Origin of the sequence: Actinoplanes oryzae, from assembly GCF_030757795.1 — a bacterium.
Taxonomy (GTDB): Bacteria; Actinomycetota; Actinomycetes; order Mycobacteriales; family Micromonosporaceae; genus Actinoplanes.
Genome location: NZ_JAUQWH010000046.1, coordinates 1 through 55,349 on the forward strand (window position 1 = coordinate 1; position 55,349 = coordinate 55,349).

Annotated in this window: 46 protein-coding genes and 1 pseudogene; 19 read left to right on the top strand and 28 right to left on the bottom strand. The window is 71.7% G+C overall.

From position 1 onward, the window contains the following. Window positions 1-184, bottom strand: a pseudogene (locus RBH18_RS17180) (pyridoxamine 5'-phosphate oxidase family protein); the annotation flags it as partial. Window positions 185-348: 164 nt separating this feature from the next. Between RBH18_RS17180 and dcd the strand changes: the two are divergent. Further along, on the top strand, window positions 349-927 hold the full coding sequence (gene dcd / locus RBH18_RS17185; protein WP_306208864.1) for a dCTP deaminase: 579 nt from the start codon (window positions 349-351) through the stop codon (window positions 925-927). A gap of 160 nt (window positions 928-1,087) precedes the next feature. Then, window positions 1,088-1,366 carry a YciI family protein gene (locus RBH18_RS17190; protein WP_306208972.1) on the top strand — a complete coding sequence of 93 codons (279 nt, stop codon included), beginning with the start codon at window positions 1,088-1,090 and terminating at the stop codon, window positions 1,364-1,366. Between the two features lie 7 nt (window positions 1,367-1,373). Here the strand turns inward: RBH18_RS17190 and RBH18_RS17195 are convergent, their stop codons facing one another. Next, window positions 1,374-1,922, bottom strand: a complete 549-nt coding sequence (locus RBH18_RS17195; protein WP_306208865.1) for a phosphoribosyltransferase family protein — start codon at window positions 1,920-1,922, stop codon at window positions 1,374-1,376. A gap of 100 nt (window positions 1,923-2,022) precedes the next feature. Between RBH18_RS17195 and RBH18_RS17200 the strand changes: the two genes are divergently transcribed. Both RBH18_RS17200 and RBH18_RS17205 read left to right on the top strand, forming a co-directional pair. Further along, window positions 2,023-3,150 (top strand): PP2C family protein-serine/threonine phosphatase, encoded by a 1,128-nt coding sequence (locus tag RBH18_RS17200; RefSeq protein ID WP_306208867.1) that lies wholly within the window; start codon window positions 2,023-2,025, stop codon window positions 3,148-3,150. Between the two features lie 468 nt (window positions 3,151-3,618). Beyond that, window positions 3,619-5,475, top strand: coding sequence for an acyl-CoA dehydrogenase (locus RBH18_RS17205; RefSeq protein WP_306208869.1), 1,857 nt, complete (start codon window positions 3,619-3,621; stop codon window positions 5,473-5,475). A 67-nt stretch (window positions 5,476-5,542) separates the two neighbouring features. On the opposite strand, the gene RBH18_RS17210 is transcribed toward RBH18_RS17205, so the two are convergent. Continuing rightward, the gene (locus RBH18_RS17210; protein ID WP_306208871.1) at window positions 5,543-6,052 is read right to left on the bottom strand and encodes a SixA phosphatase family protein; all 510 of its coding nucleotides are present in this window, start codon (window positions 6,050-6,052) and stop codon (window positions 5,543-5,545) included. Window positions 6,053-6,154: 102 nt separating this feature from the next. On the opposite strand from RBH18_RS17210, the gene RBH18_RS17215 reads away from it, so the two are divergent. Beyond that, a complete protein-coding gene (locus tag RBH18_RS17215) occupies window positions 6,155-6,466 on the top strand; it encodes a DUF6458 family protein (protein WP_306208873.1) in 312 nt (103 codons plus the stop codon). A gap of 15 nt (window positions 6,467-6,481) precedes the next feature. Here RBH18_RS17215 and RBH18_RS17220 read toward each other — a convergent pair whose 3' ends face one another. Continuing rightward, on the bottom strand, window positions 6,482-7,324 hold the full coding sequence (locus RBH18_RS17220; protein WP_306208875.1) for an SDR family oxidoreductase: 843 nt from the start codon (window positions 7,322-7,324) through the stop codon (window positions 6,482-6,484). An 89-nt stretch (window positions 7,325-7,413) separates the two neighbouring features. On the opposite strand from RBH18_RS17220, the gene RBH18_RS17225 reads away from it, so the two are divergent. Continuing rightward, the gene (locus RBH18_RS17225; RefSeq protein ID WP_306208877.1) at window positions 7,414-7,785 is read left to right on the top strand and encodes a winged helix-turn-helix transcriptional regulator; all 372 of its coding nucleotides are present in this window, start codon (window positions 7,414-7,416) and stop codon (window positions 7,783-7,785) included. 227 nt (window positions 7,786-8,012) lie between these two features. Here the strand turns inward: RBH18_RS17225 and trhA are convergent, their stop codons facing one another. From trhA to pdhA, 7 genes are all read right to left on the bottom strand, one after another. Then, window positions 8,013-8,690 (bottom strand): PAQR family membrane homeostasis protein TrhA, encoded by a 678-nt coding sequence (gene trhA, locus RBH18_RS17230; RefSeq protein ID WP_306208878.1) that lies wholly within the window; start codon window positions 8,688-8,690, stop codon window positions 8,013-8,015. 41 nt (window positions 8,691-8,731) lie between these two features. Further along, window positions 8,732-10,507, bottom strand: coding sequence for an NHL domain-containing thioredoxin family protein (locus tag RBH18_RS17235; RefSeq protein WP_306208880.1), 1,776 nt, complete (start codon window positions 10,505-10,507; stop codon window positions 8,732-8,734). Between the two features lie 244 nt (window positions 10,508-10,751). Continuing rightward, on the bottom strand, window positions 10,752-14,078 hold the full coding sequence (locus tag RBH18_RS17240) for an LppU/SCO3897 family protein (RefSeq protein WP_306208882.1): 3,327 nt from the start codon (window positions 14,076-14,078) through the stop codon (window positions 10,752-10,754). Window positions 14,079-14,543: 465 nt separating this feature from the next. Then, complete coding sequence (locus RBH18_RS17245) at window positions 14,544-14,684, bottom strand: hypothetical protein (protein WP_305788564.1); 141 nt, start codon at window positions 14,682-14,684, stop codon at window positions 14,544-14,546. Window positions 14,685-14,851: 167 nt separating this feature from the next. Next, a complete protein-coding gene (locus RBH18_RS17250; RefSeq protein WP_306208887.1) occupies window positions 14,852-16,213 on the bottom strand; it encodes a dihydrolipoamide acetyltransferase family protein in 1,362 nt (453 codons plus the stop codon). Window positions 16,214-16,218: 5 nt separating this feature from the next. Then, on the bottom strand, window positions 16,219-17,205 hold the full coding sequence (locus tag RBH18_RS17255; RefSeq protein WP_306208889.1) for an alpha-ketoacid dehydrogenase subunit beta: 987 nt from the start codon (window positions 17,203-17,205) through the stop codon (window positions 16,219-16,221). After that, window positions 17,202-18,341, bottom strand: a complete 1,140-nt coding sequence (gene pdhA, locus RBH18_RS17260) for a pyruvate dehydrogenase (acetyl-transferring) E1 component subunit alpha (RefSeq protein WP_306208891.1) — start codon at window positions 18,339-18,341, stop codon at window positions 17,202-17,204. The genes RBH18_RS17255 and pdhA overlap by 4 nt, the downstream gene beginning before the upstream one ends. Window positions 18,342-18,790: 449 nt before the next feature. Here pdhA and RBH18_RS17265 point away from each other — a divergent pair, with 449 nt between their 5' ends. Next, the gene (locus RBH18_RS17265) at window positions 18,791-20,233 is read left to right on the top strand and encodes a hypothetical protein (protein ID WP_306208893.1); all 1,443 of its coding nucleotides are present in this window, start codon (window positions 18,791-18,793) and stop codon (window positions 20,231-20,233) included. Window positions 20,234-20,370: 137 nt separating this feature from the next. Here RBH18_RS17265 and RBH18_RS17270 read toward each other — a convergent pair whose 3' ends face one another. Genes RBH18_RS17270 through RBH18_RS17280 form a run of 3 tightly spaced genes read right to left on the bottom strand, consistent with a single transcriptional unit; the run spans window position 20,371 to window position 25,182 of the window. After that, on the bottom strand, window positions 20,371-21,594 hold the full coding sequence (locus RBH18_RS17270; RefSeq protein ID WP_306208895.1) for a hypothetical protein: 1,224 nt from the start codon (window positions 21,592-21,594) through the stop codon (window positions 20,371-20,373). Window positions 21,595-21,628: 34 nt separating this feature from the next. After that, the gene (locus tag RBH18_RS17275) at window positions 21,629-23,302 is read right to left on the bottom strand and encodes a GTPase (RefSeq protein WP_306208897.1); all 1,674 of its coding nucleotides are present in this window, start codon (window positions 23,300-23,302) and stop codon (window positions 21,629-21,631) included. Then, a complete protein-coding gene (locus RBH18_RS17280) occupies window positions 23,299-25,182 on the bottom strand; it encodes a GTPase family protein (RefSeq protein ID WP_372338930.1) in 1,884 nt (627 codons plus the stop codon). The genes RBH18_RS17275 and RBH18_RS17280 overlap by 4 nt, the downstream gene beginning before the upstream one ends. Before the next feature lie 859 nt (window positions 25,183-26,041). Between RBH18_RS17280 and dnaK the strand changes: the two genes are divergently transcribed. The 4 genes from dnaK to RBH18_RS17300 all read left to right on the top strand — a co-directional run bounded on the left by dnaK (window position 26,042) and on the right by RBH18_RS17300 (window position 30,471). After that, a complete protein-coding gene (dnaK, locus tag RBH18_RS17285) occupies window positions 26,042-27,937 on the top strand; it encodes a molecular chaperone DnaK (protein ID WP_306208901.1) in 1,896 nt (631 codons plus the stop codon). Then, the gene (gene grpE / locus RBH18_RS17290; RefSeq protein WP_306208903.1) at window positions 27,934-28,578 is read left to right on the top strand and encodes a nucleotide exchange factor GrpE; all 645 of its coding nucleotides are present in this window, start codon (window positions 27,934-27,936) and stop codon (window positions 28,576-28,578) included. The genes dnaK and grpE overlap by 4 nt, the downstream gene beginning before the upstream one ends. Before the next feature lie 227 nt (window positions 28,579-28,805). Beyond that, a complete protein-coding gene (dnaJ, locus tag RBH18_RS17295; RefSeq protein ID WP_306208905.1) occupies window positions 28,806-30,005 on the top strand; it encodes a molecular chaperone DnaJ in 1,200 nt (399 codons plus the stop codon). A gap of 25 nt (window positions 30,006-30,030) precedes the next feature. Further along, window positions 30,031-30,471: a heat shock protein transcriptional repressor HspR gene (locus RBH18_RS17300; RefSeq protein ID WP_306208907.1), complete on the top strand. Its 441-nt coding sequence runs from the start codon at window positions 30,031-30,033 to the stop codon at window positions 30,469-30,471. A gap of 201 nt (window positions 30,472-30,672) precedes the next feature. Here RBH18_RS17300 and RBH18_RS17305 read toward each other — a convergent pair whose 3' ends face one another. From RBH18_RS17305 to RBH18_RS17325, 5 genes are all read right to left on the bottom strand, one after another. Then, window positions 30,673-31,941, bottom strand: a complete 1,269-nt coding sequence (locus tag RBH18_RS17305) for a hypothetical protein (RefSeq protein WP_306208909.1) — start codon at window positions 31,939-31,941, stop codon at window positions 30,673-30,675. A gap of 60 nt (window positions 31,942-32,001) precedes the next feature. After that, a complete protein-coding gene (locus RBH18_RS17310; protein WP_306208911.1) occupies window positions 32,002-32,442 on the bottom strand; it encodes a hypothetical protein in 441 nt (146 codons plus the stop codon). 253 nt (window positions 32,443-32,695) lie between these two features. Next, entirely contained in the window at window positions 32,696-33,901 is a 1,206-nt protein-coding gene (locus RBH18_RS17315; protein WP_306208913.1) for a cation:proton antiporter, read from the bottom strand. A 9-nt stretch (window positions 33,902-33,910) separates the two neighbouring features. Beyond that, entirely contained in the window at window positions 33,911-34,408 is a 498-nt protein-coding gene (locus tag RBH18_RS17320) for a cation:proton antiporter regulatory subunit (RefSeq protein WP_305788577.1), read from the bottom strand. Window positions 34,409-34,429: 21 nt separating this feature from the next. After that, window positions 34,430-35,638, bottom strand: coding sequence for a sugar efflux transporter (locus RBH18_RS17325; protein WP_306208916.1), 1,209 nt, complete (start codon window positions 35,636-35,638; stop codon window positions 34,430-34,432). Between the two features lie 152 nt (window positions 35,639-35,790). Between RBH18_RS17325 and clpB the strand changes: the two genes are divergently transcribed. Next, the gene (clpB, locus tag RBH18_RS17330; protein WP_306208919.1) at window positions 35,791-38,379 is read left to right on the top strand and encodes an ATP-dependent chaperone ClpB; all 2,589 of its coding nucleotides are present in this window, start codon (window positions 35,791-35,793) and stop codon (window positions 38,377-38,379) included. A 56-nt stretch (window positions 38,380-38,435) separates the two neighbouring features. Here the strand turns inward: clpB and RBH18_RS17335 are convergent, their stop codons facing one another. Then, entirely contained in the window at window positions 38,436-38,615 is a 180-nt protein-coding gene (locus tag RBH18_RS17335) for a hypothetical protein (protein WP_306208921.1), read from the bottom strand. A gap of 348 nt (window positions 38,616-38,963) precedes the next feature. Here RBH18_RS17335 and RBH18_RS17340 point away from each other — a divergent pair, with 348 nt between their 5' ends. From RBH18_RS17340 to RBH18_RS17350, 3 genes are all read left to right on the top strand, one after another. Continuing rightward, window positions 38,964-39,968, top strand: a complete 1,005-nt coding sequence (locus tag RBH18_RS17340) for a hypothetical protein (RefSeq protein WP_306208923.1) — start codon at window positions 38,964-38,966, stop codon at window positions 39,966-39,968. Between the two features lie 90 nt (window positions 39,969-40,058). Further along, the gene (locus tag RBH18_RS17345; protein WP_306208925.1) at window positions 40,059-41,312 is read left to right on the top strand and encodes a hypothetical protein; all 1,254 of its coding nucleotides are present in this window, start codon (window positions 40,059-40,061) and stop codon (window positions 41,310-41,312) included. A gap of 803 nt (window positions 41,313-42,115) precedes the next feature. Further along, window positions 42,116-42,493: an ArsR/SmtB family transcription factor gene (locus RBH18_RS17350; RefSeq protein WP_014440216.1), complete on the top strand. Its 378-nt coding sequence runs from the start codon at window positions 42,116-42,118 to the stop codon at window positions 42,491-42,493. Window positions 42,494-43,195: 702 nt separating this feature from the next. Here RBH18_RS17350 and RBH18_RS17355 read toward each other — a convergent pair. From RBH18_RS17355 to RBH18_RS17375, 5 genes are read right to left on the bottom strand one after another with little or no spacing between them, the layout of a single operon-like run. Beyond that, complete coding sequence (locus RBH18_RS17355; RefSeq protein WP_306208958.1) at window positions 43,196-44,464, bottom strand: DedA family protein; 1,269 nt, start codon at window positions 44,462-44,464, stop codon at window positions 43,196-43,198. 53 nt (window positions 44,465-44,517) lie between these two features. Beyond that, window positions 44,518-46,977, bottom strand: coding sequence for a polynucleotide kinase-phosphatase (locus RBH18_RS17360; RefSeq protein WP_306208959.1), 2,460 nt, complete (start codon window positions 46,975-46,977; stop codon window positions 44,518-44,520). Further along, window positions 46,974-48,359, bottom strand: a complete 1,386-nt coding sequence (locus RBH18_RS17365) for a 3' terminal RNA ribose 2'-O-methyltransferase Hen1 (RefSeq protein WP_306208960.1) — start codon at window positions 48,357-48,359, stop codon at window positions 46,974-46,976. Before RBH18_RS17365 ends, RBH18_RS17360 begins: the two co-directional genes overlap by 4 nt. Before the next feature lie 58 nt (window positions 48,360-48,417). Next, window positions 48,418-49,797 (bottom strand): COG1361 family protein, encoded by a 1,380-nt coding sequence (locus tag RBH18_RS17370; RefSeq protein ID WP_306208961.1) that lies wholly within the window; start codon window positions 49,795-49,797, stop codon window positions 48,418-48,420. A 40-nt stretch (window positions 49,798-49,837) separates the two neighbouring features. Continuing rightward, a complete protein-coding gene (locus RBH18_RS17375) occupies window positions 49,838-50,035 on the bottom strand; it encodes a hypothetical protein (protein WP_306208962.1) in 198 nt (65 codons plus the stop codon). Between the two features lie 171 nt (window positions 50,036-50,206). Here RBH18_RS17375 and fbaA point away from each other — a divergent pair, with 171 nt between their 5' ends. Further along, entirely contained in the window at window positions 50,207-51,232 is a 1,026-nt protein-coding gene (gene fbaA / locus RBH18_RS17380) for a class II fructose-bisphosphate aldolase (RefSeq protein WP_306208964.1), read from the top strand. A gap of 216 nt (window positions 51,233-51,448) precedes the next feature. After that, window positions 51,449-52,015 carry a hypothetical protein gene (locus RBH18_RS17385; protein WP_306208966.1) on the top strand — a complete coding sequence of 189 codons (567 nt, stop codon included), beginning with the start codon at window positions 51,449-51,451 and terminating at the stop codon, window positions 52,013-52,015. Here RBH18_RS17385 and RBH18_RS17390 read toward each other — a convergent pair whose 3' ends face one another. After that, the gene (locus RBH18_RS17390; RefSeq protein WP_306208968.1) at window positions 52,016-52,312 is read right to left on the bottom strand and encodes a hypothetical protein; all 297 of its coding nucleotides are present in this window, start codon (window positions 52,310-52,312) and stop codon (window positions 52,016-52,018) included. A gap of 31 nt (window positions 52,313-52,343) precedes the next feature. After that, window positions 52,344-53,531, bottom strand: a complete 1,188-nt coding sequence (locus RBH18_RS17395) for an LOG family protein (protein WP_306208970.1) — start codon at window positions 53,529-53,531, stop codon at window positions 52,344-52,346. An 18-nt stretch (window positions 53,532-53,549) separates the two neighbouring features. Here RBH18_RS17395 and RBH18_RS17400 point away from each other — a divergent pair, with 18 nt between their 5' ends. Together RBH18_RS17400 and RBH18_RS17405 are read left to right on the top strand one after the other, a co-directional pair. Continuing rightward, complete coding sequence (locus RBH18_RS17400) at window positions 53,550-54,539, top strand: ADP-ribosylglycohydrolase family protein (RefSeq protein ID WP_306208971.1); 990 nt, start codon at window positions 53,550-53,552, stop codon at window positions 54,537-54,539. 17 nt (window positions 54,540-54,556) lie between these two features. Then, window positions 54,557-54,979, top strand: a complete 423-nt coding sequence (locus RBH18_RS17405; protein WP_305788593.1) for a DUF3151 domain-containing protein — start codon at window positions 54,557-54,559, stop codon at window positions 54,977-54,979. Window positions 54,980-55,015: 36 nt separating this feature from the next. Here the strand turns inward: RBH18_RS17405 and RBH18_RS17410 are convergent. Beyond that, a partial coding sequence (locus tag RBH18_RS17410; protein ID WP_372338929.1) for a MinD/ParA family ATP-binding protein occupies window positions 55,016-55,349 on the bottom strand: 334 nt, incomplete at its 5' end.

Genomic DNA, 55,349 nt, shown 5'->3' on the forward strand with positions numbered 1-55,349 from the left:
AATCCACCACGAAGCAGTAGAGGCCCTCGTCGGTGACCACGGGGGAGACCGGGTGCACACGGGGGCCGCCGTCCGCGCGGACCGTGGCGAGGTAGCCCATGCCAGGGCCGTACTGCAGGAGCAGCGCGCGGATGGCCGAGGCGAGCTGGGGCTCGGCTGCGGTGAATTCGGACCAGGAAGCCATGGGGGGATTCTATCGAACATTTGTTCGATTGGACCACTTGTTGGTGGGGGGTTCTTTGTGGGTGCGGGGGGCTTGTGTCCGGGCGGGGTGGCAGACTTGGAACCCTCTGTCCGCTGCGGCGGGTGGTGGCCGGGGCGGCTGGTCGTGGCCGGTATGGTGGGCCGATGCTGCTCTCCGACCGGGACCTGGTCTCCGAGATCAAGGCTGGCAACCTCGCACTCGAGCCGTTCGAGCCGGAGCTGTTGCAGCCGTCCAGCATCGACGTGCGCCTCGATCGCTACTTCCGGGTGTTCAACAACCACCTCTACACGCACATCGACCCGGCCGAGCAGCAGGACGACCTGACGGCGTTGGTCGAGACCGCCGACGGCGAGCCGTTCGTGCTGCACCCGGGCGAGTTCGTGCTGGCCTCGACGCTGGAGGTCATCACGGTGGGCGATCAGTTCGCCGCGCGGCTGGAGGGCAAGAGCAGCCTCGGCCGGCTCGGCCTGCTCACGCACTCGACCGCCGGGTTCATCGACCCCGGCTTCTCGGGGCACGTGACGCTCGAGCTGTCCAACGTGGCCAATCTGCCGATCAAGCTGTGGCCGGGCATGAAGATCGGCCAGCTGTGCATCTTCCGGCTGTCCAGCCAGGCCGAGCACCCGTACGGGTCCGCGGTCTACGGCTCCCGCTACCAGGGCCAGCGCGGTCCGACGCCGAGCCGCAGCTCCCTGAACTTCCGAACGTGGCCGACGACCTGACAGAACCGTCACCGACGACCTGACAGAACTGTCGCCGACAGCCTGACAGCAGCGTCGTCGACGGACGGGGAGCATCATCACCGACGGCCTGACAGCACCATCGCTACGGCCCGAGAAGCACCTGGCCGACTGCCTGAGAGGACGACCGCCCGTGTACCTCATGATCTCCACGTACTTGGCCCCGCTCGCGGAGGTCGACGCGGCTCGTGACGCTCATCTCGCTTTTCTGGCCGAGCTCGAGAGCCGCGGGCTCGTCGTCAGCGCCGGACGCCAGGATCCGCCGGTCGGTGGCGTGGTGATCCTGGGCGTCGACTCCGAGGCCGAGGCCCGGGAGCTCATCGCCCAGGACCCGTACGTCCAGCGCGGCCTCGCGGAGTACCAGGCCGTCGGCTGGCAGCCCAGCCGCGGCGCGCTCGCCGACTGGAAGCGCCCGGCCTGAGCCGGGGTCAGTCCAGGTCGGAGCCGGTGAGCAGGCCTCGGATGCCCAGCTCGGCGGCTACGGGCGGCGGGCACTCGTTCACGATCACCGCGGTCCCGACGACCTCAGCGCCCAGATCACGGACGAGTGTGGACAGAGCCCGGCTCTGGGCTCCGCTGTACGCCCAGTCGTCGACCAGCAGCACGCGGTCGCCCGTACTGATCAATTGGGTCCGCACTCCCAGGGACTGCGGGTCGCCGCGGTGGTCTGCCGGGACGGTTGTCCAGGTCATGGGTTCGGCGATGGCTCGGCGGGCGCCGGCTCGGTAGGCCTCGACGAAGCCTGTGCCCAGGGCCTGGGCGACCAGTGGGCCCACGAGGAATCCGGTGACTTCCGGGGAGACGACCACGGTGGGCGCGGCCGCCGGGAAGAGGCCGGCGAGCCCCGCGCCGAGTCCGCCGAGAACTTGTGGTTCACGCCACCATCCGGATCGGTCGCTGACGAGGAGGCCGGTGCCCGGCTCGGGCTCGGTCCAGCGGAAGGTGGCCCTCAACAGGGCGCGCAGGTCGGTTGCCACGCGGCCATGCTGCCACCGGCGTGCCGGTCGACGACGCCGACCGGGCAGAACCCCATCGGCCGAGGGGCCAACCTGATGCCGCGGGGCTTCCGGATCAGGCATGCTGTTCGGCGTACCCATGCCTAAGTTGCCGTCGGGCCGCCGCCCGCTCAGTCCAGGATCCCGCGCCGGTCTCGGCGCGGCCCTCGTGCTGCTCGTCGTCGTGACCGGCGTGGAGCTGGCGGACGGTGTACAGGCCAACTTCGTCGGGCTGTTCGCCGCCGTGCCGTTCCTCGCGGCCGTGTTCGCCTACTGGCAGCCGGTGATGATCGTCGGCGGGCTCGCGACCGTGGTCGGGCTGGTGTTCGCGACGGCGGATGGGAGCTTCGGCTCCGTCGGCATGATCAACGTGCTGGGCATCATGCTGGCGACCGGCATCGCGGCCGCCGTGGCCAACATCCGGCAGCGACAGGCCGACCGCATCGCCGAGCTGCAGCGTCTCGCCGCGGTGGCGCAGCAGGCCGTGCTTCGCCCGCTGGGACCGCAGATCGGCTCGCTCGCGGTGGCGGGTCACTACATCTCCGCGACTGCCGCCGCCGACATCGGCGGCGACCTCTACGAGGCGCTCGACACGCCGTACGGGATCCGCATCATCATCGGCGACGTCCGCGGCAAGGGGCTGGACGCCGTCCGGCTGGCGAGCATCGTGCTGGGCTCCTACCGGCACGTGGCGTACGAGCGGGCGGACCTGCGGGCGATCGTCACCGACCTGGACCGGGCGGTGGCCCGCAGCGTCGGCGACGAGGACTTCGTGACCGCGGCCCTGGTCGAGGAGCGCGGTGGCACGCTGACGATTGTCAACTGTGGACACCCGGCGCCGTTGCTGCTGCGCCGGGGCCAGGTGATCGCCCTGGAGCCGCCGGCGCCCGCGCCGCCGCTCGGGTTCATGCCGGTGGCCCGCCCGCGGGTGGAGCGGCTGGAGCCGGGTGACCGGCTGCTGCTCTTCACCGACGGGCTGGGCGAGGCCCGGCGGGAGGGTGAGTTCTTCCCCACCGCCGACCGGGCCTGGCGGCTGCTCGGCCACGGCACTGTGGCCGACGGGCTCGCCTCGCTGGAGACCGCCCTGCGCGACTGGGTGCACGATCAGCTCGACGACGACATCGCCCTGGTGCTGCTCGAGTACGCCGGCCCCGGAGGGGGGCCGGCCGCGCCGATGCCGAGCTGGGAAGTCGGCGCAGCCGGCAGCTGAGGTCAGCCCGCCTTCGGCAGCGATTCCGCCTCGGGCGGAGCCGCCGGCGAGACCGGAGCCGCCGGCGAGGGCTGGGCCGGAAGGAGAGGCACCGTGGCTCGCGCGGTGACGGTCTCCGGTTGCCGGTGCCGCCCCACGTAGTGCCGCGGCTGGTCCGCCTGACGAGGCTCCGGAATAAGGCTCTTGATCGTGGCGAACATGCAAGACCTCCCCTGGTCTGCGTACGTCCTGTGCGTACACCGGGAGCAACGACGGTCCGCGCACGTCGATACGTGCAAGCGGCGCGGCGGCTTGCAAATGGCCGAAAGGTTGTCCCATTTGCCATCCGATCGGAGGCGTTTGGGCCCCGAGTCGTCGCACAACTCCGGGTCTGCTCAAGGTCGGGGCGGGCTTGTCCGTTCCTACCGACCGGTAATACAGTGGTGTTACTGACGGGTAACTCGCGTCCGGAGAGCGGGGCCAGAACACATGACTCACTACAAGAGCAACCTGCGCGACCTCGAGTTCAACCTTTTCGAGGTGTTCGGGGCGGATCGTGCGTTCGGCCAGGCGCCGTACGACGGCATCGACGCGGAAACCGCGCGCGATGTCCTCGCCGAGGTGAACAGGCTCGCCCGCGAGGACCTCGCGGCCAGCTACACCGACGCGGACCGCAACCCGCCGGTCTTCGACCCGGCCACGCACACCGCGCCGCTGCCCGAGTCCTTCAAGAAGTCGTACGCCGCCTTCATGGCGTCCGAGTTCTGGCGGCTCGACCTCCCGGAGAGCCTCGGCGGCACGCTCGCCCCCCGGGCTCTGTGGTGGGCGATCGCCGAGCAGGTGCTCGGTGCGAACGCCCCGGTCTGGATGTATTCGTCCGGTCCCTCCTTCGCGCACGTCGTCGAGGTCGAGGGCACCGAGGAGCAGAAGAAGTGGGCGCAGCTCTTCGTCGACAAGCAGTGGGGCTCGACGATGGTGCTGACCGAGCCGGACGCGGGCTCCGACGTCGGCGCCGGCCGCACCCGGGCGATTCCGCAGGCGGACGGCTCCTGGCACATCGAGGGCGTCAAGCGCTTCATCACCTCGGGTGAGCACGACCTCAGCGACAACATCATCCACTACGTGCTCGCGCGTCCCGTCGGTGTCGAGGGCGCCGGCGGCCCGGGCACCAAGGGCCTGTCGCTCTTCATCGTGCCCAAGTTCCACTTCGACCCCGAGACGGGCGAGCTGGGCGAGCGCAACGGCGTCTACGCCACGAACATCGAGCACAAGATGGGCCTCAAGGTCTCCAACACGTGCGAGATGACCTTCGGGGAGCACGGCACCCCGGCCAAGGGCTGGCTGCTCGGCGACGTGCACCAGGGCATCCGGCAGATGTTCATGATCATCGAGTACGCCCGGATGATGGTCGGCACGAAGGCGATCGCGACCCTGTCGACGGGCTACCAGAACGCCCTCGAGTACGCCAAGAACCGTGTCCAGGGCGCCGACCTGCTGCAGAACTCGGACAAGGCGGCGCCGCGCGTCACGATCACGCACCACCCGGACGTACGCCGGTCGCTGATGCTGCAGAAGGCGTACGCGGAAGGTCTGCGGTCCCTGGTGATCTACACGGCGACCTGGCAGGACAAGGTCGCCATCGCCGAGGCGGCCGGGGACAAGGCGGCGGCGAAGGCGGCGAGCAAGGTCAACGACTTCCTGCTCCCGCTGGTCAAGGGCGTGGGCTCGGAGCGGGCGTACGAGCTGCTCGGCCACGAGTCGCTGCAGACCTACGGCGGCTCGGGCTTCCTGCAGGACTACCCGCTCGAGCAGTACGTCCGGGACGCCAAGATCGACACCCTGTACGAGGGCACGACGGCGATCCAGAGCCTCGACCTGATCTTCCGCAAGATCGTCAAGGACGGCGGCGTGGCGCTCGCCACCATCGCCACCGAGATGCAGGGCTTCGTGGAGAGCGAGGCCGGCAACGGTCAGCTCAAGGTCGAGCGGCTGGCGCTGGGCAAGGCGCTCGGCGAGATGCAGGCCATCCTCGGCATCGAGATGGGCTGGCTGCAGGCCGTGCAGGGCGGCGACGCCCGTGAGCTCTACAAGGTCGGCCTGACCTCCCGTCGGGTGCTGCTCGCGCTCGGCGACGTGACGGTGGCCTGGCTGCTGCTCCGCGGCGCCGAGGTGGCCCTCGCCAAGCTCGGCACCGAGCTGAGCGCCGCCGACAAGGCGTTCTACGAGGGCAAGATCGCGGCCGCCCGGTTCTTCGCCCGCGAGGTGCTGCCGCGCATCGGCTCCGACCGCCGGATCATCGAGGCCACCACCCTCGACCTGATGGACCTGCCCGAAGAAGCTTTCTGATCCCCCCACGAAGAAGGGCCGCCGGACAATGACGTCCGCCGGCCCTTCTTTCCTTCCCTCGCGGCTCTCATCCCCTCGCGGTGTGACCGAGGACGTACGGCAGGGAGCCCGGCTCGGTCGACGACCACGGGCTGTCGGTGCGGTGCACAGCGAGCCCGGCCGTGGGCAACGACGTGACGACCGGCTCGTGCGGGCGCAGCAGGGCGGACACATCGGACATGGTCGGGTTGTGTCCGACGATCAACACCGTGTGCACGGTGTCGGGCACGGTTCGGAGGAGGTCGATGACTTCGGTGCGCCCTCCGTCGTACAGATCTCGCACATAGCGCACCTCGGCCGTCGGCGCGTCGGGGGCCGACTGGGCCAGCGAGATCGCGACGCCCTGCCAGGTCTGGCGGGTGCGCACGGCCGGCGAGCACAGCACCAGCCTGGGATGCAGGCGCTGGTCGGCGAGCCAGGCACCCGCCGCGTCCGCGTCCGACCGTCCCCTCGTGGTCAGCGACCGCTCGAAGTCGTCGAGCTCGCCGGGGTCCTCCGCCTTGGCATGGCGGAGCAGAACAAGGGTGCGCGCAGTCATGGGACGAGCTTGCCTGATTGAGCTTTCCGCCGCGTGGGTAGACACACGGATCGACGTATTGCCGCGGCTCGGTGCGGCAGCCACGAGCCAGGGAGGTCCAGGATGGGCATCGGCGGAAGCATCTTCCTTCTGGCACTGGGGGCGATCCTCGCGTTCGCCGTCAATGCCAACATCAGCGGTCTCGACATCAATGTGGTCGGCTATGTGCTGATGCTGGCCGGCCTGGTCGGCCTCGCTCTCACGCTCTACTTCTGGAACAGCCGCCGGCGTCCCGCCACCGTGGTGGAGCAGCGGTCCGTCGCCCGCGAGGTCCCGCCCGCGCAGGCGCCGGTCTACCGGGACGGCGAGTCCGTCCAGGAATACCGCGAGACCACCCGGCGTCAGGCCCCGCCGCCTCCCCCGTACGGGGCCTGACCAGCCGGCAGCTCGCTACAGGGCCGCTCGGATCGCCTCGCTCAGCGGGGTGGCCGGGCGGCCCAGCAGCTTTTCCAGGTCCGCGGTGCCGGTGTCCAGCGCGCCGTGGGCCGTGGACCGCTCCACGCCCGCGAAGAGCGCGGCGACGAACGGGGGCGCGCCGGCGTCGGTCAGGTACTCCTCGTACTTCTCCGGAGTGAGGTCGGTGTAGCTGACGTCACGGCCGGACTGCCGGGCGATCTCCGCGGCGAACTCGCTCTTCGTGACGGCTGCGCCGCCCAGCTCGTACGCCTGCTTGTCGAGGTCGTCGGCCAGGATCGCGGCCGCGGCGGCCTCGGCGTAGTCCGCCCGCGGGGCCAGGCTCAGCTTGCCCTCGCCCGACGCGCCGACGAGCCCCTTCTCGACCGTCTCGGCGTAGTCGTAGTTCTCGACGTACCAGCTGTTGCGCAGGAACACCGACGGCACGCCCGACGCGATCAGCGCCTCCTCCGTCGCCTTGTGGTCGCCGGCGATCGGCAGGTCGGTCGTGTCGGCGTACGGCGCGCTGGTGTAAACGATCTTGCGGATGCCGCTGTCCTTCGCGGCGTCGATCACGTTCCGGTGCTGCGGGATGCGTTGGCCCGGGTCGCTGGCCGAGACGAAGAGCAGCTTGTCGGCGCCCGCGAAGGCCGCCCGCAGCGACTCGGGCTCGTCGTAGGACGCCTGGCGCACCTCCACGCCCCGGTCCGCGAGGTCCTTGATCTTCTCGACGTTGCGCCCGACGGCCACGAGCTCGCCGGCCGGCACGCCGCGGCTCAGCAGCGACTCGACGGCGAGGCGGCCCAGGTGTCCGGTGGCACCGGTAATCACGATAGTCATGCCTCGCTCAACCGGGCCGGTCGTGATCTACTTCCCATCGGATAGTGGGCACCTTGAAGTGCAGTACATGCCCGGTGGATAGTGTCCTGGTGGAAGCGGATGTGTACAGCAAGACTTGTCCGAGCCGGCAGCTCCTCGACCGCATCGGCGACGCGTGGAGCGTGCTCATCGTGGGCGTGCTCAAGGACGGGTCGCTGCGCTACACCGAGCTTGCTCAGCGGGTGCCCGGGGTGAGCCCGAAAATGCTGACCCAGACGCTGCGCGGGCTGGAGCGGGACGGGCTGGTCACGCGCACGGTGCACGCGGTGGTGCCGCCGCGCGTCGACTACACGCTCACGACCCTGGGGCGGAGTCTGCTCGGGCTGTGCGAGGCGCTGAAGGAGTGGGCCGAGCAGCACATCGGCGACGTGGTCGAGGCGCGGGACGCTTACGACGCGCGGCACGCCGTGCAGTCGGCCTGATGTAGCTCGCCAGGGCTCCCTGGACGACAAAAGCGCGCTCGACGCGACGGGGCGTGCGCGGCTTCGCGCAGCCTGCGAGGCGTCTGACGAGGCCCGGCGCCGGGCTTAGCGCGTCCGCGGCGTGCTGGCTGCGGCTCTCTGAAAAGTCGCGGCGCCGGGCATGCGCGAGCCCGATCTCCGGCAGGCGCCCTCGTCGACGTGGATCAGCCCTTTGTCGGGAGTGCTGCTCAGGCGTACAGGGTGAAGTAGATCGCTACGTGGTGGCAGATGGCGGCGACCAGCGTGCAGGCGTGGAAGAACTCGTGGTGGCCGAAGACGGTGGGCCAGGGGTTGGGCCGGCGCAGGGCGTAGAAGACCGCGCCCACGCTGTAGATGACGCCGCCGACGATCAGCAGGACCAGGGCCGTGACGCCGCCCTTGTGCAGGATGTCCGGGAGGATCGCGACGGCGGCCCAGCCGAGGGCCAGATAGAGCGGCGCGCCCACCCACCGGGGCAGGTGCGGCCAGATGCTCTTGAGGGCGACGCCGCCGACGGCGCCGGCCCAGATGAGGCTCAGCATGAGCGTGCGCTTGCTGCCGTCGATCAGGAGCCAGATGAACGGCGTGTAGGTGCCCGCGATGAAGATGAAGATCATCGAGTGGTCGAGCCGACGCATGATCTGATAGCCGCGCTCCGACCACACGCGGCGGTGATAGAGCGCGCTGATGCCGAAGAGCCCCAGCACCGTCAGGCTGTAGATCAAGCAGCTCAGGAACGGCGCCATGCCCGGTCGCGAGGCCGCGATCGAGCACAGCACCGCTCCGCACGCGAGCGCGACGAAGAAGGCGTACTGATGCAACCGGCCTCGCAAACGCGGCTTGCCGAGATCAGCAGGCTTCATCTGAAACGGGGCTGACGTCGTCACGATCCCAGGTTACGGCACCGTAGGTTACTGGCAAGTAGAGATCATGCGTCGAGACCCCGCAGAATGAGCGGCAGGCGGGCCGGAGCGGCCGGGTCGATGACGATCGGCACACCCCAGTCCTGCCGGGTCAGGTGACAGGCGGCGTGCTCGACGTCGGCGTCGCACGTGGCCGCCTGGGCGACGACTTGCAGCACGCCCTTCGGCACGGCGGGGTTGAGCACCAGGCGACGCGACAGATCGGTGCCCGTGCCCTCGCCCTCGAGCAGCAGCTCCGGCGGCGCCGCCGACACCACGAGCTTGGTCGACGGCCCGAACGTCGTGTCGAGCTTCTGCCCCGGCGGCGGCGTGAACACGATGTCGAGCGTCACCTCGCCCGGTGCCAGGGGCGACGCCGGGCGCTCGGTGCGGTGTCGCTCGCCCTCGACCGTGCGGACGGCCCCCGGGGCGAGCTTGACCAGGCGGTGCGCGGCGGACTCCACCACGAACACGTCGCCCGCGCGCGTCACCAGCACATCGCTCGGCTCCGCCAGCCCGGAGTCCACGGTGGAGACTTCCTCGGTGGCCGGGTCGTAGCGGCGTACGGCACCGTTGTAGGTGTCCGCCACCAGCACGGAACCGTCCGGCAGCGCGGCCACCCCGAGCGGATGCTGCAACAGCGCCTGCTTCGCGGCGCCGTCGACGTGCCCGAAGTCGAAGAGTCCCTGCCCGACCGCCGTGTGCAGCACCCCGTCCTCGATCCAGCGCAGCGCGGAGGTCTCGCTGTCGGCGATCCAGAGCCTGCCCTCGTACGCCGACAGGCCCGACGGCTGCGCCATCCACACGTCCGGAATCGGGCCGTCCCGCAGCGACTCCACGGTCGTGCCCGCGTAGATCCCCGTCGTGCCCTGCGCCGGATCGAACCACCACAGCTGGTGGATGCCGGCCATCGCGATGATCACCTTGTCGTCGAACCACGCGAGGTCCCACGGGGAGGAAAGGGCGATGCCGTCGTCGTCGGCCGAGCGCCACGGCCTGCCCGTGCCGGCCAGGGTCGTGACCTCGCCCGTCTCCAGGTCGACGCCGCGCAGCAGGTGGTTGACGGTGTCGGCCACGACGACGGTGCGCCCGTCGGGCAGCAGGCACAGCCCCTGCGGCTCGGAGAACGTCGCGGCGGTCGCGGGCCCGTCGGTGCGGCCCCGCTCGCCCGTGCCGATGCGGCGCACCAGCGTCTCGCCGTCCGCCTCGAGCTCCACAAGCGAGTGCCGGGCGGAGTCGGAGACGAGCAGCGTGCCGCCGGGCAGCTCGATCGCCTTGCCCGGGAAGCGCAGCACGGTCTCGTCGGCCTGCGGCGCCACGTAGGGCCCGTCGCCCCGGTGCAGCGTGCCCTTGGCCTCGTGCGTGGCGATCAGCTCGTCCAGCAGCCGGGACAGCCCCTCGGCATGCCCCTCGCCGGCCATCGACGCGACGACGTAGCCCTCGGGGTCGATCACGCTGAGCGTCGGCCACGCCTTCGCCGCATACTGCTGCCACATGGTCATGTCGGCGTCGTCCAGCACCGGGTGATGCACCCCGCAACGCTCGACGGCGGCAGCGAGGGCCGCGGGGTCGCGCTCGTGCTCGAACTTCGGCGAGTGGACCCCGATGACGACGAGGACGTCGCCGTATTTCTCCTCGAGCGGCCGCAGCTCGTCGAGCACGTGCAGGCAGTTGATGCAGCAGAAGGTCCAGAAGTCCAGGATCGCGATCTTGCCCCGGATGTCGGCGAGGTGCAGGTCCTTGCCGCCGGTGTTCAGCCAGCCTCGAGCCCGGAACTCGGGCGCCCGTACGCGCGCGTTCATGACGCCAATCGTGCCGCAGATCCGGCGCCGGACGGGGTCGGGGGTGACGGACGCCTCTTCCGCTGGGCGTGTCGCCGGGCCCTCGATCTCGACGGTCGCGCGGACTCCCGGAGACGGCGCGACGAAGCCCAGTGCGCCGTTCCCCGCCGAGAGGCGCTGGCCTACGAGCAGTCGCCGAGAGGCGCTGGCCTACGAGCGCTCGCCGAGCTCGCCGTCCCTGGGGAGGCCGGCGGCCCGGCGGGCGTCAGGTACGGGGCTTCAGGCAGAGCACCTGCGTCTTGTCGCCGGTCGGGTTGAGGACGAACGGCTGGTTGGCGTCCGGGCACTGCTTGTTGGAGTCCACCACGGCGACCACCTCGAACGAGCCCGCGTCGCCGCACGTGGCGGTCACCGCCTTGTCACCGTCGCGCTTGACGCACTCGCCGACGCTGGCCGAGAAGCCGCCGTCACCGGAGCTGCGGGCGATGAGCCAGGTGACCCCGATCGCCGCGCCGACCAGCAGGCCGGCGGTCAGGATGACGGCGAGGAGCACGGGCAGGACCCGGACGTTCGAGTCGGGCTTCGCCGGCTCCGCGGGGGTCTCCGGCGTGAACGAGTTGAAGCGGTCCTGGTCGATCTCCTGGGAGGTGCCGGGCCAGCTGGCCGTCTCCTCCGGCGGCGGCGTCACCGTCGCCCGGCTGGCCGGGCTCGTGAACGTCGAGCCGCCCGACCGCTGCCCGAACGGCTGCCCGGAGTCCGGGCCGAACCCGCTGTCCGGTCGCTGCCCGAACGGCTCGGCCCCGAACCCGCTGTCGGCCCGCTGACCGTACGTCTGCGGGTCCGAGCCCGGGAACGCGTTCTCCGGGCGCTGGCCGAAGAGCTGCGTCGAGTCACCCTGAACCGGGAAGTCGTCGCGGGGCGGCGGGGAGTGCAGCGCCGGCGCCGGAACGTACGGCTGCTCCTGCCCGCGGCCCGCCACGTCGGTGGTGTGCTCGGTGAAGTCGGGCGGCATCGTGCGGCTGGCCGGGTTGCCCGGGACGGGGCCGGGGTGGCTCGGCTGACCGGGGCCGCCGCGGCCGGCGATGTCCGAGGTGAACTCGCTGAACGGGTTGCCGTCCTGGTAACCCTGCCCCGAAGCGGCAGCGCCGCCGGAGTAGGCCTGTCCGGACGTCGGCGCGCTCTGCGGGAAGGCCTGCCCGGAGGTCGGAGCGCTCTGCGGGTACGCCTGCCCGGACGAGAAGCCCTGGTCGTGCTGGCTCTCGGAGTCGTGCCCGGCCGGCTGCCCGTAGGTCTGGCCCTGCGACTGCCCGAAGCCGTCGTCCTGCTGCCCGAAGACGTTGCCGTCGCCCTGCCCCGGGCCGTGCGGCTCGCTCGAGGACTGGCCGAACGGGTCGTCCTGCGAGTGGCCGTAGGTCCCGCCCTGCGGCTGGCCGTAGGTCCCCGGGGTGTGCGGACCGGACTCGGCGGGCTGGGCGGACGTCGGCGCGCCGGGCTGGTCGGCGCCGAAGGGCTGCCCCGGAGCGGACGGCTGCGCCTGGCCGGGCACGCTGACCCGCGCACTCGCGCTCGCACGGCCGGACACGCGGGCCGCGCCTTGAGCGCCGCCCGAGGTCGGAGCCGCGCCGTAACTGCCGGCCGCGGGAGCCGCCGATGCGCCCTGCGGCCCGGAGGTGGGAGCCGACGCGCCGTGCGGGCCCGAGGTCGGAGCGGGCGTGCCGTAAGCACCCGACGAGGTGGGAGCGGGCGTGCCGTAAGCGCCGGAGGAGGTGGGCGCAGGGTCCGTGGCGGTCGGCGTGCCGTACGTGCCGCCCTGGTCGCCACCGCCGAAGCCGCTGCCCTCATCAGCCGCCCCGAAAGGCGACCGCTCCTCCCCAGCACCGAACGGCGCACGGTCGTCCGAGGAACCGAACGACCCACGATCGTCCCCGGCACCGAACGGCGCATGATCGTCCGCGGAACCGAACGACCCACGGTCGTTCGAGGAGCCGAACGAAGCACGGTCGTCCGCGGAACCGAACGACGCACGGTCGTCCGCGGAACCGAACGCGCCACGGTCATCGGCAGAGCCGAACGCCCCGCGATCGTCCGCGGCACCGAACTGCGCATGATCGTCCGAGGAGCCGAACGGCCCACGGTCGTCAGCGGAGCCGAACGATGCGAAGGACGAGGGAGCCGCACTCGCGGACGACGCCGAGGGAGAGCCGAAGGGCGCGGCGTCGGGCGAGCTGTCGCCGGATTCCTGCACCGGCTCACTGACGGCGGGCCGCCCGTACACCCGGGCCTGCGGGGGTGCCGCCGGAGCCTGCTCCTCGGGCTCGGCCGGAGGCGCGACCCGGCTCGCGACGGGCACCGAGGCGCTGGCGGTCGCCGGGCGGGCGGCACCCTGGGCGGGCTCGGCCGGCTCGGGATCGCGCGGCTGGGGCACCGCGGAGGGGCGCTGCTCGGCCACGGCGGGAGCGCCCCCGGTGCCGAGGGAGGCACCCGGGACACGCTGGGGGTAGCCACCGCTGCCGCCGGGTGTGTCGGCGGCGGCAGGCGCGCTGGTGGGCTGCCCGGCGCCGGGGTCGTCGAACGAGGCGCCCGGCACCCGCTGCGGATAGCCCTGGCGGGCCGCGGCGTCGTCCTCCAGGGTGGCCGGCCGGCCGCTGAAGGGACTGCCGGCGGGCTGGCCGAACGGCTGCTCGGTGGGCTGGCTGCCCTGCTCCGGCGCGTCGGGCTTGCCGAAGAGCGAGCTGTCGGGCGAGGCGCCGAACGGGCTCTCGCTGCCGCGCAGGCCGGGGAAGCTGGCGCCGTCGCCGGCGGAATTGCCACGCAGCGGGAAGCTGGCGCCCTCGGGCGCGTCGCCGCGGACCGGGAAGCCGCCGGCCTCGGGCGCGCGCGGGGGACTGTCCGGAAGGTCGGTGAGGGTGGCGCCGGGCACGCGGATGCGCTGGTCGCCGAAGGCCGAGAGGCCCGGCTGGCGCTCACCCTGCGGCGCGGCACCGGCACCGGTGCCACGGTCGAACGGGCCGCGGGCCTCGCCGGGGGACCGGCGCGGCAGGTCCGGGTTGGCGCCGAGGCGCTGCGGCTCCGGCGCGGCGGTGGCGGGCGCGGAGCGCACGGGCGTGAAGCCGTTGAACTCGCTGACCGGGTTGGTCAGGTTGCCACCGGCCGAACCGGGGTTGCGCTGCGGGAGCTGGTCGCCCTGCGCCTGGCGGAACGAGCCCTCGGTCGGGATCGGGGGCGTCCAGCCGGACGACGGGACCGGGGGACCGGCCGGGGTCGCGCGCGGGGGCTCGCCGGCCTGCTGGGCGTCCGCGGCCCGGGCGGAACCGGAGGAGAGGAACTGGGCGGCGGCCGACCCGAAGGTGGACCCGCCGGTGGAGGGCTGCTGCCCGGCCGGTGGCACCGCGGGCACCACGAACGGCGAGCCGCCGTCGGGCGCGGCCTGCGGCGGCGGCGCGTACGCACTGGGCGGCGAGCCCTGGGCGTGCGGGTACGAAGGACTGCCCTCGGAGTCGGCAGGCGGGAAGGCGTCGGCACCGAACGGCTCGGCTCCGCCGCCCGACATGGCCCCCGGCTGCCTGCCGGCGTGCTGGCCCTCGGACGTCATAACCGCCTCCTCCATGACTGTCGGCCGTGCGAGCTGGGGCACGGACGCGGCCGACCTTGCAGAGCTGGGTATGACCCAGGCCATCGCGCCTCGGCCGGCCGAGCCGGGGCGGGTGACCGTGCCCAACCGTACCGGGCGTTGCCGACAGCCGGAATCCCGGTGTACGCCGTCTGGAGTGGCCGACGTGCGGGAAATTAACCGGACGTGATCATCCACACATAGGACAAATGCGGGCGTACTCGGGCGGATCTCGGCCTGTGCGGCAAACTCATGGCTGTTTCGGTGAGCCGTCTGTGGCGAGAAGATTCCTCGCGGCCGGGATTTCCGGTCAACGCTCCTGTACGGACAGTGAATAAAACGAGGCCCCGACCGGCAATCGGTCGGGGCCTCGGCTGCCCGCGCCGACCGGGAGGCGATCGGCGGAAGCGGGCGAAGTGGCCGGCCCGGAGCGGCGGGCCGAGCCGATCAGAAGATGCGCTGCCGCTGGGCGAAGATGGCGAGCTCGTCCCGCATGGCGCGGGTCGGCGCCGCGCTCATGGCCCGCTCGATGGCCCGAGCGTCACGCTTGGCAATGCGGCGGTTACGGATGCGGTCGATGGTGCTCATCGCGGTGCTGCTCCCCCTGGCCTTCGTTGGCCGTGTCGGACGCGCCCGGAACTTCCGGCGCTGGATCCATTTAACCGCGCCGTAACCGGGAGTGCCAACGAATATGAGGGTGATCCCGCTTACTTGCCTTCGGATCGAAGGCAAGCAAGCGGGGTCAGCATCGAATGTCAGGTCCAGGCGAGCAGTGCGCCCTCCGGATCGGTGAGGAAGGCGCCGATGTCCCGGAGGAACTTCGAGCCCAGCTCGCCGTCGACGATGCGGTGATCGAACGACAGGCCCAGCGTCGTGACCTGGCGAACCTTGATCTTGTCCTTGTGCACCCACGGCATCGGCCGGATCGCACCGAAGGCCAGGATCGCCGCCTCGCCCGGCGGCAGGATGGGCGTACCCGTGTCGACGCCGAAGACGCCGACGTTGGTGATCGAGAACGTCCCGCCCGCCATGTCCGCCGGCGGCGTCCTGCCCGACTTCGCGACCTGCACCAGGGCGTTGAGCGCATCGGCCAGCTCGCGCAGGGTCAGCCGCCCGGCGTCCTTGACGTTGGGCACGATGAGCCCGCGCTCGGTGGCCGCCGCGATGCCCAGGTTGACGTACTCCTTGACGACGATCTCGTTCGTCGCCGCCGACCACGTCGAGTTGACCATCGGATGCCGCTTGATCGCGAGCAGGACGGCCTTGGCGACCAGGAGCAGCGGCGAGACGCGCACGTCCCGGAACTCCGGCCGGCCCTTCAGCCGCTCCAGCGCCTTCATCGAGCGCGTCATGTCCACGGTGAGGAACTCCGTGACGTGCGGCGCGGTGAAGGCGGAGGACACCATGTTCTCGGCGGTGAGCTTCCGGACGCCCTTGATCGGCAGCCGCTGCTCACGTGCGGTGTCGAAGGATGGCGCGGCCACGGGGGCCGGAGCAACGGGCGCGGCGACCGCGGCCTGCAGGTCGTCGCGCGTGATCGACCCGAGCGGGCCCGTGCCGACGACGGTGGTCAGATCAACCCCCAGATCCTTCGCCAGCTTCCGTACGGGCGGCTTGGCGAGCACCGGCCCGGAACGAACAGCAGCCGGAGCGGGAGCAGCGGCAACGGGAGCCGCGGCAACGGCACCGGCACGCGGGCGGCGCTTCGCGGTGACGGTCCGCGGCCCGTACCCGACGAGAACAGCCGTCCGCCCACCCGGCGCCGGACCGCCGATCAGCCCGGGCTCGACGGCACCCTCGGCCGGCGCGACCTCCACGGCGGCCAGCGACTCCGCGGACGGCACCGGACCGGACGGCAGCGGCCCCGCGGACGGGTCGGTGTCGATGGACACGATGGTCGCGCCCACCTCGACCGTCGTACCCGCCTCGACATGGATGCGGGCGATCACGCCGCCCCACTTCGCGGGGATCTCGACCGCGGCCTTCGCCGTCTCGACCTCGACGATCGGCTGGTTGAGCTCGATCGTGTCGCCGACCTCGACGAGCCAGGTGAGGATTTCGCCCTCGGTCAGGCCCTCGCCCAAGTCGGGCAGGGTGAACTCCTTGATGCGGGACATCCGGGTCACCAGCCGAACGCGCGGTCGACGGCGTCGAGCACGCGGTCCAGGTCGGGGAGGTACTCCTCCTCGACGCGGGCGGCCGGGTAGGGGATGTCGTAGCCCGTGACACGCAGCACCGGGGCCTCGAGCGAGTAGAAACACTCCTCGGTGATCCGGGCAGAGACCTCGGCGCCGAGGCCGATGTTGCTGGGTGCCTCATGCACCATCACGGCGCGACCGGTCCTGCGTACCGACGCGTAGACGGGGTCGAGGTCGAGCGGCGACAACGTGCGCAGGTCGATGACCTCGAGGCTGCGGCCGTCCTCCTCGGCCGCCGCGGCGGCGTCGAGAGCCACGCGCACCATCGGCCCGTACGCGATGAGGGTCGCATCCGTGCCCTCGCGCGCGACCCGGGAGGCGTGCAGCGGGTACGCCTGGTCGAGGGGCAGGTCAAGGTCGACCTCGCCCTTCTCCCAGTAGCGGCGCTTCGGCTCGAAGAAGATGATCGGGTCGTCGGAGGCGATCGACTGCTGGATCATCACGTGCGCGTCGGCCGGGTTCGAGCACGTGACGACCTTGAGGCCGGGGGTGTGCGCGAAGTACGCCTCGGGCGACTCGGAGTGGTGCTCGACCGCGCCGATGCCGCCGCCGTAGGGGATGCGGATCACGATCGGCAGCCGCTGCTTGCCCAGCGAGCGGTAGAACATCTTCGCGACCTGGCCGACGATCTGGTTGTACGCCGGGAAGACGAACCCGTCGAACTGGATCTCGCACACCGGCCGGTAGCCGCGGATGGCGAGGCCGACCGCGGTGCCGACGATGCCGGCCTCGGCCAGCGGGGTGTCGATGACGCGGTTGTCGCCGAAGTCCTTCTGCAGGCCGTCGGTGATCCGGAACACGCCGCCGAGCTTGCCGACGTCCTCGCCCATGACGACGACCTTGGCGTCGTTCTCCAGGGCGCGGCGCAGGCCGTGGTTGAGGGCCTTGCCAAGGCTGAGCGTCTCGGTCATCGGTGCGCGCTCCCTTCGAAAGAAGCCTGGTACTGGGAGAACTCCGCTCGCTGGGCGTCGAGCAGCGGCGAGCCGTGGGGATAGACGTTGTCGAACATCGTCACCGGCTGCGGGTCGGGCATGGCGAGCACGCGTTCGCGCAGGCCGAGGGCGAGCGTACGGGCGTCGTCGTCGACCTGGCCGAAGAAGCCGTCGTCCGCGATCCGCTGCTTGACGAGGAACGCCTTGAGCCGGCTGATCGGGTCCTTGGCCTTCCACGACTCGACCTCGCTGGCGATGCGGTAGCGGGTCGGATCGTCGGAGCTGGTGTGCGCGCCCATCCGGTACGTGTACGCCTCGATCAGCGTCGGCCCCTGGCCCTGGCGCGCGTTGTCGAGTGCTGCGCGCGTGACGGCGTACGTGGCCAGCACGTCGTTGCCGTCGATCCGCACGCCCGGGAAGCCGAAGCCGTTCGCGCGGCGGTAGAGCGGGATGCGCGTCTGCCGTTCGAGGGGCTCGGAGATGGCGTACTGGTTGTTCTGGCAGAAGAACACGATCGGCGCGTGGAAGACCCCCGACCACACGAACGCCTCGTTGACCTCGCCCTGGCTGGTGGCGCCGTCGCCGAAGTACGCGATGACCGCCTCGCCGTCCGCCGTGCCGGTCTTGCCGTCCATGGTGATGCCCATGGCGTAGCCGGTCGCGTGCAGCGTCTGGGCGCCGATGACGATCGTGTACGGGTTGAACTTGTACTCGTTCGCGTCCCAGCCGCCCTGGTCGACGCCCCGGAACAGCCCGAACGGCATGACCGGGTCGATGCCGCGCGTGTAGAGCACGCCGTGCTCGCGATAGGTGGGGAAGGCCATGTCCTGCGGCCGGAGCGCGCGGCCCGAGCCGACCTGCGCCGCCTCCTGGCCCAGCAGGCTCGCCCAGATGCCCAGCTCGCCCTGGCGCTGCAGGGCGGTTGCCTCGGCGTCCAGCCGGCGCACCGTGACCAGGTCCTGGTAGAGCTTCCGGTACTCCTCGTCGGTGAAGCTGACCGAGTAGGTCACGCCCTCCGCCGTGGTGACGCTGTCGACGCGCTCACCGTCGGGGGTGAGCAGTTGAACGAAACCGCCTGCCGGGTCAGCCCCGACTTCGCTTTCGCCGTTCGCCATCCGTGTCTCCCTGTTCTCCAAATCGCCCACGGCGGGTGTCGCCCGGCCGCGCGGCGGACCAATGGTGCGCCGCGCCTGGCCCGGGTGAGGTTGCCGCGCGGCCCGTCGGCGTGATCACAGACCCCGCCGGGGAGTGACGACCCCCACCGCATCCCCGCAGATCGCGGGTGACGGCGGCGGTGCCGTCGACCCTCATCCTCGCAGAGAACGTGAGTGGCGCCACAGGTCAGCCTGATCACAGATCTGAAATCTTGCCGTCTTCGACGTGGTGGTTTCACGCGCCGTGCGGCGATCTCACCTTGTGGAGTATTTGTCCGAATAAGAGGATTTCGTACCGTCACTTCCGTCGGAACGCCGCGTTGCCGCCGCTGCCCGACGCCCCGTCCATCGTTGCCCCCACTAGCCGAAAGGATCCATGTGGATCTTTGACTCTGGGGAGGGTGGCGGCCGTGCGGGAGCAACCGGACGACGACGGGCTCGTGCCGCCGATCAAAGTGCTGCGCAAACGCCTCAACGGCGTCTACAGCGCCGAGGGCTTCACCGGCCCGACGCGTCGTTATGTGCTGATAGTGGTGATGCTGGTCGGGCTGGCGTCGCTGCCCACGCTCGCCGCGATCACCGCCGGCTCGAACGAGCTCGCCGGGGACCGGCCGCCCGTCACCGACGTACCGTTCCTTCCCCCGGTCTCCACCGGCCCGGTCCGCGTCACCCCGGCACCGTCGGACGCTTCCGGCTCCGGCGGCCCGCAAGGCCAGAGACAAAAGCACAAGCCCCGGGGGTACGACCAGAGCCCCGAGCCCCACAAAGGAACGACACCGGCTCCCGATTCGTCGCGTTCGCCCGATCCCGCCGCCACGTCGGGTTCCGCGTCGCCGCCGTCCGGTGCCGTGGTGCCGTCCGGCTCCGCGTCCGGCTCCGCGCCCGGGTCCGGTTCCACGCCCGGGTCGGGGTCTGCGCCGGATCCGGGCTCGTCGCGGGGTGAGCCGACCAGGTCGAAGTCGCCGTCGCGCGCGGGCGACGGCACGTGGCGTGGCAGACGGCAGGCCGAAGGCTCGCCCACCCGGGACGAGAAGCCCGCCTCCTCCCGTCCGTCGAAGAAGCCGGCCCGACCCACCCGTCCGGCGGCTCCCACATCGCCCGGCAAACCGGCCAAGCCCAGCAGCCCGGCCGAGCCCAGCAAGCCGGCTAAGCCCAGCAAGCCGGCTAAGCCCAGCAAGCCGGCCAAGCCCAGCAAGCCGACGAAGCCGAGTGCGCCGGCCGAGCCCGGGATGCCGGATTGGCAGGTGGACCCAGGCTGGCCCGACTGGCCGGCGGATCCCGGCCGCCACCCCGTCGGCGACATCGACATCCCTGGGCGAGGCGACCCGGACAACGACACCAACGACCACGCCGACAACGACCACGGCGACAACGACCACGGCGACGACAACGACCACGGCGACAACGACGACGGCGATCACCACCAGGGCGACCACGCCGACGACGGAGAAGGTGATCACGACGGTGGCAGCGATGACGGCAGTGGCGGCGACGAGGACTGCGAGCGGGAGGAGCGCGGCAGCCGGGACGAGCAGGACGAAGACGAGCACGAGGAACGAGCCCACCGGACGGTTCGTTCCGTCCGCTCCGAAGCACACCGGAGGTCAGCTATGACCGAGAGCCTGTACAACAGCAAGCAGCTCCGGACCGTCGACCGCACCCACAACAGCCACCGGCACACCGTCGTCGCGCGGGCGGAGTCGCGGCGCGCCGAGCCGGCCCACGCCTATCGCGGCACCCATCGGGCCGGCAACCGGCACAACGCCAACGACGCCCGCACGCCGGCGCAGCACCGCAGCTCCCGCCCCGGCCGCCATCACACCGACCCCGGCAGCCACCGCCACCGCCGCTGACCGAGCCGCGCGGCCAGCACCGCCGGGAAGACCAACGCCCCGGGAAGAGCAGCGCGCCGGGAAGGCCAGCGCCGCCAGGAAGAGCAGCGCCGCCGGTCGTGGGCCGGCCGCGGCGGGAACGCCGTACCTCGGGGGCGTCAGCCGTCGTCGCCGAGGCGGTTGCGGTTGGTCTCGATCCAGGCGTCGATGGCCTCCGGGTCGTCCGGGTCGACGCCTTCGGAGATCAGCTGCGCCACCGCGGCCGTCGCCGGGCTGCGCTTCTCTCCCGTCGCGTACAGCCGGGCGAACTCCGGCACCATCTCCTCCAGCACCTCGTCGGTCTGGTCGGCGGCGGCGTCGGGGAGGCCTCGCCTGCGCATCGCGTACGCCGACCAGGCGCGCGTCACCCGCGGCAGCATCGCCGCGTCGTCCATGTCGAGGACCGCGCGGCGGTGGACCCAGTCGAGCAGGAAGAGGCCGGCGACGGCGGGGCTCCAGCGCAGCGGGTCGGGGTCGGGGAGGCTCTCGGCGTGGTCGAGCAGCAGCGAAAGGCAGAAGTGCAGGGAGGCGAGCTCGTCGTCGGCCGAGACGCGGTCGAGCCCGAAGCGGACCGCCTCCGGCGACTTGAGGAAGTCGCGGAGCAGGGTCTCGCGGTCGGGGCCGCTCAGCTCCGGGGGGTCGGCCGGGACCGGGACGACGGATTTCGGGAGGAGGGCGAGCCGGGCGGCGGCCAGGGCGCGGTCGGTGGCGAGGCTGCCGTCCTGGGGCAGGCTGCTCAGCTCGTCGGTGATCTCGAGGTGGCGGTGGACCTCGCCGCGGAGGCGGGCCGGGTCCTCCTCGCGGAACCAGGTGAGCTCGTCGCCGAGGCACATCTGGCGGACCTGGCCGAGGATGCGCTCGGCGGGGCCGCCGACGAAGACGTCCTTGGTGATGCCGATGTTGTGGTCGACGAGGGCGACGACGGCGTGCTCGGGGCCGCCCTCCTCGTCGTTGTCGTAGGCGAAGGTGACCAGGTAGGAGGTCTGGTCGCCGTAGACGTCGCCGTACGCGTAGCAGCCCGTCGGGCGCACCCGGCCCAGCTGCGCCGTCCAGCCCGGGGCCTGGGCGCCGCGGCGGACCTCCGCGGCGCCGTCGGCGTCGGGCACGAGGGCCGCGAAGACCTCGCGGATCGTGGTCGCCGAGGCCGTGCGCCGGCGGTTGGTCGCGCTGAGGAAGCCGCCGACGAACTCGCGGACCGCCGCCGCCCGGTCGTGCTCGGCTATCGAATAGACACTGCCCAGCAGCGCGGTGCCCAGCATCTCGGCGTCCAGGGCGCAGCCGAGCTTCGCCACGTCGCGGGCCGCGTGCAGGACCGCGTCGTACGGATTCTGAGGTGCCGCCATTCCCCGAGCCTACCGGCGCCGGGCGTCGCGGTCGCTATTCCGATCGGACGACGGTGAGCGCCTCGCGCGCCTGGGCGTACGCGCTGAGCACCTCGCGAACCGGCGCCACCACGTGCTCCCGGCCCACCTCGGTGACCGCCTGACGCAACCGTTGCTCCGCCCGGCGCTGGGCCCGCCGGGCCGCCGCGTTGACGATCGGGCGTAGCAGCAGGGCCAGCAGCAGCCCGAGTATCAGACCGCCGACCAGCAGCAACGTCGGCCACGGCACCACGCCGACCTTCGGGTTGTCCAGTTCGGGCAGGCCGAGGAGGCGCACCACGTACCCGGCGACCAGCCAGCCGAGACCGGCGACCGCCGCGATGGTGAAGAGCCACTGCAGGCCGCCGACGATCGTCCACCAGATCGGCTTGCGGCTCATGCCGAGATCGGTCTTCGCCACCGCCCGGTCGAGCGCGTCGGGCAGGTCGCCGAGCCGCGAGCGGGACGCCGTGGCGAGCGCCGGGGCCCAGACCTCCGGGATCGGGGCGGCGGCGCGTGCGGCCACCGCCCGTACCGACAATCCGACCGCCGACTGCTGGGCGGCATCCGGGGCCGGCAGCGACGTACGCGAGACCGGCACCAGATCCGTGGAGGGCGCCGGCTCGTCCAGGTGCAGGCGCTTCAACGGGTCGGGGCGGAGCTTGCGCAGGCCTCGCACCAGCGGCCAGCCCGTGCTGGCGAGGGCGCGATGCTTGTACGCCCCGGCGGTCGCCTCCGCCACGGCCGGCACTCCCGCCGACGCGGCCAGGGCGTCGCTCAGCTGCCGTACGGTGCTGCGGTCGATCTCGTCCTCGGCCGCCGGCGGTCCGATCGTCGCCGACAGCTGCTCGGTGACGGCGTCGAGGTCCCCGGCCAGCCGGCGCAGCGACGCCTGCCGCTCGGCGACCGTCTTCTCGAGGGCGCCGCGCAGCTCGTTCAGCATGCCGGGCTGCTTCGCGGAGGTCGCCATGGCCGGCACCCCGTCGAGGCCGTCCTCCTTGAGCAGCCGCTTGAGGTCGGTCAGCACCAGCTCGGTGTCGGCCGGGGTGAGCCGGTCGGCCTGGTTGAGGACGACGATGGTCACGTCGCTGTGCGACTTGAACTGCTTCAGGTAGGCGTTGTGCAGGATCCGGTCGCCGTACTTCTGCGGGTCGACGACCCAGACGACCTGATCGACCAGGCCGAGCAGCCTGTCCACCTCGAGCCGGTGGCGCTGGTCGATCGAGTCGAAGTCGGGCAGGTCGAGCAGGACCAGACCGCGCAGGGCGGCCTCGTCGTCGCCGTCGAGGGCGCTCTCACGGATGAAGCGCTGCCGGGGCAGGACGCCGACCCAGTCGAGCAGCTTGTTGGCCGGCTCGAGCGGGCCCCACACGCAGGCGTGCGCGACGCCCGTGGTGGGCCGGCGCACGCCGACAGGGGAGAGCTTGAGCCGGGCGAGCGCGTTGAAGAGGCTGCTCTTGCCGCTGCCGGTGCTGCCCGCGAGCGCGACCACGGTGTGGTCCTGCGAGAGGGCGAGCCGGCCGCCCGCGCGCTCGACCAGCGTGTGCGCGGCGACGAGGTCCTGGTCGGGCAGGTGCGGCCCGGCGACCCGCAGGAAGCGCTGCAGGGCGTCCAGCCGCTCGGTCAGCTGCCGGGCGTCCACCCGGTCGTCGGCGCCCATGGCGCGCTTGACCTTCTCGACGAGGCTCATGACGGCGTCCCGGTCAACGCGAGTTCCTTCCTGGCGCGCTCCACGTCCTCGGCGGCCCGCCGCAACGTGGTGCCCGGCTCCAGCTCCAGCCCGACGGCGGCGGTGCGATCGGTGAACCGGGCCGCCTCCGTGTCGAGCAGCACGTTAACGCGTGCCAGGAGCTCCTCCCGCGCCCGGGCGGCGAGAGTGCGGATGGCCTGGTCACCGAAGATCGCTTCGAGCACCTTCTGGGCGGCCACGGTGGTGCCCGCCCCGACGGCCACCTCGGCGCCGGTCGGGATGAACGCGGTGGACGTGAAGACGCCGATCATCACGGCCAGCCCGACGCCGTTCACCGCGTAGGCGGCGCCCCGGGCGACGAACCGCTTGTCGCCGGCCTCCGTACGCACCAGTTCCAGCACCCACTGCTGCCAGTCGCGCACTGTGCGCTCGGCGCGCTCGGCGAGATCGGGCGCGGGCTTCTGCAGCTCCGGCACGAGCAGGCCGCTGCCGGCCGGGAAGGCCTGCCACGACGTGTACGTCTGCTCGGCCGCATCCGCAGCGACCCCGCGCAGCAGCGTGACCAGCTGCGACTCCAGTGCCGCCTTGAGGTTGCGCCCCGGCGCCGGACGTCCGGTGACCGCCGCGACGATCTTGTCCCGGACCTGGCCGACCCGCGACTCCAGCATCTTGAGGAACTCGCCGGTGCCCACGAACTCCTGCCACCGGGCCAGCACCTCCCCGCGCAACAGCCGGCCGTCCTGGAGACCGTCCTCCAGCGTGCGTCGGGCGGTGCGATAGGCGGCCGTGACCCGTTCGTCGAGCGCCTGTGCGGCGGCGGCCTGGTCGTCCGCGGCCGAGGCGAGACCCTCGACCGCCGGGGCGAGCGAGATGAGCGCGCCGTCGAGCGTCTGCCGGACCACGGCGGCACGGGCGTTGGCATCCGCCGCGAGCTCCGCGAACCAGTCGTGCAGCGGCCGCATCAGATCCTCGGTCAGCAGGCCCTGCCCGTCGAGCGTGGTCTCCGGCAGGATGAAGAGCGGCGCCTGGGCCATGTCGTGCTGGCCGAGCATCTCGGTGAGGTGCGCGGTGATGTCCGCGGCGGCCTCACCCGGGACGCGGTCCAGCACGAGCGCGATCACCGTGCCGCGCAGCCGGGCCGTCTTCAACAATTCCCACGGTACGGCGTCCGCGTAGCGTGCCGCGGTGGTGACGAAGAGCCACAGGTCCGCCGCCGCGAGCAGCTGCGCCGCCAGTTTGCGGTTGCCCTCGACCACCGAGTCGACGTCGGGCGCGTCCAGGAACGCCAGGCCGGGGCCGAGCGCGGGGGCCGAGACGAGCTGCAGCGTCCGCGGGTCCGAGCTGGATTCCGCCGTACGCACCAGCCCCGGCAGCAGCTCCCCCTTGCGGAACCACGACGAGTCGTTCGGATGGCTCACCAGCACCGGCGACCGGGTGGTCGGCCGCAGCACCCCGGCCTGGCTCACCGGCGCCCGCACCAGGCTGTTGACCAGCGTCGACTTGCCCGCGCCGGTGGACCCGCCGACGACCACCAGCAGCGGCGCGTCGAGCCGGGCCAGGCGCGGCAGCAGATAGTCGTCGAGCTGCGCCACCAGGGCGGTGCCGATCCGTCCCGCTTCCTCGGCGGAGGCCAGCTCCAACGGGTACGCCGTCCCGCCGATCGTCGCGCGCAACCGCGACAGCGCCGTGGCGAGCTCGCCCAGCGCCGCCGGAGGCTCCGCGGGCAGTGCCGGGGCCGCGGGGCCGCTCGGGGCCGCCGCCGCGGTGCCGGCCGCCTGCCGCGCGGCCGTTGTGCCCGCCGTTGTGCCCGTCGCCGTTGTGCCCGTCGTCGGCTTGCCCGTCGGCTTGCCCGGCCTCGGCTTCGGGTTCGGCGAGGCCATCGTCGGCACGGCCGCCGTGTTCGGCGTCACGAACGGCAGCGGCGCGAGGTCGTCAAGGGTGGCGGGCCGCTTCTGCGTCGTGACCGTGTTTCCGGCCGCGGGGGCGCTCGGCGGCGGCCACTCGGGCTGCTTCGCCGGCTCCTCCTCCCGGACGGCGGGCTCCGCGCTCGGCTCGCCCGCTTCGTCGGCGTCCGCCTTCTCGGGCTCCTCAGCCTCTTCAGCCTCTTCGCCCTTGTTGTCCTCGGGCGCGAGCTCCTCGGGGGCCGGCTCCTCGGCCTTGTCGGCCTTCGGCTCCGTGACCTCGGTCTCCGGCTCGGGTTCCTCGGTCTGGACCTCCTCGGTCTGGGCCTCGTCGGCCTCGGCCTTGGCGTCGGCGTCGGGTTTGTCGGGCTCGGGGGTCTCGGCCGCGGGCCTGTCGGGCTCGGGCTGCTTGTCGGCGGACGGCTGCTCGGGCTCTGTCCCCTGGGGGCGAGCCTCCTTCTCCGCATCCTGCGGCGCGGCGGGCACGTCGGTGCCTCGCTCCTTCTCCTGGCCGGTCGCTGCCATGGCTCCGGGCTTGTCGGTCACGGCGGGCTGGGCCGACGGTCCGACCGCGTCACCGTGCGTCGTCACGGGTAAAGCGTGCCCGATCTATGCATCGCAGACAACAGGTACCCCACCCGTCGTGACCGGACAGGAACCTTCGGCGCCAAGGTTGCGCCTCTTACGCTCAACTTCGACTTGCGGTCTGGTGATCCCGTGGCATCATTGAGTCCGGTCCACTCAACTTGTGGCCCCAGGCTTGCAGGACCCGAGCACGACAGATCTTCAGCATCACAGACCCTGAGCACCACAGCCGTTCAGAAGCGAGGAAGCGAACATGGCACGTGCGGTCGGCATCGACCTCGGCACCACGAACTCCTGCGTCAGCGTTCTGGAAGGAGGCGAGCCCACCGTCATCGCCAACGCGGAGGGCTCCCGGACGACCCCGTCCATCGTCGCCTTCGCGCGCAACGGCGAGGTGCTCGTGGGCGAGGTCGCCAAGCGCCAGGCGGTGACCAACCCCGACCGGACCATCCGTTCGGTCAAGCGTGAGGTCGGCACCACCTGGTCCATCGACATCGACGGCAAGAAGTACACGCCGCAGGAGATCTCCGCGCGGGTGCTGATGAAGCTCAAGCGTGACTCCGAGGCCTACCTGGGCGAGACGGTCACCGACGCGGTCATCACCGTCCCGGCCTACTTCAACGACGCGCAGCGCCAGGCCACCAAGGAGGCCGGTGAGATCGCGGGCTTCAACGTCCTGCGCATCGTCAACGAGCCCACGGCCGCCGCGCTGGCGTACGGGCTGGACAAGGGCACCAAGGAGCAGACCGTCCTGGTCTTCGACCTCGGCGGCGGCACCTTCGACGTCTCCCTGCTGGAGCTGGGCGAGGGCGTCATCGAGGTCAAGTCGACCTCCGGCGACAACCACCTCGGCGGCGACGACTGGGACCAGCGGATCATCGACCACCTGGTCAAGACGTTCCGGGGCGAGCACGGCATCGACCTGGGCGCCGACAAGATGGCCCTGCAGCGGCTGCGCGAGGCCGCGGAGAAGGCGAAGATCGAGCTCTCCGCCGCCACCACGACCAGCATCAACCTGCCCTACATCACGGCCGGCCCCGCGGGCCCGCTGCACCTCGACATGTCCCTGAGCCGGGCCGAGTTCCAGCGCATGACGCAGGACCTGCTCGACCGCACCAAGGGCCCGTTCGAGCAGGCCATCAAGGACGCGGGTGTCAAGGTCGCCGACGTCGACCACGTCATCCTGGTCGGTGGCTCGACCCGCATGCCCGCCGTCACCGAGCTCGTCAAGTCGCTGACCGGCAAGGACCCCAACAAGGGCGTCAACCCGGACGAGGTCGTGGCCGTCGGCGCCGCGCTGCAGGCGGGTGTGCTCAAGGGTGAGGTCAAGGACGTCCTCCTGCTCGACGTGACCCCGCTGTCGCTGGGCATCGAGACCAAGGGCGGCATCTTCACCAAGCTCATCGAGCGCAACACCACGATCCCGACCAAGCGCTCCGAGGTCTTCACGACGGCCGACGACAACCAGCCGTCCGTGCTGATCCAGGTCTTCCAGGGCGAGCGCGAGATCGCGGCGTACAACAAGAAGCTCGGCACCTTCGAGCTGACCGGCCTCCCGCCGGCGCCCCGCAACGTGCCGCAGATCGAGGTCACCTTCGACATCGACGCCAACGGCATCGTGAACGTCCACGCGAAGGACCTGGGCACCGGCAAGGAGCAGAAGATGACGATCACCGGCGGCTCCGCGCTGCCGAAGGACGACATCGAGCGCATGATGCGCGACGCCCAGGACCACGCCGACGAGGACAAGCAGCGCAAGGAGGACGCGGAGACGCGCAACCTCGCCGAGCAGCTGCAGTGGCAGACCGAGAAGTTCCTCGCCGAGAGCGGTGACAAGCTCCCCGAGGAGTCGCGCACCCAGATCAGCGAGGCGCTGGGCGACCTGCGCGGCGCCCTGGGCGGCAGCGACATCGAGAAGATCAAGGCTGCCCACGAGAAGCTGGCCACGGTCTCGCAGCAGGCCGGCTCCCAGCTCTACGCGCAGCAGCAGGCGGACGCGGCCCAGGGCGCGCCCGGCCCGGACGGTGCCCCGGGTGCCGCCGGTGCCGCGGGTGGTCCCGGTGCGGGTGCCGCCGGTGCCGCGGGTCCGCAGACGGGCGGCAACGACGACGTCGTCGACGCCGAGATCGTCGAGGACGACAAGAAGTGAGCCGCGCGGACGACGAGAACGACGGTCAGGCGACCGAGCGCGTCGTCATCCGCGATCGCCGCAAGATCGACGTGAAGAGCGAGGACACCACGGTGACCAAGGAGTCCGAGGAGGCCACGCAGCCCTCGGAGCCGAAGGAGTCCAAGGGCGGCGCCCACCGCGCCGCCGAGGAACCGGAGGACGAGGTGGCCCCGGCGCCGGCCCTCGGTGCCGAGCTGGAGGCCCTGCGGAGCGAGCTGGAGGACCGCACCCGCGACCTCCAGCGCGTGACGGCCGAATATGCGAACTACCGCAAGCGCGTCGACCGCGACCGCAGCGCCGCGGCCGAGCAGACCACCGGGGCGGTGCTGACCGCGCTGCTCCCGGTGCTGGACGACATCGACCGGGCCCGGGAGCACGGCGACCTGGTCGGACCGTTCGCCACGGTCGCCGAGTCCTTCTCGGCGGCGGCGAGCAAGTTCGGGCTGGTCGCGTTCGGGGAGAAGGGCGACCCCTTCGACCCGACCCGGCACGAGGCGGTCGCCCACCTGACGTCGGCCGACGTCACGGAGACGACCTGCGTCGAGGTCATGCGCCGCGGTTACCAGTTGGGTGAGCGGCTGCTGCGGCCCGCGATGGTCGCGGTTGCCGACCCCGAGTGACCGACATCTGTCCCGCCCGCCGCACGGCGGGCGGGACGCCACGCACCCGGGCGAAGCGCGCCCGGCCCGGTGCCGTCCCGGGCGGTGCCACCCCCGGGCATCGCCGTTCCGGGCATTGCCGTCCCGGGGAGGGCCGTTTCGGGCATTGCCGCCCCGGCGGCAGCCGGCTCCGGCCGGGCCCGGATCAGCGCCGATCAGCAGGCAAGCGTCGTGAGGAGGTGGGCTGAATGAGTTCGAAGGACTGGCTGGAGAAGGACTTCTACGCCGTTCTCGGGGTGGGCAAGTCCGCCTCCACCGACGAGATCAAGAAGGCGTACCGGAAGCTGGCCCGGGAGAACCACCCGGACCACAACCCGGGCAACACCGAGGCCGAGGACCGGTTCAAGGCCGCGTCCGAGGCCTACGACGTGCTGTCGGACGACAAGAAGCGCAAAGAGTACGACGAGATGCGCTCCCTGTTCGGCTCCGGCGCGTTCCGCCGGGGTGCCCGGGCGGGCGGCAGCGGCACGTTCGACCCGTCCGACCTCTTCGGCGGGTTCGGTGGCGCCGGCGCGGGCGCGCCCGGCGGGAGTCCCGGCGACCGGCGCTTCGGTGGCGCGGGCTTCTCGGACATCTTCAGCTCGATATTCTCCGGCGGCGGCGCCGGAGGCGGCCCGGGGCGGCGGGGGCCGCAGCGGGGCCGTGACGTCGAGGCGGAGGTCACGCTCGACTTCGCGCACGCGGTCAAGGGCACGACCCTGCCGCTGACCCTGCGCTCGCCGGGCGTCTGCGACACGTGCCACGGCAACGGTGCCAAGCCGGGCACCACGCCGCGCACCTGCCCGCAGTGCGCCGGATCCGGGCTGATCTCCCGCAACCAGGGGTCGTTCAGCTTCTCGGAGCCGTGCCGCGAGTGCCAGGGCGCCGGCACGATCGTCGACGAGAAGTGCCCGGAGTGCCGGGGCACGGGCGGAGTCACGAAGAACCGCACGATCAATGTCCGCTTCCCGGCCGGCGTGGCCGACGGGCAGCGGATCCGGCTCAGCGGCCGCGGCGAGCCGGGCGAGAAGGGCGGCCCGGCCGGTGACCTGTACGTCCAGGTCCGCGTCCGCCCCGACGATCTGTTCGGCCGCAACGGCGACGACATCACGCTCACCGTGCCGATCTCGTTCGCCGAGGCCGTTCTCGGCACGGATCTGCGGGTACCCACTCTGGACAGTCCCGTGACGCTGCGGGTGCCCCCGGGCACGCCCAGCGGACGGACGCTCAGGGCCCGCGGCAAGGGCGTGCAGCGCCGCGACGGTCAGGCCGGCGATCTGCTGGTCACCCTCGAGGTGCAGGTCCCGTCCGGGGTCGGCGGCGAGGCCCGCGACGCGCTCGAGCAGTTCGCCAAGCTCACCCCCACGGCGGAGCGCAGCCGTATCGAAGCGCGGCTCAACCAGCGATAATCAGAGCACCTTCGGGAGGTGGCATATGTACGAAGAGATCAGCATCTCGGTGGAGCAGGCCTCCGACGCGAAGGTCCTGATCATCTCGGTCGCCGCCAAGCTGGCCGGGATGCATCCGCAGACCCTGCGCCAGTACGACCGGCTCGGCCTGGTCCAACCGGGCCGAGCCGGCGGTGGCGGCCGGCGCTACAGCGAGCGTGACGTCGCCCTGCTGCGCGAGGTGCAGAAGCTGAGCCAGGAGGAAGGCGTCAACCTGGCCGGCATCAAGCGCATCATCGGCCTCGAGCAGCTGGTCGGCGAGCTCCAGGAGCGGATCGCCCAGCTCGAGGACCAGCTCGACGACGCCTACCGCCGCGCCGCCGAGATGGAAGCCATGAGCGCCTACCCGCGCCGCGACCTGGTCCGCCAGGAACGCCCCTCCACCGCCCTGGTCGTCTGGCGCCCCCGCCGCCCCGGCAACCAATAGCCTCGGCATCCAAGCTGGCGCAGCCTCGGCGCCCAAGCTCGCGCAGCCTCGGCGCCCAAGCTCGCGCAGCCTCGGCGCTCGAGCTCGCGCAGCCTCGGCGCTCGAGCTCGCGCAGCCTCGGCGCGCAAGCCCCCGGCGCCCCGGCGCCCAAGCCTCCGGCGGCCCTGACCATGGGCCTCGGCCGGAAGCGCGGTCGGCGGGTCAGGAGGTCAGGGGTGCCGTCGTCTCGGAACGCTCCGGGATGGACACGCTGTAGCCGACCGCCTCGCCGAACGCGTACTCGAGCTGTTCGACGGGCCAGCGCAGCCACTTCACGTCCACCGGCCGGATCGCGCGCCGGTCGGCGTGCCGGACCGTCGACACCAGGAGCCACTGGTTTGTCAGGCTGGTGAAGCGCCTCGTGGCGGGATCGCCGGTCTCCGGGCCGATGGTCTTCCGGGCTTCCCAAGCGGCGACGTTGTCCCGGAAGGACACCACCTCGAAGAGGACGACCGCGTCACTGTCGCGGATCGTGAACTCGAATTCGGCCGTACGCAGGCAGCCGTCCCACCGGTCGCCGCAGCCGACGAGGTCCGTGGCCGACGTCCGGGTCATCAGGTCGCTGGCGCGCCTCAGCACCCGTCTCGTCCGTCGCTGCTCGCCCTGCAGGGTGTCGTCCGGGAAGATCTGCGAGGTCAGCACCGGTCCGGTGTCGTGTCGTGCCGAGGCCCAGGCATGCCCGCCCACGGCGGTGACCGGAAGCAGCAACAGCAGGGCCCCGGCCCACGCGGGAATCTTCCACCTGGCCGGGGCGAACTGCAGGACGAGCAGGAAGAACAGCGCCACCAGCAGGGATCCGATGCCCGCGGTGAAGCCTTTCCCGAGGGCCGCGGTGCCGGGCGCGTCCAGCAGCTCCTCGAGGCTCGGCCCGTTGCCGACGATGGTGAAGGGGGCTCCCACGACGAGGAGCACCACGCCGGCGACGATCAACGCCACGCGGACCGGACGTGGTGACCGGCCCCAGAAGTGCGCGACGGCAAGGGCGTAGAGCAGCGGCATCAAGGTCATCGCCCAGCCGACGGCCACCAGGCCGGCGGTCGAGCAGCCGGTCACCGCGCAGGCTCCGGCGGCTGTCACGTCGCGGAGGCGGTCGGAGACCGGGAGCCGCATCGCGCCGGTCAGCCAGCCTGCCGCCAGGAGCGCGAATGACACCACCCAGAACAGCTTCGACGTCAGCGCCCAGGAGTGTGCCGCCGGGTCGTCCTCCTCGTCCGCGCCGGACGACTCGTCCGCGCCGGAAGACCTGGGCGCGCCGGAGGGCTCGGGCGCGGCGGAAGACCTGGGCGTGCCGGAGGGCTCGGGCGCGGCGGAAGACCTGGGGGCTGCGGAGGACTCCGTCGCGGCGACAGGCTCGGCGGCAGGCTGGGGCGTCTTGCGGTAGTTCGCCAGCTGTCCGCCGAGGAGATCCTTGGGATCTTTTCGTCGTGCCATCGGCTCCGAGGGTACGGATGTCGATCTACCGCGGGCGACGCGTACGGCCGGGAGCGGACCTCAGCGGTACATGGCGAGGCGGCGCGGGTAGCGGACCAGCCCGCCCTCGATCCAGTCGCGGTAGTCGAAGAGCTCGGGGCGGTTCATCAGCACGCGGCAGTTGTGCGCCCAGATGGCCATCGGCTCGTCGCCGACCTCCTCGGCGCGCTCGACGTACTTCTTGAGGCGGCGCTTGCGCTGGGACGAGGCGTTCGGGCGTACGCCGTCCGCCGCATAGATGTACATGCAGTGTTGCGCGAACCGGCGCGCCGGGCACTGCCGGTCCATCGCCAGCTCGAAGAGGGTCGGCGCCAGGACGTCGCCGGCGATGAGGAGGTCCCAGTCGGCCGGCATGGCGGTGACCGGTACGGCCTCGGGGTGGTAGGCCCAGGCCTGCAGTTCCTCGGGTCGCGGGTCCACCGGGTTGGCGAAGCCGGAGAAAGTCTTCTCGTCCACGGTCATGACGCCGCCTTGCTGCGCTCGCTCATCCGCCGTCCTCCTCGGCAGTGAGGGTCTGCCGTACACAGGGCAGGACCCTCATCGGGAGCAGCGTCCGCGCCTCAGTCCCCTCAGCCGAAGGCGTGTCGCCGGTCACCCGGTTCACTCGATGCTGTCGCGGCGACACGTTAGCGTGTCGATCACGCCCGGCGGAAGTGACCTGAACTCACTTTCAGATACTTGTCAGTAGCTTTGAGCAGCCTGATCGGCGGACTGGTCAGTCGGCCGCGGGGAGTGGATCGGCCGGACGGCGCACCTGGGTCCGGCGCCGGATGAAGTTCTTGAACCAGGCGTAGTCGGGCAGCCGGGCGAGCAGCGGGCCGGTCACCACGGTGATCAGCACGTACGAGGTCGCCAGCGGTGCCAGCTTCGGCTCGATGCCCGAGGCGACGGCCAGCCCGGCGATGACGATCGAGAACTCGCCGCGTGGCATGAGAGCCAGCCCGGCGCGGACCTGACCGGGCAGCGCGATCCCCGCGCGGCGGCCGGCGAGCATTCCGGTGAGCACTTTTGTGGCCATCGTGAGGACGGCCAGCCCGAGCGCCGGGAGCAGGGCCGGCGGGATCGAGGCCGGATCCGTGGAGAGCCCGAAGAACACGAAGAAGACCGCGGCGAACAGATCCCGCAGCGGCGAGAGCATCTGGACCGCGCTGTGCGCCACCTGGCCGGAGAGCGCGATGCCGACGAGGAAGGCGCCCACCGCCGCGGAGACGTTGAGCTCGGCGGCCACCCCGGCGACGAACAGCGTCAGGCCCAGCACGCTGAGGAGCAGGGCCTCGGCGTCCTTGACCGAGACGAAGTTGGAGATCGCGTGGCCGTACCGGATGGCGGCGACCAGCACCGCGATCACCGTGACCACCGCGACGGCCAGGGCCTTGGCGCCGCCCAGCAGGCCGGCACCGGCCAGGACCGCCGTGATGAGGGGCAGGTAGAAGGCCATCGCCAGGTCCTCGATGACCAGGATGGAGAGGATCACCGGCGTCTCGCGGTTGCCCAGCCGGCCGAGGTCGCCGAGCACCTTGGCGATCACGCCGGAGGACGAGACCCAGGTGATGCCGGCCAGGACCAGGGCGGCCTCCCAGCCCCAACCCAGCAGGAACGCGAAGGCGGCGCCGGGGAGGGCGTTGAACAGCGCGTCGATGACGCCGGCGGGTGCGGCCGAGCGGAGGTTGCCGACCAGCTCCGTGGCCGAATACTCCAGGCCGAGCATGACCAGCAGCAGGATGACGCCGATCTCGGCGCCGACCTCGATGAACTCCTCGCTGGCCGAGAGCGGCAGGAAGCCGCCGTGCCCGAAGGCCAGCCCGGCGAGCAGGTAGAGCGGGATGGGCGAGAGACCGATGTGCCGGCCCAGGCGACCGAGCATGCCCAGGGCGAAGAGGAGCGCACCGACCTCGATGAGCAGGATCGTCGTACCGTGCACCCGGTGCCCTCAGCCGTCGCCGTCGCCGGCCAGGATGGCGCTGACGCCGTCCAGGCCCTGCCGGGTGCCGACCGCCACGACGACGTCGTTCGCCTCGAAGACGAACGACGGGCCGGGCGACGCGATGACCTCACGCTCGCGGAGCACAGCGACGATCGAGGCGCTGGTCCGCGTACGGGCGCGGGTGTCGCCGAGCGGGCGCCCGACGAAGGGTGACCCGGCCGGCAGCGCGATCTGCTCGGTGAGCAGGCCGGCGGCCTGCTGCCGCAGACCGGAGAGCTGGCCGAGCATCAGCGACGCGCCGAGGACGTCGGCGAGCGCCTCGGCCTCGTCGTCGGTCAGCGGTATCGACGCCAGGCACGAGTCGGGGTCGTCCACGTCGTAGAGCACTAGGTCACGCCGGCCGTTGCGGTGCGAGACCACCCCGACCGTACGGCCGGAGGACGTCACCAGATCGTGCCGGACGCCGATGCCAGGAAGCGGAGTCTGCTCTACCCGAACGCGCACAACTCCCACCGTAACCGACCGTTAACGCTTCCTGGTGCCCCGGCTGGTCCGCAACACCACCAACATCAGCAGACCCACCAGGCACAACCCCGCACACATCCAGTACGCGAGCCGCCAGCCGTTGCTCTGCGCGACGCCGAAGAGCGGCCCCGCCAGCATCGCCCCGAGCGGGAACGAGTTGGTGAACAGCGTCGTCGCCCGGCCGGGCTGCTCGGGCAGCAGGTCCTGCATGTACGTGATGCCCAGCGCCGAGGTCGCCGAGATGAACAGGGCGTTGAGCACTTGGCCGCCCAGCAGCAGCGGCACGCCCGTGCTCACGGCCGCCAGCGAGTAGTACGCGACCCCGCACGCCGCCCCCGCGAGCAACATCGGCCGGAGCGGCAGCCGGGTGGTCAGCGCGCCGATGGCCAGCATGAACGGGATCTCCAGGGCGGCGCACAGCCCCAGGACCAGGCCGGCCTGCGCGACCCGGCCGCCCAGGTTCTCGCTGATGAACAGGGGCAGCGCCTGGATGCCGAGGGTCAGCGGCGCCTGCATCAGCGTGAACGCGGCGGCGGAGAGGAGGAGCCGCCAGCGGACGGTCGCGGGCACGGGCGCGTGGTCCGCCTCTTCTTCGACTCGCGGGAGGGCGGGGGTGTGCACCTCGCGGAGCTTGACGATCGCGATCACGGTCGCCACGGCGTACATGACCGCCGCGGACCCGTAGACCAGGCGGAAGCCGCCGGCTTCGACCAGGTACGCCGCCACGGCCGGGCCGGCGACCCAGGCGAGCGAGAAGACGGTCCGCAGGGCGCTGATGCCGAGGGCCGCCTTGTCGGGGGCGTCGCGTTCGAGGACCTGCCGGGCGTACGCGAAGCTCTGCGGGAAGAGCGACCCGGCAACCGCGAAGGCCGTCACGGTGACCGCGAGCAGCACCCAGTAGTCCCGGGCGAAGGCGGTCACCGCGCAGCCTGCCACGCCCGCGAGGCCGCCGGCAACCAGCAGCATCCGCCGGATCGGGCGGCGGTCGGAGATCCGGCCGATCACGGTCGAGCCGACCACCCCGGCCAGCGGGTTGATGATCAGGAAGACGGTGGTCTGCAGCGGGCCGGCGTCGACCTCGGTGCTGAGGAAGAGCGACAGGAACGGGCCGACCAGCGCGACCGAGATGCCGACCGCGAGGAAGACCAGGCCAAGGGGGAGCAGGGCAGGGAGAAGCTGCGGCTGCCGCCGCGACGTGTCCAAGGCCATGCCCCGAACGCTACGGCCACCGTCCGACATTTTCGACCGTGATTCCGTCCACAGGGCTCGCCGCACGGACTTGAGCGAGCTAGGCTCAACTCCGGGGTTGAGCGCATTACACTCAACTTCCGGGCTGCTGACTCACGTCTTCAGGGGAGCGCATGAACGCCGAACGACTGACCACGAAGAGCCGCGACGTGATCACGGGGGCGGTCGCCGACGCCAACCAGCGCGCGCACGCGACCGTCGAGCCGTGGCACCTGCTCCTCTCGCTGCTGGACACCGGTGGCTCCACGGCGCCGGCGCTTTTGCGCGCGGTCGGAGCCAATCCGGCCGACGTGCGCCGCGCTGCCGTGCGCGCCGTCGAGCAGCAGCCGTCCGCGCGCGGCTCGTCCACCGCGGAGCCGAGCCTCTCCCGTGAGTTCGTCAACGCCATCGGCGAGGCCGAGCTGATCGCCAAGCCGCTCGGCGACGACTACGTGTCGACCGAGCACCTGCTCGCCGGCCTGGCCCGGGTCGGCGGCGTGGTCGGCAAGGCCCTGCGCGACGCCGGGGCCACCGAGGAGACCCTGGTCGCGGCGTTCCCGGCGGTGCGCGGCGGCGACCGGCGGGTCACGTCGCAGGACCCCGAGCAGACCTACCAGGCGCTGGAGAAGTACGGCGTCGATCTGACCGCCCAGGCGCGCGACGGCAAGATCGACCCGGTGATCGGGCGCGATGCCGAGATCCGGCGCGTGATCCAGGTGCTCTCCCGGCGTACGAAGAACAACCCGGTCCTGATCGGTGAGCCCGGCGTCGGCAAGACCGCCATCGTCGAGGGCCTCGCGCAGCGCATCGTGGCCGGCGACGTGCCCGAGACCCTGCGCGACAAGAAGCTGGTCTCCCTGGACCTCGGCGCGATGGTCGCCGGCGCGCAGTACCGCGGCCAGTTCGAGGAGCGGCTCAAGAGCGTCCTCGAGGAGATCCGCAACTCCAACGGCCAGGTCGTCACGTTCCTCGACGAGCTGCACACGGTCGTGGGCGCCGGCAAGGGCGAGGGCTCGATGGACGCCGGCAACATGCTCAAGCCGATGCTGGCCCGCGGCGAGCTGCGGATGGTCGGCGCGACCACCCTCGACGAGTACCGCGAGCACATCGAGAAGGACCCCGCGCTGGAGCGCCGCTTCCAGCCCGTGGTCGTCGGCGAGCCCACGGTCGAGGACACGATCGGCATCCTGCGCGGGCTCAAGGGGCGTTACGAGGCCCACCACCGCGTCCAGATCACCGACGCCGCCCTGGTCGCGGCGGCGGCGCTGTCCGACCGCTACATCAGCGACCGGTTCCTACCGGACAAGGCCATCGACCTGATCGACGAGGCCGCCTCCCGGCTCCGCATGGAGATCGACTCCCGGCCGGTCGAGCTCGACCAGCTGCAGCGCCAGGTCGACCGGATGCGCGTCGAGAAGCTGGCGCTCGAGAAGGAGACCGACCCCGCGTCGATCGCCCGCCTCGAGCGGCTCGAGCGCGACCTCGCCGACCGCGAGGAGGAGCTGACCGCCCTCAACGCCCGGTGGGAGCGCGAGCGCGGCGGCCTCAACCGGGTCGGCGAGCTGAAGAAGAAGCTGGACGAGACCCGGGCCGAGCTCGAGCGCGCCCAGCGCGACGCCGAGTGGGAGAAGGCGTCCCGCCTGCAGTACCAGGAGATCCCGGCGCTGGAGCAGGAGATCGAGTCCGCGGCCGCGGCGGAGGACGAGAAGACCGAGCCGCCGATGGTCAAGGAGGAGGTCGGCGCCGACGACATCGCCGAGGTCATCGCGTCGTGGACCGGCATCCCGGCCGGCCGCATGATGGAGGGCGAGACCGCCAAGCTGCTCCGCATGGAGGAGTCGCTGCAGGCCAAGGTGGTCGGCCAGCCCCATGCCGTGGCGGCTGTCGCCGGTGCCGTACGCCGGGCCCGCGCGGGCGTCGCCGACCCCGACCGGCCCACGGGCAGCTTCCTCTTCCTGGGCCCGACCGGCGTCGGCAAGACCGAGCTGGCCAAGGCGCTCGCGGGCTTCCTCTTCGACGACGAGCGGGCGATGGTCCGCATCGACATGAGCGAGTACGGCGAGAAGCACTCCGTGGCGCGGCTGGTCGGTGCCCCTCCCGGCTACGTCGGGTACGAGGAGGGCGGTCAGCTGACCGAGGCGGTGCGGCGGCGGCCGTACAGTGTCGTGCTGCTCGACGAGGTGGAGAAGGCGCACCCGGACGTCTTCGACGTGCTGCTGCAGGTGCTCGACGACGGCCGGCTGACCGACGGGCAGGGCCGCACGGTCGACTTCCGCAACGCGATCCTGGTCCTGACGTCCAACCTCGGCTCCTCGGTCATCTCCGACTTCACCCTCGGGGAGGAGGAGCGCCGCGAGGAGGTCATGGCGACCGTCCGGGCGCACTTCAAGCCGGAGTTCCTCAACCGGCTCGACGACATCGTGGTCTTCCAGGCGCTCACCGCCCACGACCTCGCGGCGATCGTCGACATCCAGCTCGGCCGGCTGCGCGACCGCCTCGCCGACCGGCGGCTCACCCTGGAGGTCACCGCGGACGCGATCACCTGGCTGGGCGAGCACGGGTTCGACCCGCTCTACGGGGCCCGGCCGCTGCGCCGGCTGGTGCAGTCGGCGATCGGCGACTCGCTGGCCAAGGCCCTGCTCGCCGGCGAGATCGTCGACGGCGACACCGTGGTGGTCGGGGTCAACGACCACAAGGACGGCCTGGTCGTCACCCGCGGCTAGCCGATCACGGAGAAGGGCCCCGAGCGTGTGCTCGGGGCCCTTCTCGGCACGGCTCGCTAGCTCGCGGACGCCTCCCGCTGCCGGTAGGCGTGACACATCAGGATGTCCGTGAGAGCGTGCTCGCCCTCGTCGGACCAGATCCTGATCCCGTCGCGGTGGAGTTGATACCGGACGTCTTTGTAGCGGGTCCTGGTGTCGTCATGGTGCACGACGGTCAGAGTGTCGGCGTGAGGCATGGGGAACCACCGTTCCTAACGTTTGTGAGGCAGCCGCGGCATGGACACGCGGCCTGCGCAATCGGGGAGGCGCCCGGAACCGGTCTGCCAAGGCCCCTGCGATCTGTGGGCGGGGGCGGCGACCCGGTCGGGCACAGGGCGGCGCCGGAGGAGTCTCCTGTCGTCGGCGCGCCACGAGATGGAAGTGTATGGCTCGGGATCGAGTTCTGTCGCCCCCTGATCGAGCGATGCATTTCGGCCGATTTCATGTCACTTCGGGCGATAGTGCCACATCAGCCGATCGTCCGGGCGCCGGTCGAGGTTCTGGCACTCACCCGTTACGGTGAGTGGATCTAGGAGGGAGCTCCGATGCAACCGGCCACCCCGCCACCGCCCGCCCGCCCGACCGTCGTGACCGTCTCGTCGTACCTGCTCTATGCCGCCGCCGCGGCCTCGCTCGCCGGTGGCCTGGCCTCGCTGGCGACCGTCTCCACGATCTCCGACATCTATCGGGACGCCTACGCCGGGACGCAGGAGGAGGGCTTCGAGGTCGTCGCCGTCGCCGCCTCCGTCATCGGGCTCGCCGTCAACCTGCTCTTCGCCGCCGGGCTGGTCATCCTCGCGCTCTTCAACAACCGCGGGAAGCAGCCCGCCCGGATCACCACGTGGGTCCTGGGCGGCATCTATCTGTGCTGCAACGGCTTCGGCCTGATCGGCGGAGCCGCGACCAGCAGCATGAACTTCGACACCGGCACGGGCGGCCCCTCCACCGGCGAGGTGGAGAGCCGGCTGAACGACGAGCTGCCGGGCTGGTTCACCCCGGTGTCGACGACGCTGACCGTGGTGGTGCTGCTGGCGCTGCTCGGGGCGCTGATCCTGCTCATGCTGCCGGCGGCCAACGCGTTTTTCCGGCCGCGGCAGACGTGGGACCCGTCGGTGCCGTACCCGGCGTATCCCGGCTATCCGCCGCAGGGATACCCCCAGGGTTACCCGCAGCAGGGCTATCCCCAGCAGGGGCAGGGGCCGCAGGGGCCGCAGGGGCAGGGGCCGCAGGGGTACGGCCAGCCGGGGTATCCGACGTATCCGGCTTATCCGTCGCAGGGTCAGTCCTCGTTCCCCGCTTACCCGGGGGGTTCGTCGCCCTCCGCCCCGGCCACTTCGTCGCCCGACTCCGCGCCGCCTTCGAGCTCCTCGTCGCCGGCGTCGGATCCCTGGGCCGCGCCCTCCTCCTCCCCGCCGGCGTCCTCCTCCCCGGCGTCCTCCCCGCCGTCCTCTTCCCCGGCGCCCTCGCCGTCCCCGGCGACCTCGCCGGACGGGCCCGCGGACCAGGATCGGCCGGGGGACTCGGGGCGGCACCCGACCGACCCCGCCTGAGCAGCGTCATCGGCACGCGCCGCCGGGTAACTCCGGCGGCGCGTCGTGTGTCCGGGTAGGTTCGTCGCAACGGATCACCCGGGAGACGTCATGTCGTACGCAGTCCAGCCACCCGCCCCCGCACCGGCCGCCGAAGCGCCCGAGCCGTCCCGGCCCGCGTCGGTCGGGTTCGCGGCCCTGCTGCTCCTGGTCATGGCGGTGGTCGGACTGGCGTATGCGGTGATCACCGTGGTCGTCGCCCCGGGCACCGTGGACCGCTTCCGCGACGCCGCGGCCGGCAGCGACGACGTCGACGGCATCGTGACGGTCGTCTGGATCGGCGCGGCACTGAGCGCGGTGCTCGCCGTGATCGTCTTCGCGCTGTTCGTCGTGCTGGCCCTGGGCCTGCGCCGCGGCAGCAACGGCATCCGGATCGCGACCCTCGTGGTGTGCGTCCTCGGCGTCCTCGGCGGCCTGGCCTCGGCCATCACGGTCACCGCGCAGGACGGCACGGACGCGGCGCCCGGCACTCTCGGCGCCGCCCTGGTCGACGCCTACCCGGGCGGCTGGATCCCGATCAACCTGGGCCTGGCCCTCGCTCAGGCGGCGGCCTACGTGATCGTCGGCGCACTGCTGCTCGCGGCGCCCCGGCCCTTCTTCGGGCGCCCGCCGAAGCCGGAGCCCGCGGACCCGTTCGCCGCGCCGACCTCGGCCCCCGCCGGCTACCCGGCCTACGGTCCCGGCGGTTATCCCACCTCCGCTCCCGCCGGTCCCGCCGGCTATCCGACCTCCGCTCCCGCCAGCTATCCGACCTCCGGACCTGCTGGCTACCTGCCGCCCGGCGGCTATCCGGCTCCCGGCGGCTATCCGGCTCCTGGCAGCTATCCGCCGCCCGCTGGGTATCCGGCCTACCCGGCTCCCGGCTACCCGGCCCCCAGCGGCTATCCAGCTCCCGGGGGTTATGCGGCTCCCGGCGGCTACGCGGCCCCGGGGCAGCCGGTCTACGGCGCGCCCTACCCGGCCTCGACCGGGGTGCCCCCCGAGGCGCCCGGTCAGCCCAGCCCGTGGGCCGCGCCGCCGCCAGTGGTCCCCGCCCCGACGGCGGACGCCCTGCAGCCGGTAACCCCGACCGCGGATGTCTCTCGGCCGGAGAGCCCGATCGTGGACGCCTCTCCGTCGGTGACTTCGGTCACGTCTGAGGAGGGCTCGACCGACGCCGAGTCATCGGGAGGCGCCGATGGGTCGCATCCGGCGGCCACGGTGAGTGATCGGGGTGCTGCCGTGTCCGAAAGTTTGCACGATGCTGCGGATGAGCCGGCGGAGAAGCCCGGTAGCGACGGTCCCGACGCGCGTCAGTCCAGCTGACGGGGGACCCCGCATCGATGGGTGTAGGTCACCCGAACGGGTGGGACTCCGCGCCGACAGGGCTTCGTATTTCGCTGAGTGGATGATCTTTCCCAGTGGACGGACAAAGGTCACTCGCTGACATCGGTGTCACGCCGTGAGCGTTCGATGACCGTCGTTGTCTCGCGGCTCCCGCCCGGAGCCCGTCAAACGTGCTTTGAGCTGCGTCTATGCAGCTCCCGAAACGTTCGCCCGGGGTGTTTCAGTTAACACTATTTCCAGTTACTGACAGGTTTAGGCGTGCGTCAATAGTTCCTTTCCGCCCCGCCAGGGCAGAACGTTCCAGTTTTTCGGCAGCAAGTACTCTCGATGTCATGGAAGCCCACCACGACCTGCGTAAATTCATCACTGAATTGCCCGTCGCGCAGCGTTGTGCCGTGCTTTCATCGGGTCGTGAAGCTGACTGTGACGACCGCTCGCGCCGTGTGACGGTGCAAGGCGGGCGGTTCCGATGACCGGGCGGGCATCGGGCAGCCGACGTAGTGATCGTGACATCGAAATGTGGGGCGCCTCACTCCATGGGCGGGGATCGAGGAGCTCGACGGCGATGGGCAGCGACCAGACGGCGGCTGAGGCGTTGCAGGAGGCAGAGACCGAAGTCGGTGTCGCGGTAATGGTCGATCGGGGTAGTGGCGGAGCCGTGCGGGGTGCCGGCCGGACGCTGCCGATCAACCTGTCGTTCGACCGGCTCCGGCCTTCTGGCCTGAAAGTCAGCCGGTTCGTTCCTGCGCACATGCAGGAGAATCGATGCAGTTGGTGGAAGGATGGAGATCGTGGGAACTGCGTTGGCGGAAATGACAATGCCTCAGATCTCGCCGCTGGCCGGCGAGCCTATTGAACGAGCCGACGCCGAGCGTCTGGCCGGGGTGCTGAAGGCACTCGCGGACCCGGCCCGGCTGCGGCTGCTGAGCCTCATCCAGTCCGCTACGGACGGCGAGGCGTGCGTCTGCGACCTGACGGCGCCGCTCGGGCTGTCGCAGCCGACGGTCAGCCACCACCTGCGGATCCTCACGGAGGCCGGCCTGCTCGAGCGGGAGAAGCGGGGCGTGTGGGCGTACTACCGGCTGGTGCCGACCGCGATCGCCACGATCGCGGATCTGCTCACGCCGCCGCGCAAGCGCGCGACGAAGAAGGCTCGCTGACCTTCGCGCGGGCCTGACGGCCCGCGCGGAGTGCACGAGAACCGCGCGGAATCGACGACCGATCCGCGCGGAGGGGCAGAGGAACCGCGCGGAATGGCATGCCGAACCGCGCGGGGCAGGTGCTCCGCGTGGAATGGACGACCGATCCACGCGGGAGCGGAACAGCCGCGCGGAATGGACGTCCGGCCCGCGCGGGGGGCAACGGAACCGCGCGGAATGGGCAACCGGCCCGCGCGGAGGGGCAGCGGAACCGCGCGGAATCGACGACCGATCCGCGCGGGCGGAAGCAGTCCGGCGCGGATCCAGCGACTGATCCGCGCAGGATGAAGCGGACGCGACACCAAGGTCCGTGGAACCAGCGGGCGCGGCAGCGTGGTCCGTGAAGACCGAGCGGACGCGGCAGCGTGGTCCGCGCAAGGCAGGAAAGGGAGTCCGCTCACGACCCGAGCGGGCCCGGGCAGCACCCGCGGACGGGGCGGGCGAGTCCGAGTCCGACGGGGCGGGCACGGAGCGGCCCACCCGCCGCCGAGCAGCCAGACTTCTCCGGCCTGGCGTCACCTTGGGGCGGAAGTGACGCCAGGCGGAATCACGACCTTCCCGGCAACGACCTTGCCGGCAGCGACTTTCCCGGCAACGACCTTGCCGGCAGCGACTTTCCCGGCAGCGACCTTGCCGGCAGCGACCTTGCCGGCAGCGACCGGCTCACCGAGGGCGGCGCGGGTCGTCCTCGTCGTAGCGCGGGTACTGACCCGGCTGCGCGGACCCGGGCTGCGAGTAACCGGGCTGAGAAGACCCGGCCTGGCCGTAGGGCTCCTGAGCGTAAGGATCCTGCGGCTGCGCATAAGGGTCCTGCGGCTGTGCATAGGGATCCTGCGGCTGCGCGTAAGGATCGTGCGACTGCCCGTAGGAAGCTGGCTGGCCATAGGAGTCCTGCGGTCGGCCGTAGGACTCCTGCGACTGCCCGTAGGAGTCCTGCGACTGCCCGTAGGTCTGGCCGCCGTAAGTCTGACCGCCGTAACTCTGGCCGCCATAACTCTGGCCGCCGTAGGTCTGGCCACGCTGGTCGCCGGCGTGGCCGTAGGGCTCCTGCGCGTAAGGATCCTGCGGCTGCCCGTACGCCTCGGCCGCCCCCGGCTGCTGCTGGTGGTGGTCGGTGAACTCCTCGGCCAGCCCCGCCACCGTGGCCGCCGCGACGACGCCGATCGCGGCCACCGGGCCCGGACCCTCGTCGGCAGTTGCCGCAGCGGAGTCGCCGGGAGCCGCGGAGGACGAGCCCGGGTTCTCGAGAGCGGCCCGCTTCTTGGCCTTCCGCTCCCGCAGCGCCTCGATGAGGATCGGCAGCACCGAGATGACGACGATCACGAAGACGACCGGCAGGATGTAGTGGTCGATCTTGTCGCCGATGGCGTCGTAGATCTGCTGGGCGAGCAGGTAGCCGATGAGCAGCACGCCGTCGGTCCACAGGATGGCGCCGACGATGTTCCAGAGGAGGAACTGCTTGGCCGGCATGCCGAGCGTGCCCGCCACCGGGTTGAGGAAGGTGCGCACGATCGGGATGAAGCGCGCGAGCACGACGGCCTTGGCGGGGCCGAACTTCTCGAAGTAGTACTCCGCCTTCTCCACGTACTCCCGCTTGAACAGCTTGCTGTCCTGGCGGTCGAACATGCGCTTGCCGTAGCGCGCACCGAGGAAGTGGCCCAGCTGCGCCCCGATGATGGCGCACAGCGGCGCGCCGATGAGCAGGCCCGCCAGGGAGATCCGGGTGCCGTCGCCGAAGATCGAGTCGGCGACCGGGGAGGCCGCGACGCCCGCCAGGAACAGCAGCGAGTCGCCGGGGAAGAAGAAGCCGACCAGCAGGCCGGTCTCCGCGAAGAGGATCGCCCAGACGCCGATGAGCCCGAAGGTCTGAAGCAGATCCTTCGGGTCCATCGGGTTCAATGCGAGCTGCTCGGTGAGCGCTTGGGTAACCACGCCTGGAAGGGTACCGGTAGGCAGCAGTGCCGAACCTGTACGCGGCCTGTGATTCAGAGCCGGGGATCCACAGGTTCGGACTCCGCGGCCAGGATGGCGAAAACCAGCTCGTGGATCCGCCACAGGGGCGCGCCCTCGGCCAGCCGGTCCAGCGCCGCCAGGCCCATCCCGTGCTCGCGCAGCGCCAGCGACCGCTTGCGGCCCAGCTGCCGCTGCCGGAGACGTTCGAGCTGCTCGGGACGGGTGTACTCGGGACCGTAGATGATCCGCAGGTACTCCTGGCCGCGGCACTTCACGCCCGGCTGCACCAGCCGTCCACGGTCGTCGGTGGCGCCGAGCCCGGCCCACGGCTTGACGACCATGCCCTCTCCGCCGGCGGCGGTCAGCCCCAGCCACCAGTCGGTGGCCGCGGCCTCGGACGCCGGGTCGCCGAGGTCGACGATCATCCGCCGGGTGGGCGTGAAGAGCGCAGGGTCGGCCGCCACGAGCCGGTCGGCGACGGACAGGTGCCAGTCGTGGTCCTTGTCCTTGTACGAGACCCCGGGCCCCGCGAGCACGGCAAAGGGCGCCAGCGTCACCCCGTCCAACCCGTCGACCGGCCGCACGTACGCCCGGTAGGCCGCCGAGTACCCCGCGATCTCCGAGGAGCGGAGCGAGACCCGGTCCCGCAGCGCCGACACGTCCAGCCCCCGGTCCGCCGCCCGGTCGAGCACCCCGAGAGCGGCGGGCAGGGCAGCACGAGCCGCCGCCCCGACACCCGCGTACCGCTCGCGGATCAGCCCGCCGGCCTTCGCCGACCACGGGAGCACCTCGACGTCGAGCAGCAGCCAGTCGTCGAGCAGGTCCAGGGATGCCGCCCGTACGCGGGAAAGCAGCTCCGAAGCAAGAGCAGCGTCGAAGAACGGCCGTCCGGTCCGGGTCCAGATCGCGTCGCCGGCACCGTCCCGGGAGACGCGCACCACCGCCCGCGAGCCCATGTGCTTCTCCTCGCACACGACCTTGTCCACGCCGGCCGCCCGCATGTCCGCGAACGCCGTCGACGGGTGCTCGAGATAGCCGTCGATCTGCGAGGTCGAGCAGGGCGCCATGGTCGGCGGCAGCCACACCAGCGTCGCCGGGTCGAGGGCGAAACGGCTCATCACCTCGAGCGCCGCGGCGGCGTTCTCGGCGGGCACGGTCGTCCGGCCGTACCCGTAATCAATGTGCCGTCGCCCGATGACGTCGGACAGGTCGAGGCCGTCGCCGGACCGCGTGGCAGGAGCCAGCGGCCGCACCGGCGCGTAGTACTCCCGGGCGGCCGGCACGGACACTAGCTCCCGCGACGGCCAGCGCAGCGCGGTCAGCTTCCCGCCGAACACGCACCCGGTGTCGAGGCAGATCGTGTTGTTGATCCACTCCGGCGCAGGCGTGGGCACATGGCCGTAGACGACCGCCGCCGATCCGCGGTAGTCGCGGGCCCACGGGTAGCGCACCGGGAGGCCGTACTCGTCGGTCTCGCCGGTGGTCTCCCCGTAGAGCGCGAAGGACCGCACGCGTCCGGAGGCCCGCCCCTGGTACGCCTCCTTCAGCCCGGCGTGCGCGACCACCAGCCTGCCGCCGTCCAGCACGTAGTGGCTGACCAGCCCGTCGATGAAGGCACGCACCTCGGCCACGAACTCCGGCGGCTCGTGCGACAGCTGCTCCAGCGTCTCGGGCAGCCCGTGCGTGAGCTGCACGTTGCGCCCGCTGAGCTGGCGCGCCAGCTTCTGCTCGTGGTTCCCCGGCACACAGATCGCCGAGCCGCCGCGCACCATGCCCATGACCAGGCGCAGCACCCCGGGCGAGTCCGGGCCGCGGTCCACGAGGTCGCCCACGAAGACCGCCGTACGCCCCTCCGGGTGCACCGCGTTGTCGCGCGTGACGGCGTACCCGAGCTTGGTCAGCAGCGTGACCAGCTCCTCGCGGCACCCGTGCACGTCGCCGATGATGTCGAACGGCCCGGTCAGCTCCCGCTTGTCGTTGAACAGCTTCTCGTACCGGATCGTGGCTCCGGCGATCTCCTCGGGGCCACGCAGCACGTGCACCTTGCGGAAGCCCTCGCGAGCCAGCTGTCCCAGCGATCGTCGCAGGTCCCGGTGCATCCGGGTGAGGACCTGCCGCCCGAAGGTACGGTCGGGCCGCGCCTGGGTCCGCTCCCACGCCAGCGCCTCGGGCACGTCGAGCACGATGGCGACCGGGAGCACGTCGTGTTCCCGGGCGACCTTGACCAGCCCCGCCCGGGCGTGGGTCTGCAGGTTGGTGGCGTCCACGACGGTGAGCCGGCCCGCGGCGAGGCGCTTGCCGGCCACGTAGTGCAGCACGTCGAAGGCGTCGGCGGACGCGGACTGGTCGTTCTCGTCGTCGGCGACCAGGCCCCGGAAGTAGTCGGAGGAGAGCACCTGCGTCGGCGCGAAGTGGGTCCGGGCGAAGGTGGACTTGCCCGACCCGGAGACGCCGACGAGCGCCACGAGGGCGAGCTCGGGGATGTCGATCATGATTCCTCCCGGGTGAAGACAGCCATCTGCGTGGGCCGACCGTGCTTTTCGTCCGCCTCGCCGATGCCGCTGACGACGGCGGAATATCCGTGCGCGGCCGCCGTCCGGTTCGCCCAGTCGGCGAACGCCGCGCGGTCCCACTCGAAGCGGTGGTCGCTGTGCCGCATGCCGGTCAGCCCCTCGTAGAGCACGTTGTACTCGGCGTTCGGCGTGGTCACGATGACGGTCGCCGGCCGCGCGTGCCCGAACACCGCGTCCTCCAGCGCGGGCAGCCGCGGCAGGTCGAGGTGCTCGATGACCTCCATGAGCACGGCGGCGTCGAATCCGCGCAGCCGGTCGTCGCGATAGGTCAGCGCCGACTGCCAGAGCTTCACCCGGCCACGCTGCCGCTCGGGCACCCGGTCGAGACGCAGCCGCCGGTGCGCCAGCTCCAGCGCGCGCGAGGACACGTCGGTGCCGACGATCTCGGTGTACCGCTTGTCCTTGACCAGGCCACCGAGCAGCGCACCGCCACCGCAGCCGAGGTCGAGCACGCGCGTGGCGCCGGACTCGGCGAGGGCGGCGAGCACGGCGTCCCGGCGCTGCTCGGCGAGCGACTGACGGCGTACGACCGGCAGCTCGGCCTCCTCCTCGACACCGCCCTGCTCGGCGCCGGCGACCAGCCTGTCCAGGGCCGTCTCGGTCAGCGACCGCCGGTGCGCCAGGTAGCGCCGGATGATCAGCACCTTGGCGGGATGCCCGGCGAGCCAGCCCTCCCCGGAGCGCAGCAGCTTGTCGATCTCGTCGGGCGCCACCCAGTAGTGCTTCTCGTCGTCGAGGACGGGCAGGAGCACGTACAGGTGGTTGAGCGCGTCGGCGAGCCGCAGTTCCCCGGTGAGCGTGAGGTCGACGTAGGCGCTGTCCCCCGCGAGCGGATGCCCGGCCGGCAGGTCCGGCGAGTCGAGCGGGATCGGGCGGGCGGCGACGGTCCAGCCGAGCGGCTCGAAGAGCCCGGCCGGGTCGCCCTTGCAGCGCAGCACCGGCACGCGGATCTCCAGCGGGATCGGCTGTGCGGCCAGCTCCGGGCGGTCCTTCGACTGCCCGCGCAGCGCGCTGCGGAAGACCTTGGCGAGGGCGCTCGCCAGCAGGCTGGAGGCCGCGTACGGGCGGTCGTTGACGTACTGGCCCAGCGAGAACGACTGATCAGCCCGTCCCGCCCGCAGGCGCCGGGGATCGACGTCGAGCAGCAGGGCGGCCGTGCACTTCTCCGCGGTCGCGTCGGGGAAGAGGACGTACGCCGTCCCGGTGGGCACGTCGAAGGAGTGCACCCGGTCCGGGTGCTTGACCAGCAGGAACCCGAGGTCCGTCGCGGGAGCCCGGGTGGTCGTCACGGTGAGCAGCACCGGCCGATGATCGCAAGATCACGTCGTCGGCACGAGCGATTTCGGCGCCGGAGGAAGGTCAGCGCATGCGTACGCGGACGGTGTTGTCCCCCCGCGCGGCCGGCAGCTCGATCGGGTCGCTGTAGGCCTCGATCGAGACCCGGGCGGTGCCGCCTCGGAAGGTGGGCGAGGCGGTCAGGACGAAGGTGAACCAGGTCTGGCCGCCCGGTCCGCGCGCCGTGCCGTCCGGCCAGCAGAGCCAGATCCAGCCGGCCTCCTCGCCGATCGTCCGGAAACACCGGTCCGGTGCCACGGCGACTTTCACTCCGTGGGGGAGCGAGAGGGCGGTGAAGTTGGCGTTGTTCGTGAACAGGTCCGGGCGCAGGGTGCCGGGGCCCAGGTTGACCATGCCCATCCGGAAGGTGCGCCGGCCGCCGGGCGGGATCTCGGCCGAGCCGGCCACCGCGGCGAGGTTCGGGCGCTTGCCGCGTACGGTGAGGATGAGCTCCACGTACTCGCTGGCGGGCTTCGGGTCCACCTGCGGCAGGCCGGCCGAGGCGCCCAGCGGGACGAGGGTCAGCGGAGCCCCCGTCCCGGCGGTCGACGCCCCGCCCCGGATCATGCTCCGCACGTCCTCCCATTCGGACATGGTCAGCCACTGCGCGGTCGTCTCCGCCACGCTGCCGCCGGCCGCATCGGCGGGCGGGCGCAGCTGGACCGGCGCCGACAGCCCGTACGTGCGCCCGGGCTCCAGCGGGGTGTCGAACACGCACGAGACGACCACGTCGAACCAGCAGTTGCTCGCGTCCGTGGCGACCAGGTCGCGGGCGATGCCGAGCTGGAGGACCGTGCCCTCGATCGTGTTCTTGCCGGCGTTGCGCACCCGCGGCTGGATCGAGGCCAGCTCGCCGGGCGGCGCCGACGTCGCCAGCGAGGTGTTCGCGGCGGCGAGGTTGACGCTCTCGGCGACCCGTACCGGCGAGGTGCTCGTGACGGCGGCCTGGCCGTCCAGCTTGGCCGTGACCGTGATGCTGCCCGTGGCACCCGGCGTCGCCGTGGCGGTGGGGTTCACGAAGAACCAGCCCATGGAGAACAGCTCGCCGCCGACCGGCCGGATGCCGGACACCGCGCACGACAGCACCGCGCCGGAGCGCTCGCACGGCGACTCGTCGTCCCCGGCGATGATCATGATCGGGAAGCCGCCGAACTCGAGGTCCACGAGGTCCGCCGCCGCGGTGAGATCGACCGTGTAGGTGAGGCGGTGGCTGCGGATCGGCTGCTCGCGCTCGCCGAGCGTGCCCAGCAGCAGGGCGATCTTCTCCTTCTGCCCCGGCGCCACCGTGATCGCGTCCAGGGCGACCGAGAAGCCGCCCGGCGCGGCGTGCGCCGCACCGGCCGGGACCATCAGGACTGCTGCCGCCAGTGGCAGCAGCGACAACCACAGGCGGCTGATCTTCATGATCGGAATCTAGCCGGGCATTGTGCCCCGATGTGCCCGATCAGCGGTAGTCGTCCTCCAGCTCGACGACCTGCCTCTGCTCGTGAGCGTCCCACTCGGACGCCTCGATGGCCGGCGACACCTCCGCGTCCTCGCCGTCGTCGTCACCGGCCAGCCAGCCGGGGTCCGCCTCGGCCGCCTGCTCGGCGGCGTCGCCCTCCGGGGCCTCCGGGTCGAGCTCGTACTCCGGGTTTGTCATGACCGACTCCCTCTTGCGCCGTCACGGGCTCTTTCCATGTTCCCCCGTCCCCCGCATGATCGGAGGGCAAACCGCCTGCCTGTGTAACGGGTCGATTACCGAGCACGGGGTGGCCTGCGGAATACTTCTTCCCGGCAGGTCTCCGTCCTTCACGATCAAGGAGCGCTCCCGATGCCCATCGCTTCCCCTGAGGTCTACGCCGAGATGCTCGACCGCGCCAAGGCCGGCGCGTTCGCGTACCCCGCGATCAATGTCACGTCCTCGCAGACCCTCAACGCGGCGCTCGCCGGCTTCGCGGAGGCGGGCAGCGACGGCATCATCCAGATCTCCACCGGTGGCGCCGAGTACGCGTCCGGCCCGACGATCAAGAACATGGTCACCGGCGCGGTGGCGCTGGCGGAGTACGCGACCGAGGTCGCCCGCAACTACCCGGTCAACATCGCGCTGCACACCGACCACTGCCCGAAGGACAAGCTGGACAAGTACGTCCGCCCGCTGCTCGCCATCAGCAAGGAGCGCGTGGACAACGGCAAGGCGCCGCTCTTCCAGTCGCACATGTGGGACGGCTCGGCCGTGCCGGTCGACGAGAACCTGCAGATCGCCGAGGAGCTGCTCGGCCTCGCCGCCGCGGCGCACATCATCCTCGAGATCGAGGTCGGCGTGGTCGGCGGCGAGGAGGACGGCGTCTCCGCCGCGATCGACGACAAGCTCTACTCGACCGTCGAGGACGGCCTGGCCACCGCCGCCGCGCTCGGCCTGGGCGAGAAGGGCCGCTACATGACGGCCCTGACCTTCGGCAACGTGCACGGCGTCTACAAGCCCGGCAACGTCAAGCTGCGCCCGGAGATCCTCAAGGAGATCCAGGAGGCGGTCGGCGCCAAGTACGGCAAGGAGAAGCCGTTCGACCTGGTCTTCCACGGCGGCTCGGGCTCGCTGCTCTCGGAGATCCACGGCGCCCTGGACTACGGCGTGGTCAAGATGAACATCGACACCGACACGCAGTACGCCTTCACCCGCCCGGTGGCCGACTTCATGCTGCGCAACTACGACGGCGTGCTCAAGGTGGACGGCGAGGTCGGCAACAAGAAGCAGTACGACCCGCGGGCCTGGGGCAAGATCGCGGAGGCCGGCCTGGCGCAGCGCGTCGTCGAGGCCTGCGAGCACCTGCGCTCGACGGGCACGACGCTCGCGAAGTGACGGTGCCCTGACGCTGTGATCGCGGCCGGCTCCCTGCTGGGGGACCGGCCGCGCTGTCTTCGCGGCATCGGCCGCGCTCCCTCGCGGGGATCGGCCGCGCTGCCTCGCGGGGATCGGCCGCGCTGCCTTCGGGGGATCGGTCCGCTGCCTTGGGGGGACTGGCGGCTCTGCCTTCGGGGGATCGGCCGCGATCATGTTGCAAGGTGACGCTCCGGGGTGGGTACCATCGTTCTCTGCTGGGCGGCGGAGGCGGTGATCTTGCTCGGGATCGAGGGGTACGACCCCGATTGGCACCACGACGCGGTCGCCCTTGCCGCCGTCCACAGAGCACGGTTCTCGCGGCTCATCGGCCGTCGGCTCATGTCCGGCTGGCTCATGTGGGACATGGCCGAGCGCGGCTGGTTCGCCGACGGCCCGGTGATCCTCGGCTTCGGTGAGACGAATGTCGAGATTACCCACCGCAAGTTCGACGAGTGCGCGATCACGTGGAACAGGGTGGACATGAGCGCCCCGATCGACTGGTTCGCGACCGGCATCCAGCTCGACTGGCGCGCCGACCCGCACTCCGCCCTGCGCAACGCCCGCGACAAGGTGCTGCGCGAGGTCAACATCATCGAGCTGATCACGGTGGCCGAGTGGCGGCCCCGGATCCTGCACGCCGTGGAGTTCCTCTTCGAGGGCGCGCGCCTGGCCGTCTACAACGCCATGGACGAGAACGGCCTGACCGACGTCCCCGAGTGGGACCTCCCCGTCAACAACTGGCGCCGCGTCCGCGTCGCCTGATCAGTTCCCGCCTCCGCCGCCTCCTCCGCCTCCGCTGTCGCCGCCTCCGCCCCAGCCGCCGTCGCCTCCGCCCCAGCCTCCGCCGTGGTGGTCCCCGCTGTTGCCTGCGCCGTCCCCGCCTCCGGCGCTGTCGGCGAAGCCGACGTATCCCGCGGTCGGGCCGCCGTCGCCGCGCTCGTTCAGGAAGCGGACGGGATCGTCGTGGCTCGACCGGAGGTCACGCTTGCCCTGCATGGTGGCGAAGGTGAGCACGGCGATCAGTCCCACGCCCGCGAGGGCGAGATAGAGGAAGTCCATACCCGCAGTGTGATCGGTCGATGCCACTACGCTATGTGGCGGGCGCCTCCAGGGCGGCCATGGCCTCGTCGAGGTCGTCGGTGACCACGATCAGGTGCGACTGGTCGCCGTGCGGGGAGCGGGCGAGCAGCGGCTTGAGCAGCTCCTCCACCGGGAGGCCGGCCCAGTGCGCCCGGCCGAGGAAGACGAAGGCGCCCGACGGGCCGTCGGTGCGGTAGAACGTTTTGGTCGCCGCCTGGAACACCTCCTGCACGGTGCCGGCCCAGCCGGGCGCGAAGACGATCCCGCCCCGGGCCAGGCGCAGGATCGAGTCCTCGCGGACGGCGTTGGAGAAGTACTTGCCGATCTGGCCGGCGAAGAGATTGGCGGGCTCGTGGCCGTACAGCCAGGTGGGGAGCGCCAGGCCGCCGTGCGTGAGCTGCGCGACCACATCGCCCGTCACCCCGGCCGGCATGGGGTATCGCGCCCGGACCGCCAGCGCGGCCGAGGTGAAGGGATCGTGGTCGCGGAAGTCGGGTGCCGGCGCGAGCAGGTCGATCGCCTCGGTGAGCTCCGCGGCGGTGCGCGTGGCGAAGTAGGCGCCGAGATTCGCGGCCTCCATGACCCCGGGCCCGCCGCCGGTCACGATCAGCCGCCCGGCGCCGGCCAGGCGGTGCGCCAGCTCGGCCGCCATCCTGTACGCGTCGGAGCCGCGCGGCTCGGCGTGCCCGCCCATGATCCCGACCGCGCCGCGCGGGCCGTGCACCTCGAACCACGCCGCCAGTGCCTTGCCCAGCGCGTTGTCCACGCCCGCGTCGTGCAGGCGCTGCGCGATCGCCTCGCGAAGATCCGGCGACGCGCCACCGTGGTCGAGGAAGTGCTGGTAGACCAGGGTGTCGTACATGCCGGCGAAGCCGTGGTCGGCGAACCCGGCCGCCAGGTCCTCGGGTGTGTAGAGCAGCGCGGGATGGGTCGGGAAGGGCCGCTCGTCGAAGGGCGGGATCACATGCGCCCCGCGCCGGATCACGTCGAGCTCTGCCTCGGCCGACGGCATCTCGCAGCCCACGAAGAGGGTGCCCGTGACGTCGACCTCGGACAGGTCCGGCGGCTCCCGGTCCAGGCGCAGGCCCAGCACGATCAGGCCGGCCAGCGACCGCTTCGCCAGGTGGGTGTCGAACTCGGCACGCGACTCGATCTCGGATTCGGTCGCGTCGAAAGGCTGGTGAGGATCGCCGAACATGTTCGTAGGGTAGCCATCATGCGAAAAGCGTCCGGATCCCTGTACGGCCTCGCCTACGGCGACTCGTTGGGCAAGCCGACCGAGTTCATGCCGTACGAGGAGATCGTCGCCGCCTACGGCCCCGGCGGCCCGCGCGAGCTGTCGGGCGATCCGGCGCTCGTGACCGACGACACGCAGATGATGCTCGCGGTGGGCTTCTCCCTGCTGTCCCCGTTGGCTGACCTTGAACCGGTGCTGCGGAAGGCCTTCGTCGAGTGGTCCGTCAGCCCCGACAACAACCGGGCGCCCGGGATGACGTGCCTGCGTGCGTGCGCGTCCCTTGCCGAGGGGCGCCGGTGGCAGGAGGCATCGCAGATCGACTCGAAGGGGTGCGGCGCGAACATGCGGGTCACGCCGCTGGGCGTCGCACCGGGGCTGACCGAGGACGACCGGGCCGGCGGCGCTCAGTTGCAGGCGGGGCTGACGCACGGCCATCCGACGGCGCTGGCGGCTTCGGAGCTGACTGCTCTGGGCGTACGGTGGCTCATGGATGGTCTTGATCCTGAGGATCTTGTGCCCGCGATGCGTGACCGGTGTGCCTCGCAGCGGACGGTCTATCGCTCGGAGTGGCTCGGGGATTTGTGGCAGCACTCGCAGGCGCCGTCCGTGGAGGCGTTCATCGCCCGCGGATGGGACGAAACGGACGCCGCGCTGGCCCGGGTGTCCGCGGCGGTGAGCCGGGGCTCGTTCGCGGGTGACCCCTGTCACGCGACGGGCGCGGGCTGGATCGCGGAGGAGGCGCTGGCCACAGCGCTGTACTGCTATTTGATCTCACCGGAGGACCCACTGGCCGTGGTGGGCCGGGGCGCGTGCTCCTCCGGCGACTCCGACTCCATCGCGTGCCTGGCCGGAGCCTTCGCGGGCGCGGCGCTGGGAATGGCGGCCTGGCCCTCGTCGTGGGCGTCGCGGATCGAGTACGCGGACCGGCTCCACGCCCTCGGCACGGCTTGGGATGATCCAGCGGCGTGACCGGGTTGAATGGTGGCATGCAGAATCTCCTTCCCGAGCCCCCGGCCACGCGCATCCCCGCGGACGAGGCCGCCGAGGCTGCCCTGGCCACCGCCGCGCAGACCGGCAGCGACGACGCCTACAAGGAGGTGGCGGCGAAGTTCCCGGCGTTCAGCGGGGGATGGGCCGCGCTGGCCGAGAGCGCGCTGGCCGCGCAGCAGCCGGTGACCGCCTACGCGTACGCCCGCACCGGCTACCACCGCGGCCTGGACGCCCTGCGCCGCAACGGGTGGAAGGGCCACGGGCCGGTGCCGTGGGCGCACGAGCCGAACCGCGGCTTCCTGCGGGCGCTGCACGCGCTGTCGCTGGCCGCGGCCGAGATCGGCGAGGCGGACGAGGCGGCTCGGTGCGCGCAGTTCCTGCGCGACAGCGACCCGGTGGCGGCGGACGCTCTTTCCTAGTGATGTGGCGGGCCTCTTTGCTGGGGCCCGCCTTTCTCACAGTCCTTCTGCCACGGCTGCGGCGATCTTGAGCCAGCTGTCCCGGGTGCCGTTGGAGAGGTGCCCGTAACGCAGCGGCTCGCCGGAGTCGATCAGCTTCTCGTAGGGCGCCAGCAGCACCGCCCGCGTCCGGGCCGCGAAGTGCCGCTGGATCGCCGGCAGGTCGATGTCCTTGCGCGTCGGCGGCATGGTGACCACGCTGATCGCCTGCCGCACCAGCCGCTGCCGGCCGCTCTGCTCCAGGTGGTCGAGCATGCGCGCCGCGGTCTCCGCCGAGTCGTTACGAGCCGACATCGTGATCACCAGCTGGTCGGTCGCGTCCATGGCGGCC

Bases quoted from the DNA above. Each gene is read 5' to 3' on its own strand.
- RBH18_RS17255 (WP_306208889.1), bottom strand. From the start codon at position 17,205: ATGACCGAGACGCTCAGCCTTGGCAAGGCCCTCAACCACGGCCTGCGC.
- RBH18_RS17205 (WP_306208869.1), top strand. From the start codon at position 3,619: ATGACTCACTACAAGAGCAACCTGCGCGACCTCGAGTTCAACCTTTTC.
- RBH18_RS17305 (WP_306208909.1), bottom strand. From the start codon at position 31,941: ATGGCACGACGAAAAGATCCCAAGGATCTCCTCGGCGGACAGCTGGCG.
- RBH18_RS17245 (WP_305788564.1), bottom strand. From the start codon at position 14,684: ATGAGCACCATCGACCGCATCCGTAACCGCCGCATTGCCAAGCGTGAC.
- RBH18_RS17275 (WP_306208897.1), bottom strand. From the start codon at position 23,302: ATGAGCCTCGTCGAGAAGGTCAAGCGCGCCATGGGCGCCGACGACCGG.
- RBH18_RS17220 (WP_306208875.1), bottom strand. From the start codon at position 7,324: ATGACTATCGTGATTACCGGTGCCACCGGACACCTGGGCCGCCTCGCC.
- RBH18_RS17270 (WP_306208895.1), bottom strand. From the start codon at position 21,594: ATGGCGGCACCTCAGAATCCGTACGACGCGGTCCTGCACGCGGCCCGC.
- RBH18_RS17240 (WP_306208882.1), bottom strand. From the start codon at position 14,078: ATGACGTCCGAGGGCCAGCACGCCGGCAGGCAGCCGGGGGCCATGTCG.
- RBH18_RS17335 (WP_306208921.1), bottom strand. From the start codon at position 38,615: ATGCCTCACGCCGACACTCTGACCGTCGTGCACCATGACGACACCAGG.
- RBH18_RS17250 (WP_306208887.1), bottom strand. From the start codon at position 16,213: ATGTCCCGCATCAAGGAGTTCACCCTGCCCGACTTGGGCGAGGGCCTG.
- dnaK (WP_306208901.1), top strand. From the start codon at position 26,042: ATGGCACGTGCGGTCGGCATCGACCTCGGCACCACGAACTCCTGCGTC.
- dnaJ (WP_306208905.1), top strand. From the start codon at position 28,806: ATGAGTTCGAAGGACTGGCTGGAGAAGGACTTCTACGCCGTTCTCGGG.
- RBH18_RS17375 (WP_306208962.1), bottom strand. From the start codon at position 50,035: ATGACAAACCCGGAGTACGAGCTCGACCCGGAGGCCCCGGAGGGCGAC.
- RBH18_RS17210 (WP_306208871.1), bottom strand. From the start codon at position 6,052: ATGACTGCGCGCACCCTTGTTCTGCTCCGCCATGCCAAGGCGGAGGAC.
- pdhA (WP_306208891.1), bottom strand. From the start codon at position 18,341: ATGGCGAACGGCGAAAGCGAAGTCGGGGCTGACCCGGCAGGCGGTTTC.
- fbaA (WP_306208964.1), top strand. From the start codon at position 50,207: ATGCCCATCGCTTCCCCTGAGGTCTACGCCGAGATGCTCGACCGCGCC.
- RBH18_RS17235 (WP_306208880.1), bottom strand. From the start codon at position 10,507: ATGAACGCGCGCGTACGGGCGCCCGAGTTCCGGGCTCGAGGCTGGCTG.
- RBH18_RS17350 (WP_014440216.1), top strand. From the start codon at position 42,116: ATGGAGATCGTGGGAACTGCGTTGGCGGAAATGACAATGCCTCAGATC.
- RBH18_RS17370 (WP_306208961.1), bottom strand. From the start codon at position 49,797: ATGAAGATCAGCCGCCTGTGGTTGTCGCTGCTGCCACTGGCGGCAGCA.
- RBH18_RS17310 (WP_306208911.1), bottom strand. From the start codon at position 32,442: ATGACCGTGGACGAGAAGACTTTCTCCGGCTTCGCCAACCCGGTGGAC.
- dcd (WP_306208864.1), top strand. From the start codon at position 349: ATGCTGCTCTCCGACCGGGACCTGGTCTCCGAGATCAAGGCTGGCAAC.
- clpB (WP_306208919.1), top strand. From the start codon at position 35,791: ATGAACGCCGAACGACTGACCACGAAGAGCCGCGACGTGATCACGGGG.
- RBH18_RS17405 (WP_305788593.1), top strand. From the start codon at position 54,557: ATGCAGAATCTCCTTCCCGAGCCCCCGGCCACGCGCATCCCCGCGGAC.
- RBH18_RS17360 (WP_306208959.1), bottom strand. From the start codon at position 46,977: ATGATCGACATCCCCGAGCTCGCCCTCGTGGCGCTCGTCGGCGTCTCC.
- RBH18_RS17325 (WP_306208916.1), bottom strand. From the start codon at position 35,638: ATGGCCTTGGACACGTCGCGGCGGCAGCCGCAGCTTCTCCCTGCCCTG.
- RBH18_RS17200 (WP_306208867.1), top strand. From the start codon at position 2,023: ATGCTGTTCGGCGTACCCATGCCTAAGTTGCCGTCGGGCCGCCGCCCG.
- RBH18_RS17280 (WP_372338930.1), bottom strand. From the start codon at position 25,182: ATGGCCTCGCCGAACCCGAAGCCGAGGCCGGGCAAGCCGACGGGCAAG.
- RBH18_RS17215 (WP_306208873.1), top strand. From the start codon at position 6,155: ATGGGCATCGGCGGAAGCATCTTCCTTCTGGCACTGGGGGCGATCCTC.
- RBH18_RS17300 (WP_306208907.1), top strand. From the start codon at position 30,031: ATGTACGAAGAGATCAGCATCTCGGTGGAGCAGGCCTCCGACGCGAAG.
- RBH18_RS17390 (WP_306208968.1), bottom strand. From the start codon at position 52,312: ATGGACTTCCTCTATCTCGCCCTCGCGGGCGTGGGACTGATCGCCGTG.
- RBH18_RS17340 (WP_306208923.1), top strand. From the start codon at position 38,964: ATGCAACCGGCCACCCCGCCACCGCCCGCCCGCCCGACCGTCGTGACC.
- RBH18_RS17190 (WP_306208972.1), top strand. From the start codon at position 1,088: ATGATCTCCACGTACTTGGCCCCGCTCGCGGAGGTCGACGCGGCTCGT.
- RBH18_RS17345 (WP_306208925.1), top strand. From the start codon at position 40,059: ATGTCGTACGCAGTCCAGCCACCCGCCCCCGCACCGGCCGCCGAAGCG.
- RBH18_RS17400 (WP_306208971.1), top strand. From the start codon at position 53,550: ATGCGAAAAGCGTCCGGATCCCTGTACGGCCTCGCCTACGGCGACTCG.
- RBH18_RS17395 (WP_306208970.1), bottom strand. From the start codon at position 53,531: ATGTTCGGCGATCCTCACCAGCCTTTCGACGCGACCGAATCCGAGATC.